The organism is Bacillus sp. V3-13 (assembly GCF_002860165.1).
Lineage (GTDB): Bacteria > Bacillota > Bacilli > Bacillales > Cytobacillaceae > Bacillus_BJ.
In genome coordinates, this window is the sequence record NZ_PGUZ01000042.1 from 114,377 (window position 1) to 161,273 (window position 46,897).

A 46,897-nucleotide genomic window follows, 5' to 3' on the forward strand; every position below is an offset into this window, starting at 1 on the left:
TAGTTGCCCGGCGCTCTTTCATGGTTCAATGAAGAATTGTCTTCATAGAAAAAGCATCGGCTCTCCATACCGATGCTTTTTCCCATGCAAGGATAAATCCTTGTCTGCTGAGGCTAAAATTTCCAACCCACTGTACTAAGCGGCTTGAGAACAGCCTATTTGGAACCATGGAACCTGACAGCCACGTCTTGCTCATCGATCTCTGATCTAACCATTTGGATGATTTCATTCGCCGCTTTAGGGGTATGTTCTTTCGCTTTAATCGTAATCATGACTTTGTCGCCATCAGCACGTACCAGCGCATCCTCATAACCCGCCGCGATGATCAATGTTTCCAAGATTTCTTCCTTTTCGGCAATCGCATCCAGTTCTTTCATTTGGTCGTACGCTTCGCTTTTTTCCGCGGCAGTTAATTCGGAAGAAGCCATCATCTCTGTTAATTGCTCCTTCAGCTCGCTGCGCTTGTCGTTAAGCTCAAGGCGGAGCTCTTCAAATACTTCATCGCTTGCAGCACCGGAAATGACCATGCTTTCGTCCTTTGACTCGGCTGCCGGAGTATCCGGTGCATCATTTTTAGCTTCCTGGGGATTTTTTGTTTCCTCCACCCCTGCGAAGTCATTGCTTTGCTGTTCAGGAGAAGTAATGTAATAGACGGACAAAACGACTACTAAACTTAACATTGTTAACAACCAGACTGTTTGCTTTTTCAATAACATTTATGAATCCCCCTTTGTTTTCTTTGGCATCACTGAAACTCTGTGACTCGGGACGTCCAGCACCCTTGATACCGCTTCTTTAATCCACTTTTTCACTTCAACATTATCTGCGCCCTTAGCAACAATGAGCACACCGCGGATCGCCGGCTTCTTTGTTTCCACCACGATCGGAACTTCTTTTTCCCCATTGCGGATAATCACAAGCTGCTCATCCTCTGACATATCTTCAACCATGCGTTTCCCGCCTTCCCGGTCAGTTTCCTCGGTTATTTGGGATTGAGTCACCGTGTTTTTTTCGAGAACTTTTTTTTCGGTGGCATCAACATTGACGACCACGGAGACGTCATCTACACCGACAATCTCTTCAAGGGCTTCTTTCAACTGGACTTCGTAAGCCTCTTCATAGTCTTTAATCACGCTATTTCCACCAGGACTCTTGTGTCCAAACGCTTCAACATCTTCGCTTTTCTGTTCCTGACTGCCAGTCATCACCGGCAGGGCGGATTCAGATGGTTTCTCGTTAAAGAGCATATTGCTTATTAGCATAATGGCAGCACCGAAAAGCAGGACTAACAGTAAGTAATGGTATTTACCCGGTTTTTTATCAGCTTGTTTGTCCCCGAAAAACTGTTTTTTTAACCATGTCAACGGCCCTTTATCCTTGTCCATTTACTTCGGTATTCCCCCCTTCAATCGTCACTTCGATCATGCTTTCATGAACATTCCACTTTTGCGAGAGAAGAGAAACGATTTTGCTTGATTGATTGCCAGGTCGCTTTGATGGAAGAGGTTGTTCTGTGTTGATTTCTATTTTCTTTATTGCTTCAACTGCTTCGGGTTCAGCTTCCGGATGTTTCAGAAGAACGATGACTTTCTGCAGGTTTTTCGGGAATTCATGCTGGTTTTGTTCGTCTGCTAAAACATCAATTTTAGCAATTTCCAATCCGTACTGTTCCATCAACTCCTCTTTTGCGCCCTGTTCCATTTGGACAGCCATTTGTTCTAAAATATATGCATGTTGGGATGCTTGTATTTCTGTTTTCTGCATTTCTATTAAATTTTCCATATTTTTTTCGCGCTGACTCTGAAGTACCGGGACCGAAGCAAGGGCCGCTTCAAAATCAGAAGAAAACAATTTTAGAATCGGCGTTAAAATAATGGCAATTAACAGCAAGCCGGTGACCATTTTTGTATACTTTTGAAAATTGGAGCTGGGGAGCAGCATATCAATCACAGTTGCGAGCAACACGAACAAAATAATATTCGTTATCCATTCTTTGATAAAATCCATGCTTCTCCCCCTATCGGACCATCATCGTCAAATTGCCGGCGGCAATGATAACGGTAATGCTTAAAAAGAACATTAACGACACGATCGCCAGCGCAGCGAAAACGTAAATCACACTTTTGCTGATCACATCAAGGCAGGAAATAATCGGCCCCCCGCCAAGCGGCTGCAAAATCGCAGCGGCAAATTTATATATAAAGGCAATCATCAAAATTTTAAGAGCAGGAAACGCAACGATTAACAGCAATATAATCACTCCGGCGATTCCAACTGTATTTTTCAGGAGGACGGAAGCGCTAATCACTGTATCCGTCGCATCGGTAAACATTCTCCCGATAACCGGTATAAAATTGCCGGTTATAAACTTTGCTGTCCTGAGCGTGACTCCATCCGTGACCGCAGTTGATGCACCCTGGACAGAAATAACGCCCAAAAAAACGGTTAAGAACAGCCCGAGCAGGCCGATGCTCCAATTTCGCAGGAGCTGGGCCAACTGGGTGACTTTATAATGTTCGGTTAAAATGCTGACAATGCTGAGCAGCGCAGATAAAAAGAGGAGCGGCAAAACCACGTACTGAATGAGCAAGCCGCTCGTATTCATCAGAAAAAGGATGACTGGATGAAAAAAAGCCGCCGAGACCAGCCCTCCTGAAGCTGCAATTAATGCAAGCAAAAGCGGGACAAGCGCAAGAATGAAATGAATCATCGAGCTGATCGCCTCGTTCGTATAGCTGATCGCAACGTGAAAGCTATTTAAAGCAATGATCATCAGCACGATAAAGACAACCGCATAAGCGACTTTGCTTACGTTGCTTTTCTCAAAAGCATTTTGCAGCGATTGTAAAAACATGCTGAAAATCGTCAGCATGATTAAAGAGCCAAGCAGTTTCCCGTTGACAAGAAATTCGTGAAACAAAAATTTCAAGCCGCCTGTGAACCACTCCTGTAAAGAAAATTGCTTGTCCCCTTTAATAAAATCGTACAGGCTTCCTTTTTGGCTCTCGGGCAAAAACCCTCCGTATTCGCTTAGGATATCTTCCCAGAATTGCTTGAGTTCATCTATATTGAGCGTATCAAGCTGGACATCGGCCATCTCTTCTGCATTTAATGCGGGATTTGGCTGATCTTTTTCGGGTGAGGCTTGTACGGCTGGAACGAATACAAAGGACAATGTAAAAACAAGGATGATCAATAGCTGCCGCCGCTGCTTCATGGTACCACCTCTTTTTAATGGAATCCTGCTTCGATTTAGTTCGGGATTAGTTGGATGACGGTTTCAATCATGACGGTCAGGATCGGGATAGCCATCGCCAGGATCAAAATTTTGCCGGCTAATTCTATTTTTGAGGCGATCGCACCCTGGCCCGCATCCTTCGTGATTTGCGCTGCAAATTCGGCAATATAGGCGATGCCGATGATTTTCAATATCGTTTCTACATAAATGAGGTTCACTTTCGCATTTACGGCTATTTGCTCGACCATATGGATAACTTGATAGATTTGATCGACAAGGAACAGGAAGATGGCGCAGCCAACAAAAACGATTAAAAGAAAGGCAAAATTCGGTTTTTGCTCCTTCACGATTAATGCAAGGAAAGTAGCTACTAAGGCCACTCCTGCGATTTGGATGATCTCAATCGCCAGTCCCTCCCTTATCCCTGGAACAGGAAGACAGATTTAATTTTTTGAAATAATTCATCCACAATGGAGGCCACCATAAACAAAATATATATAAACCCGAACAGGGTAACCCACTGGGCATATTCTTTTTTTCCAACCTGATCAAGAATCGTATGCAGGAAAGCCACGACTATTCCCACTCCGGCAATTTTAAAAATCACATCAACCTCTATGCCCATCATTTCTCCCCCTAAGTGCTACATCAGTAATATGATGACTAGTAATCCGGACAGGAATCCGAGACTTTTGACCATTTTTTCGTATTTCGCCTGTTTATCACGGGCGTCGGCTTCTTCCCTTTCCAGATGGGAAAGAGTGAGGATAATTTGTTTTTGCTGGGAATGGCGGTCATGGCGGCCAAGCGTTTCCCCGAACTGCTTCATAATTTCAAATTCCCCCTGCTTGAAGGCTGTCAGCTTCCAAATGTCATTTAAGCTGTCTTCCCAGGCGGCCTTGACCGTTGTTTCTGATTCGGTCAATTTATTGGCAAACGCTTCAAAAAACAACGAAAGCGGTTTTGGGAGCTGGGCAGCTAATCGTCTTGAAGCTTCATGCAATGGTGTATGCCCATACATGATTTCCGCCTCGAGTGACTGCAATGCTGATTTCAGCTGCCGGAGCTGCCGCGGCCTCTCACTTAAATGGCGGGAAGCTTCAAAGCCAGTCCATGTGGTCGCAATAATAATGAGTATGGCACCGATTATTTTCAGCATTTACGTCACTCTCGCTTTTTCTCTCATTTCACGGCCGAAACTATCCTTTATTTTTGTAATGGTTCCCGGGCCTTTTGAACGGTTCAGTTCGATATATCGCTCAAATATGCCCAGTTCAATCAACGGACTTAAAGTCGGCCTCTTTTTCACTTCAGCCAGCGTACTGCCGTGGGTGGTCATAATCAATTTGATGCCGGCGTTAACTGCTTCCATAACCGCTTCCCCGTCTTCTTTCCGGCCAATTTCATCCGCGATCAGTACATCCGGACTCATCGAGCGAACCATCATCATCATTCCTTCTGCTTTCGGGCACGCATCGAGAATATCAACACGCGGGCCGAAGGTTAACTGGGGAATGCCGTTCACGCTGCCGGCAATTTCAGACCGTTCATCAACAATCCCCACTTTAAATGGGCCGAAGCCTGCTTCCGGACTGCCACTTGAAATGATTCGCGCTAAATCGCGGAGCAATGTCGTCTTTCCGGTTTGCGGCGGTCCGATAATCAGCGTATGGGACCATAAGCCCTGGTATAAGTAGGGAACCAGCTTCTCTGCAATTCCGAGCTTTTCCCTGGCAATTCTAATATTAAAAGAGGAAACATCCCTGATCGCTTTGACGGCGCCGTTTTCAAGAATCACCTTGCCGCCAAGCCCAACCCGGTGCCCCCCCTCAATCGTGATATAGCCGCGCCTCAGCTCCTCCTCCATCGTATAAATGGAAAAATGGCTGATCTTATTCAGCAAATGGTCCGCATCCTCAGGCCTCACTATATAGGATAAAAATCGTGGCAATCCTTTCACTGTTACCTCGATGGGCCGGTGGATCCTTATGCGTATTTCTTCAATATGTTCTAATTGATCAGGAGGGATTTCCTTCAGTTTTTCAGCAATGTCTTTAGGCAAAAAGGCTAAAACAGTTTCCACAATCCTTGATTCCTCCTCGATAGACAGGCTCCCGTTATTAAAAATGTATGCCTGCCCGGCTACATTATGACCAAGCGTCATAAATTTGCTGAAGATCACTTCAATACAGGCCTGAACTTTTCAGGAAAACATTTGGAAAATCACGAATATAATTTATACTGAAGATGAAGAAGATTTTTTGGAAGGAGGTGGGATTATGGCTGGGCAATGTGCATATGTGAAAAGGCCTTGTCATCGACAAGACCTTTTTGTTTTTTAATAAAAATCAAGTTATTTACCACCTGTAAAAGAAATCCCCTTAATAAAATAGCGGTTAAAGAAAGCGTACAATAGCAATACCGGAAGGGTAAAGACCATCGATGCAGCCATGATGTAATTCCAGTAGCTGACAAATTGCCCTTTAAAGGTATTGAGTCCGAGCGGAAGCGTAAACATATCCGCATCGGTCATGACGATCAGCGGCCTCATAAAGTCGTTCCATGAGCCCATAAAAATAAAGATCGCCTGGGCCGCCAATGCCGGCTTTGCCAATGGCAGCACAATCCTGAAGAATGTGCCAAAACGGCTTAATCCGTCGATTTCAGCAGCCTCCTCCAATTCTTTCGGGAAGTTAATAAAGAACTGGCGCATCATGAAAATATAAGTAGCGTTAATCATCGCCGGAACAATCATGCCCTGATAAGAGTTAAGCCAGCCAAACTCTTTTAAGATTAAATAGTTTGGAATCATCGTTACTTGAACCGGAATCATCAATACACCCAGGACCACAATAAACAGCACTTTTTTCCCCGGGAATGCCAGGCGGGCAAGTGCGTAGCCTGCCATTGAGTTGAAAATCAAATTCAGGAATGTCGTAATGGTCGCGATGACAATACTGTTCAACATCCAGCGGGGAAACAATTCCTGTTCAATAAAGATTTGCTTATAATTATCCAGCGTAAAATCCTTCGGAATAAAACTTAATGTTCCACTGACGATTTCCTGCAGTGTTTTAAATGACGATGACAGTGCCCATAGAAACGGCACCAATGTTGTAATTGCATAAAGTACTAGAATGGTATATAAAAAGATCTTCCCGAAACCCGGCTTTTTCTTCATTATTGTCTCTCCTCCCCCTATTAATATAAGGACTCTTCCTTGGAAAATTTACGCTGCAATAAGGTCGCAATCAGGATAACCAACGCGAGCAGGAATGAAAGTGCAGCTGCATATCCCATTGTTCCCAGTGTTTTAAATGCATATTGATAGACTAATAAAACAACTGTTAAGGTACTATTATCAGGTCCTCCTGAACCTGCAGAGAAGATGTATGATTGATCAAACAACTGGAATGTACCGATCAAACCCATGATCGCCACAAACGATGTAACCGGGCGCAAGTTTGGAACTGTAATATGCCAAAATTTGTGAAATACATTTGCTCCGTCCAGTTCTGCTGCTTCGTATAAAGAATCAGGAATGCCTTGAAGAGCAGCGAGATAAATCACCATAAAGAACGGCGCCGTTGACCAGATATTCATGATCATGATCGCATTAAGTGCTATATTCGGATCTCCCAAAAAATTGTATGTTGGAAGGCCAATAAAATCCAGAACATTGTTAATCAAGCCTTCTTTGTTATACATCCACATAAAAATTAATGTAAGCACAGCGGAAGAAGTTAAAGTAGGCAAGAAATAAACAATTCTAAAGAATGTTTGCCCTTTTAACCCTGCATTAAGAGTTGCTGCGAGAATAAGTGCAAGCAGAGTTTGGCATGGAACCACAATGATTACGTATTTAAATGTGTTCCAAAGCGCAATCTTTGCCCTCGTATCGTCCAGTATTCTCGTAAAATTATCAAAAGCAACGAAGTCATAGCTTATATTTCCTAAAAGCTGTACCTTATGAAAGGACAAGAAGATAATATAAAAGATCGGCCCGATAATAAATAGCAATAAGACGAATAGAGCAGGTGTCATAAAAGTATAGCCCTGGCCTGCTTCACGTAGTTTCCTGGCGGAAAATAAGCTTTTCATCTTTAACACTCCTTTTGAAATTCGTAACGAAGCTCATCCATTAGCTGTGAGACCTCTTTCTGCCGAAGTTCAGGAAGGACTTCGCGCAGAAAGAGGTCTACAGTTTGGAAAGGAAAGGGGAAACTTTCTTCCCCCTCACCTTCAGTGGATTATTGTGATTCAATTTCATTATTTGCTTGTTTCTGAGCTTCTTTCAATGCCTCATCAAGAGGACGTTCACCAAGGAAAGCGCTTAAAAATTGGTTGTTAAAGTTATTCATGATAATTGGCAGGTTTACACCTTCTGACCATACTGTTGCATAGGATGCACCCGCTACTAAAGGAGCACGAAGTTCATCTTTGTCAAATCCCAGCTTTTCCGCTACAGACTTTCTTGAAGGCAAGGCATAACCAAGGCTTGTCCAGGTCTCCATTCCTTCCTTGCCAGTTAAGTAAGAAATCAATTCCCATGATGCTTCTTTCTTTTCGGAAGCAGCGTTCATTACATAAGCAACATCATACGCCATTGTTGACTTTTTGCCTTTAACGGTTGGAAGCTCAGCGGTTGCATATTCGATATCCGGGAATGTATCTGCTAAATAAGGAATCGCCCAGTTCCCTTCGATAACCATGGCTGCTTTCCCCTGGCCGAACATTTCTCCGCCCCAAGTTACGCCAACTTCTTTAGGTTCAACGGAGGACTTATCCACATTGTGCATTTCAATGATTGGCTGCAGCGCTTCTACAACCTCAGGGGATGCAAAGTTTGCTTTGCCATCCTTTACAACATCTCCGCCACCAGACTCGGCAAGCCAGAACATACGGGCAAGCTCGGGAGCCACGCCAAAACCATACACTCCGTCCTTGGTCAATTTCTTGGCTGCTTCGCGAAGCTCATCCCATGTTTTTGGCACTTCAACGCCTGCTTCTTCAAGCATTTTCTTGTTATAGAATAAAGCCAGTGTTGAATAATCTTTAGGAAATCCATATGTTTGGCCGTCAACCTTGAAAGCATCCAACAAAGGCTTCTCGAAATCATCGACATCAAACTCTTCTGTTACGTATCCATCAAGAGGTTCAATTACACCAGTTTGAATAAGGCCCGGTGCTTCAAATGCATCCAGATAAAAGACATCAGGACCCTCACCGCCGATTAAACGCGTTTTAATAACATCCATGTATTGCTCAGAAATAATTTCAAGCTTTACGTCGATATTAGGGTGTTTTTCTTCGAAATCAGAAATCGTCTGTTTGAGCAGTTTCTCTTCAGTAGGATTGCCACCCCAGCCAGCAAGTGTTACTTCGACTTTTTCTCCACTGCCGGATTCCCCGTTGCTGCCGCTTTTTGATGTATCATCGCTGCCGCTGCAGCCAGCTAAGATGCTGGCAGCCAGCATCGAAGTAATCCCCAGTGACGCCATCCATTTTTTTGACCTCATTTTTGAAATTCCCCTTTCAAAATTTTTGAAATTAATATATCTAAAGGAGGTTTCTCTCCTAAAGAGCGATGTAGCTTAACGTTAAACTTTTTCGCCTTGCTTAAACACCAGCTCACAGCCTGTCGTATTCTTGAGTACCTGAACATTGATCGTATTTTCAGTTCTGGTAACCGAGATGGATAAATGTCCTTCGCAGATGGCTATATCGCTGACAGTCAACTCATGCATGTCTTCAAGCAATGCAGGAGAAAGTTGAATCACCTTGTTAATGCTGTCCGGAAATAGTCCGAGCAGCGACTGGATAAACACAAGTGGTGTACCTGCAGCCCAGGCTTGTGGAGAACACGCAACCGGATATTTAACCGCTTTTCCGATTGAGGCATCATATCCACAAAACAGTTCAGGAAGCCGGTCATATTCAAAGTGGGCACCGGCACGTATCAATCCTTCAATGACTATATTCGCAGCATCCTGGCGGAGAAGTTTGCTCATCCCCAGCAAAATCAAGCTATTGTCATGCGGCCAAATACTGCCGTCATGGTAGCTCATCGGATTATAAGCAGACTCGCCTTCACCCATAGTGCGAATGCCGAAGCCGGAAAACATTTTTTTAGATAAAAGTGTATTTATTACTGCTTCAGCTTTTTCTTTTTCCAGCATTTCAGATAGAAGAACATGTCCAGGATTTGAAGTAATTGTTCCTACTTGCTGCTTGTTGGAATCAAGAGCTATTGCATAGAAATTGGCATCCTCCATCCAAAAGGCTTCATCAAATCGATCCTTTAATTGCTGCGCTTGTTTTCGCAATTCCTGCGCTTCTGTAAGCTTTTCTATTCTTTCATAGATGTTGGCGATATCCATTTTCGCCTGGTATACATAACCCTGAACCTCGGATAAGGCAATCGGTGTTTCAGCATAATCACCGTTCCTGTGTACAACTGAATCTCCGGAGTCTTTCCAACCCTGGTTGGCAATTCCCTTGCTGGACTCCTGGTGGTATTCAACAAATAAATCTCCATCCCGGTCGCCGTAATGGTCGATCCAATTAAGCGCGGCTTCCACGTTGTCAGAAAGCTGTTTGACCAGCTCCAGATCACCTGTCCACTTGACATATTCCGAGAGCAAAATTAAGAACAATGGTGTTGCATCAATGGTTCCATAATAAGGAGTGAACGGGATTTGATTGGTTGCCGCCAGTTCACCATAGCGAATTTCATGCATGATTTTTCCCGGCTGTTCGTCTCTCCATGGATCCACCTTTTTCCCCTGGCTGCTTGCCATTGTTAACAAGGTTCCTTTTGCAATCTCAGGATTGAAAGCCAGCATTTGCAGTGCTGCGATTAGACTATCCCGTCCGAAAGGAACTCCGTACCACGGCAATCCTGCGACCGGAAACTTTCCGTATCCTACATCGGTCAGCAACACCCTTAAGTCATCGATTCCCCGGTCAACCAATCTTTGCAACGGAAGATAATCTGTATGAACCTTTGTAATCTCCTTTCCCCAAGCCTCATAAGACGCTTTTAACCGGGACATTGCCTCCTCAATCTCAATATTCTTTTTCGGCTCTTCCTGGCCAATCAGAGGCTGAATTGTAAATGTAACCGTTTTCTCTTCGGCGTTATGCAAAGAAATGTTAAACGAAATATTCCCGCCTTCTTCAACCGTTGCTGCGCCCTGATCCCAGGATACTAACGAACGGCGGATAACTTTGTCAGCGCCAAGATAGTTGAAAGTGATTGAGTTGTCCTCGATACTCTGTCCGGTGCGTTTACCCATTGTGCCATTTTGAAATCCGCGCACAACAAACATATCTGTAAAATCGGCATCTATATGGACGCTTAGATCAAACTGCACCGGCTTTGGAAAGTAATTTTTCACTTTAATAGATTCGTATAGAATCCCTTCATTTATAAATCTTGTACGTTCAATTTCAACTGATTCCCTCCATAACACAAGTGAACCGTCCTTCTCCATATGGGGGTTTGTCAACAATATCGAAGCCATATAATTTTCTCTGGCATCAGATGACAAAAGAATTGGCTCTTCTCCATTAATTTTGATATCAAGCTTGCTCAAGAATCGAGTATCTTTACGGTACAGGCCCAATCCGTAAGCGTGATTCTCGGGGATGTTCCCTTTTTCATCCGTTAAAAGAAATAAATCATTTTCTTTAATTACTCTGTACTCCATGGTGCTCCTCCTAAATTCTGTTTTCCGAAACGTTTCGGTTTTTTGGCATGCTTCCCGAAACGTTTTGGATTTTACCGACAATAATTTTCAGGGCTGTACTTTGTACCATCTCTCCTTAAATACACGTTTTAAAACGGCTGCTTATGTGTATTTAAGGAGAGATTAATCTTGATCACTGCGAACCTTGCATGTTGATTCTCGGGCAACCAGTTCAGTTTCCAAAATACAAACATGCGACTTTGTTTTGACTTCCAGCATATCAATAAGTAAATTTGCTGCCTGATAGCCCAGCTGAAAAATATTTTGCCCTACTGTGGATAGCTGTGGCGTAGAATATGAAGCCAGCAATATATCATCAAACCCGATTACAGACAATTTCTCCGGAACATCAATGCCCAAAGCTTTTGCTGCCTTGATCGCGCCAAGAGCCATTAAGTCACTGGCACAAAACAATGCCGTAATTTCAGGATGATTTCTCAACAGAACCAAGGTTTGTTCATACGCTTTTTCTTCAGAAAAACTTCCATCAACGATCCATCTTTTATTTACGGGCAGCCCTGTTTCCTGCAAGGACTTTACATATCCTTCAAGCCTTTTTTTACTGACATAAGCCTGGTTGTGGCCATTGATCATGGCAATATTTTTATGTCCCAGCCCGATTAGATGACGCACTGCTTTCTCGGCGCCCAACACATTGTCGGTCGTAACATAGCCTACCGTATCAGATTCAATCGGGATATCAATCAGCACACACGGAATATCACTTTCAATGACTTCCTTTAAATAAGGATCATCGATTTTCATCCCCTGCACAATAGCCCCATCTACTCTTCTTTCTCTGCACAATTGTGAATAGGTTTTTTCTCTTTGCTTGGCGGTAGTTGTACTAAATAAAACGAGGTCATAATCTCTTTCCGAAATACATTCATTGGCTCCCGAAAGAACCTCGAACGTAAAATTGTCTTTCTTGTTCGCTTCCGTCATGCCGGATACAATTAATCCAATCGTCTTTGACTTATTCATGACCAGGCTTCTTGCTAAAGTATTGGGGCTATAATTCAAATCCTTGGCAATCTGCATAATCTTTTTTCTTGTTTTTTCATTTACATCCGAATAACCATTAAGAGCCCGGGAAACGGTTGTAACAGAAACTCCGGCCACTTTTGCGATATCCTTAATCGTAGTCATTATACTTCCCCCAGAATCCGAAACGTTTCGGATTACCTCTTGTTTAAAATCATACAATATGATGAAAACGATTTCAACTGCTTTTTTTAAAATTTCGCTGTATCTTCATCCGCGCCTGAACACTCAAGTCATGAAATGAGAAACTAAACCGTACATATTAATTAAGTTCGTTTAGAAAATAAGAGGTGAACAACATGGAGTTTACTCAACACGTTTCCCCTTATCGCCATCAGTCTCAAAATGTATTAAAGGTGTATGGGGAAGGAACTGTTTCTGCCCCGCCTGACAGAGCTGACGTGATATTGGGTACTGTCACAGAAGGCAAGGAGCTGCTTCAGGTTCAGCAGAGCAATTCAAATATCATAACAAATGTCATCCAGGCCTTGCTTAGGCTCGGCCTGCCGCGTGAAAAAATCCAAACCTTTGAATACAGTGCTGAACCGCAATACGATTATGTCGATGGAAAACAGGTATTCCGCGCCTACAGGGTCACGTATTTATTAAAAGTAACGATTGATGCAATTAGCCAGGCGGGAAACGTTGTCGACACAGCTGTTGCAAATGGTGCGAACATCGTGAGAAGCATCGAATTCACGATTTCCGACGAGCGTACTCTGTATGCCCGCGCCCTCGCCGTTGCGGTTCAAGACAGTTTACAAAGAGCAAGGGTGATCGCACAAACGCTTGGCGTCCAGCTCATTAAAACTCCTTCTTTAATCATCGAGAACCCACAGATCCGGGAGCCGATTATTTTTCACGGTGCGGTCCTAAGCACTTCTACAGAGGCAGCCACTCCAATTGAGCAAGGGCTGCTCACGATTAAGGCCGCCGTGAAAGCGGAGTATATCTATTATGCTTAGGATGTCAGTAAAATAAGAAAAGCGCAAGCGCCTTGGTCAGCCCCGACAAGCGCTGGAGGGCCTGACAGTGAAGTCGCTTTTTGACTTCATTGGCAGGACCGAAGCGACTCGAGGGGCTAGGCGCTGGAGCTGGACATCGAAACGCCAAACTATATTTAGAAACGTTTATACTTTCCTATAGCTAAATAAAAACCGGTCCAAAAATTTGAACCGGTTTTAAAAAAAAATTATGTAACAGCCGCGGTTGCCGCCTCCAATATGGAGTTTCATAACCTGCTCCACCAGGTGGGTGTCCGCAAAGCCTTTCCCGACGTCCTCTGCATAATGAAGGCATGTCGTTCTGTCCTTATTTTGAGACTCCCTTAAATTATCTAAAGGTTGAAACTTCATATATGGCGCACAACGCAGCGTTTTATAATATTATAATACCCGGAAATAGCGGATCACTCAACCGGTAAATGCTGGCCTTGTCCGTTAATCCCCTTATATTTTTCATCCGAAAGAAAAAACTAAGAGATGAAAGGGGGCATAGAACCAGCATGAACGAGGATCACAGGGAATTTCAAAAGCACCAGCGAAAATCCGTTTATTTAAGGGGAGCAAGCGGGCCTCATCGCGAATCAGATCATGATTACAACAGCCGGAACAATACAGATATTTCGGTTGGTGCAAGAGGAAGGGACATATACAGGAAAAATGACGACGCTTGAGGACGCAGCATTGAAGCCAGGAGATCGAAATACCCAAGCCGTTTTCCAAAAGCTTTTAGTGCAAAAAATAACCCCGTAAAAACGGGGTTATCCTATTATGATTAAGCACGGGAGACGTATGAACCGTCAGTTGTATTAATAATTAATTTGTCACCCTGGTTAACAAAAAATGGAACCTGGACAGTTAAGCCTGTTTCCATAATAGCAGGTTTTGATCCACCCGATGCCGTATCTCCTTTGATTCCCGGCTCGGTTTCGGTGACTTCAAGCACAACGGTGTTTGGAAGCTCAATTCCCAAAGTCTCACCCTGGTACATCATAATGAAAACTTCCATGTTTTCTTTTAAAAACTTCAGCTCGTATTCAATTGAATTTGCCGGAAGCTCAATTTGATCATACGATTCATTGTCCATGAACACGTGCTGGTTGCCATTTGCATATAGATATTGCATTTTTCGGTTATCAATTTGCGCTTTCGCTACTTTTTCACCGGCACGAAAGGTTTTCTCCTGAATGGCGCCGGTGCGCAGATTGCGCAGTTTTGAGCGGACAAAGGCCGCTCCTTTACCAGGCTTAACGTGTTGGAAATCCAAAACGCGCCAGATAGCGCCATCCACTTCAATGGTTAATCCAGTCCGAAAATCGTTAACAGAAATCATCTAAAATGTCCTCCTGGTTATTCAATTACAGAATGATTAGTTCTTTCGTAGAGTGGGTCAGTGCTTCATTATGATCGTTTGTAATAACTGTATCATCTTCGATGCGGACACCGCCAAGCCCCGGTATGTATATCCCCGGCTCAACCGTTACAACCATGCCAGGCTCAAGTACGGTCTCTGACCTAACGGACAATGCCGGACCTTCGTGGACCTCAAGCCCAATGCCATGACCTGTCGAATGGCCAAAATAGTCACCATAGCCTTTTTCACTGATCAAATTCCGCGTTAAAGCATCGGCCTGTTTTCCCGTCATTCCCGGCTTGATGCCTGCCATCCCCCGCAATTGGGCTTCCAGGACGATATTGTAGATTTCCTTCAGTTTCTCGTCCGGTACACCTACGGAAACGGTTCTTGTAATGTCCGAAACATATCCTTTGTAGTAAGCTCCAAAATCGAGTGTAACAAAATCGCCGGTTTCAATCACTTTTTCAGTGGCGACCCCGTGCGGAAGGGCTGATCGTGAACCGGATGCGACGATAATATCAAAAGAAGATGACGTTGCGCCGGCCTTTCTTATAAAGAACTCAAGTTCATTCGAAACGTCCAGCTCCGTAATGCCCGGACGAATGAATCCTAAAATATGCTTAAAAGCTGCATCGGCTATAGCCGATGCTTCCTTTAATATCTTAATCTCTGCATCCGTCTTAATCAAGCGTAACTTTTCAATCGCTCCGGATACCGGAACAAGCTCGGCCTCAACAGCTTTTTCATATGCTGTATATCCAGAGAAAGTTAGATGATCCTGTTCGAATCCCAGCCTTTTAATGCCGATTTTTTTAGCCTGATTGGCAACTTCATCAGGAATCATACCTTTATGCTGGACAATTTCATATCCCTTACACTGCTTTTCGGCTTGTTCGACATAACGAAAATCTGTAATAAACAGAGCCTTTTCGGCGCTTATAAGGACAACGCCGGCAGTTCCCGTAAATTGAGACATGTAGCGGCGGTTATAGTTGCTTGTAATCAGCATTCCGTCTATTCCGAGTTTGTCAAAATGACCGCGAAGCTTTTCTAGCTTTTCCATTTTATCCTCTCTCCTTTGCCAACTTTTCAATGCTAAAAAAGAATGTTCAATAAGAACATTCTACCACAAAGTGTCTCTGCATTCAGTTTATTCCTGGCAAGGTTCATATGCATGTTGTTATGTGGGAACATCGGCCTCTTGCTTTTGGCGGATTCTGAGTTCATTTTCTTCGTAAGAAATTGAATAACCGACGAATACACCATATAACAAGTAGAGACAGATCGATGTGATGATTGTATTCCTGTTCAGTTCAGCAAATGGACGTATTCCCGGGAAGATTGGATTCAAGATAAAAAAAACGATAGCAAATAGAACAATTCCATACCCAATTCCGACCCACATGCTGCGAAATTTTCGAAGCAGCGCATAATATAATAATGCGGCAGCAATTGAGATAATGCCGATCATAATGATCGAGATGACCGTACCAAGCCATTGCCCCTTCCATTCACCAAGTGCCCATGGCTCAAGAATAACATTGGGACGAATATCAGTAAAATTGAATAAATAAGCAATATACGCCAAACCGCTCCATAAAATGCCGCCAAAAAAACCGGTCAAAACAACCATCGCTATAAACGACATTGGTTTTTCCTGCTGGTTCTGTTCCAATTGCCCCTGTTGTTCGGACATTTAATCCCACCTCCACTTTTTTATTATGTCCACGGGCAATTATTCCTTGCATCATAATAGAATAAATTATCAATTCAAGATTTCAAAAGTCTTCGAGTATAGAGGTTTTGACGATTTTCTAGTAAAATAAAATTAAGGTACATGCAGCTTTCATATTTCTTGTGCTGTTTTGTGCAAGTTCACGATATAGGTTGGTGTTAACGTCATGGGAAAAAGTCAAAAGCCCGTTTATGGCGGGCAGGCAGTTGTTGAAGGCGTCATGTTCGGAGGCAAACATCATTACGTGACAGCTGTTCGCAGAAAGAATGGAACAATCGAGTTTTTTGAATTACCGAGAAAAACAAATCCGGTCGCCCAACTTTTGAAGAAGATCCCTTTCTTGCGGGGAATTGTAGCCATCATCGAGGCGAGTGCCAATGGCTCGAAGCATTTGAATTTTTCGACAGAACGATATGATGTCGACCCGGAAGAAGACCACCAAATAAAAAAAGAGGAAGTCTCCAGGCTCGCAATGGTACTCGGGGTTGCTGCGGCAGGAGTGCTGACCTTCCTTTTCGGAAAATTTATTTTTACACTTATTCCGGTTTTTTTGGCAGAATTGACAAAACCAATTTTCCCGGGCGATCTCGCCCAAGTATTGGTTGAAACCTTCTTCAAGCTTATCCTCCTGCTCGGGTATATTTACTTTGTATCGCTGACCCCAATTATTAAAAGGGTATTTCAATACCACGGTGCAGAGCATAAAGTGATTAATACATTCGAAAGCGGCAAAGAGCTGACCGTGGAAAATGTTCAAGCTCATTCCCGTCTCCACTACCGATGTGGCAGCAGCTTTATCTTATTCACGGTAATCGTCGGTATGTTTATATATTTGCTTGTTCCGGCCGAGCCTCTGTGGGTCAGGGTTTTAAATCGCTTGGCTCTTATCCCCGTCGTGCTTGGCATTTCTTTCGAAGTGCTCCAGCTGACCAATAAGCTTCGCGATATACCTGTACTAAAATATTTAGGCCTGCCCGGCTTATGGCTCCAGCTCCTTACCACAAAGGAACCAAAAAATGATCAGGTAGAAGTGGCGATTCTTTCGTTTAAAGAACTTCTTAAAAAGGAAAAAGAAAAAGAAGACAATTTGAGAACGGAAGAAATTGTGTAAATGGCGGAGCAAGGAAGTTTAAAAGAGGAAAAATATGCTCATCATGCTCTTAGGGAGGTGGCTTTCTTGAAAAATCGGACTGCAAGTATTATGGCTATTTGTATCACCATTTTAGCGGCTATTGGCCTTGTCGGCAGCTTGATCAGTAATCCGGCCGGTTTTTTACAAAGAATAGCTGTCATTGTTTTGATTGTTGCAGCGGTTTATTTTCTTGTCCGTCGCTTTTACCAATCCAGCCCTGAGAAGCGAGAGCAGCGTGCATTTGTTAAGGCAGCCAAAAAATCAAAAAAGCGGTTACAACATAAAGACAGCGGTCATAACAAGCAGCGGGCAAACGTGCGGTCACTTGCTTCTTTACGCAGAAATAAGGCAACGAAAAAACATCCTTCCCACCTTACCGTGATCGAAGGAAAAAAAGGCAAAAAGAAAGATCGGGCCACCTTTTGAAGCCCGGTCTTTTTTTGTTAACATTGTCAATAGCTCCATGAACGGAAAAAGTCTTCGGCGCATTCCCTGCCAAGCTGCATCAGAGCGCGCTTTTTTTTCGCAGTCAATTGAAATTCAGTAGCCAGAAAGCCCTTTGTTGGAATGAAAATAATGTTGCGGGCATAATTTCGTGAAATGTAGCGGGCATCATGCGCATCCTTCATCGTTTCAAACAGCGCCTCAAATAACTGCAGCGCGTTACTAATTTTGTTTTTCGGACGGTCCAGCACATGGTGGCTTAATTTTATCCCTAGAACCGGGCGAACTTTTTTGATGTTTTCTTTATCAAAAAGCCACATTGGAAAATTGCTGAGAACACCGCCATCGACAATGATGTTGGTTTCAGAACCGGTCTTCAGCTTAACAGGTTCAAAAAAGAATGGCAGACTGCAGCTCATCCTGATCGCTTTGGCAATCTGGAAAGAGCGGGGATCAATTCCGAATCTTGGCAAGTCGTCCGGCAAGACAAGAAGCCGCCCATTTGACAGGTCGGACGCAATCACTCTCAATGTATTTGGAGGCAGGTCGGAAAAAGTCCGCAAACCCTTTTTCATCAGTTGTTCGGCAATCCACTTTTCAAGCTCGTTTCCCTTATACAAGCCGAGCCGCCAGTAGATCAGGAGCCACTTGGCAATCGAAAAAGGAATCAGCGTCGTTCTCGGATCCATGAATGTCGATAGATCAAGTTCATCGAATAGTTTAAAAATGTCGTCACTGGTGTAACCTGCCGCAACAAGGGCGGCTACAATCGAACCGGCGCTTGTCCCGGCAACCCTGACGAACCGGAAGCCCCGTTTTTCTACTTCCTTGTAAGCACCGATCAAGGCAAAGCCTTTAATGCCGCCGCCGGAAAAAACGCCGTCAATATACATAGCCGCCACTCCTGTCGATGTCGTCTTTGATACATCTTTAAGCAGCGGCTGCTGAAAATAGTACGGCAGACAAGTTGATTTTTTTAGAATTAAGTAAAATACTGCACTTCCGCTTCTGGAAAAAAGCTGCGGACGTACTCCCTGATCGTTGATTCCAGTTCATTTGCTTCTTCTGTTGGATAAACGTATTTTCCTATGCCATATCGCCCCCATTTATATTTACGCTTTTCCTCATTCATTTCCAGTTTCGTTTTCGGATAATGCTTTTCAATAACCTTCTTGGCAGGCTTTGTAAAACGATGCTGGATTAGTTCGAAGGTGAGTCCTTCCAGGTTGATTCCTTCGAGAGAGCTTGAAAGCCGCTCAAATAGTTCATAATAGCCTTCCTTCCAGTTTTCATGCAGATAAATCGGCGCAACAATAAATCCGAGCGGATAGCCTGCACCCGCTACTTTGCGGGCCGCTTCGAGACGTTCTTCAAAGCTGGACGTGCCCGGTTCAAAATTCTTGATCACATATCGGGAATTAACGCTAAACCGAAATCTTGTTTTCCCATTATGCTGTGCATCAAGAAGATGGTCGACATGATGGTACTTCGTTACAAATCGAAGTCTTCCGAACTCTGTCTGGCCAATAAATTCGATTGTTTTCTTGAGAGAATGGGTTAAATGGTCCAGACCAACAATATCTGATGTACAGGCTGCTTCAAAGCGGGTAATGTCCGGTTTCCGTTCATCGATATATTTTTCAGCCTGTGCGAAGATTTCTTCAAGATTCACATAAGTCCGTATGTATGGTTTGCTTCCCAATGTTGTTTGTAAATAGCAGTAATGGCAATGGCCCATACAGCCTGTTGCCAGCGGAATCGCATATTCTGCCGACGGCTTCGATGTATCAAATTTCAATGTTCTCCTAACACCAATGACTAGTGTTGATTTTGCGTTCCGGTATTTTTGCAGCTCATTGTCACCGGGGATTCCCCGTACTTGATTATGGGAGGTTGTTTCGCGTATTTCCAAGCCCATATTTTCAAACTTGTCCTTTAATTCTTGTCCAAGCGGAAAATCAAGAGCCTGTGGCTCGATATAAATTAATTGTGGCATAAATGGTTTCATAGTTCCTGCCCTCATTTCATTATGTATAAATATATTTGGTTTTAGTATGAACAAAAGAGGGAGGAATATAAAAAAGAGGAGAGGGAAAATTCCCCATCCTCTTTTCGTATTACTATGATTATAGACCGCACCGTAATTGTGCATTACAGTTTGTGCATGTATTGCAACCGCCGATCTCTTCCACTGTACCTTTCCGGCAAACCGGGCAAGTATCGCCGATTTCGGAGCCGATTGTGACGTTTGTTGAACGAAGCTCATTGATGGTATCGACGAGAACGACATGCTGCTTTTTCTTTTCCAGTTTTTCAGCTTCCGTTTCTTCGAATGTATTTTCTTCTGCTTTTAAGGTCAGCACCTGGGTGTCACGTGAACCGTCAACATACACTGTGCCGCCTTTTGCACCGCCGCGGTACAAACGCTCATAAACTTTTTCGACTTGTTCGACGCTGTATCCTTTAGGAGCATTTACCGTTTTACTGATTGAGCTGTCAATCCAGCGCTGGATCACGCATTGTACATCCGCGTGTGCTTCAGGCTTCAATTCCATTGCAGCGATAAACCAATGCGGCAGATTATTTGGATCAGCATCCGGATTCTTGGCCAGATACTCCTGAACGATATCAGCTTTTACTTCAATAAACTTTCCAAGTCGTCCGCTTCGGAAATAAGAGAAAGAAAAATATGGTTCAAGCCCTGTAGATACACCGACCATTGTTCCAGTGGATCCAGTAGGCGCAACTGTGAGTAAATGTGAATTGCGGATTCCGTGTTCTTTAATCGACTCGCGAATATCCTCAGGCATTTTCTTCATATAGCCTGTTTGTGTGAACGCTTCTCTTAAGCGGTTCGTTTCGGCTTCGGTTTGACCTTGCAGGAATGGGAAGCTGCCTTTTTCCTTTGCCAGTTCAACAGAAGCACGGTAAGCCGTTGTAGCGATCGCCTCGAATACTTCGTCGACAAGCTTGTTGCCCTCTTCGGAACCGTATTCTGTTTCACAGTAAATCAATAGATCATGCAGACCCATTACGCCGAGGCCGACACGGCGCTCGCCAAGCGCCTGCTTTTTATTTTCTTCAAGGAAGTATGGAGTTGCATCAATAACGTTATCCTGCATGCGGACTCCGACTTCAACAGTCTGTTTAAGCTTTTCAAAGTTAACGGTTTTTGTTTCTTTGTCTGCCATTTCAGCAAGGTTTACTGCAGCCAAGTTACAGACACTAAATGGTGCAAGAGGTTGTTCCAATTTTGTTATCCTAAAGGCTTTTTATCCCTTAGTTCTAACGGTTCAAGTTTCCGTTAGTTCAGCATATCTTTTCATTACACACTTTCTTCATGAATAATATAAGCTCTTTTCTCCCTCGATCTTCACCGAAAACAGCTTTAGAGATCACTCTAAAATCTTTTACTCCAAATTTACGATAAATATCATTAACAAGCGGATAAATAGTAGTACTAATTTTATTTAACGGAGTAGATAATACTACCTGTTCATTTAAAATTGACCAGTTAATGATATAGTCCTTAATTTCCTTGTGAGTTTCTCTTCTTTTATTAACATAAGCATCGGTCGCTAATTTAATGGCATTCTGAGCAGAGCATAAAATACTGCAGTAACTTTGTTTAGAAGTTTTCAACACTTCGAATTCACGGTTACATTTAATACATTTTCTGATTTCTCTCGGGGTTTTAATTTTACCTTTCTGAGCTAATCCGGATTTTCTTAAACCCTCTAACATTTTTTGTTTTGTAACATTTTCAGTTGCCCAGAGTTTTTTTGTGTGCTCTCCTATTCTTTTCTTTGCTTCATCAGAATGCCTTAAATTATAATGACCATTAAATTTACCATAAGCCGCCTTGTTAATAGTTGCAGTATTTGAATTTATCCATTCTGTCAGGATTGAATTAAGCGAGAACGGTAAATCAATATACATATTAAGAAGCTCTTCGTAAGAAATTAAATCAGATTTAATACCGTAAATAGATTCGATTTTTTCTAAAGCTTTCATTGCGTTTTTTTTTGCGTCAAGATTACGAGATATAATCTCGACTACTCTTTTGAGGTTGCCGTCTTGATCATAGAAGAAAAAATCGGGCTTATATAATTTGTAACCAATATCGAAAGTTCGATCTTCGTAACTCCAAGGGATCGAATAAAAATCAAGATATTTGGCGTATGCATACTCATATGAACTCCTTAAATAGAATCCTTTATAAAAACCTGCATAGCCCCTATTCATCTTGATTTCTCCTTTGCAAGAGATACTCAGAATTTCGATATATATGTGTAATGTTGCGGCCTCATGGATGGATTATATTCTGCATTGCAGGTTCACCATCTATGCGTTGCCCCTGACCGAGCTTTTAAACCCGGCCTTCGGTTCGGATTCCCATCTCAGGGTTCCCGCTTCATTCCGCAATTTTTTACGTGAGGCAAATTAAGCTACTCTACCACACGGGTTTGTTGCAACAACTTTTTGTCCATACGCCTGAGCGTTTGTCATGTCGTTGGCATTGTCGATGAAGAAAATGCCTGGCTCCGCTGAGTAGGTTGCACAAATGTTGATTAAATTCCAAAGCTCTTTTGCTTTGATTTTTTTATAAGTGCGGACCTTTTTGCCAAGCTTTTGCCATTCACGAACATCACCGATTTTATGCCACTCTTCATTATAATATTTCATGTCTTCAGCGTCATAGCTTTCAACATCCGGGAAGCGAAGCTCGTAGTCGCCGTCATTTTCAACGGCTTCCATAAACTCCTTCGTTAAACATACGGAGATGTTTGCACCTGTTAAAAATTCCGGGTTGTGGACAGTGTAATTTCCGCCTGTTTTCAGCTTTAATTCCGCTTCCTGTATGATTTTTTCACTGAAGCCGCCATAACCGGGAATATGTTTGTAATTGATAATTCCCTGGTACATGTCTTTTTCCTGCTCGGTTAATGGAGTAAATTTAAGCTTGTCCTTTGCGAGCTTTTTAATCAGTTCATCATTTGTATTTTCAATTAGGAAACGCAGAATTCTGGGATTTTGCATCTTGGAAATGATGAATTCAACAATATCTGGATGCCAGTCCGCAAGCATGATCATTTGTGCCAGAAAAATGTTACGTTGATTCGTTAGATCAACTCTCTAAGTCGCCTTAGAGTTCAGACCATATCTTACACTCAAATCAGAGTGTCCTCGCACTTCGGAATCACTTGATTCCTACTCTACTCGCTCCACTTATTCAGTGTGCTTTCGATGGCCGTTGAACCTTCACCTGTACGGTGCTTGGCTGCTGATTGTCTTTAGCCACTTGTTGTTTTCAAGCATTCACGCTTACCGTTTCCAGTTACGTTGTAGCCAACAAGTCATTTAGGATGTGTTTTTCACAACCATAAAGAGTTTCCAGCAATTCACGAGGTTTATTTATAGACGAGGCACACTGTTATGCTGCTTTACCACGTCTTGAGCCACCCTGCTCGACAAGATGCGTTAATTTCGCAATATCATCGAGCCAGGATACGGAACCGGAAGACTTTCCGTTTACTCCCTTCGCAAGAGTGTTGCGCGGTCTCAGGGTAGAACCATTCGTTCCGACACCGCCGCCGCGGCTCATGATTTCCATTACCTGCTTGCGGTGTTCGGAAATGCCTTCGCGTGAATCCGCTACAAACGGCATTACATAGCAGTTAAAGTAAGTGACATCCGTTTCAGCTCCGGCCCCGTAAAGAACACGGCCTGCCGGGATAAAATTTAAGCTGACAAGCTCCTGGTAAAACTTTTCAAACCACTCTTGCCGTTTTTCCTCTGTTTTTTCTACTGAAGCCAAGCCTGTTGCGTTTCTTTTTGCAATTTGTTCATAGTAGATCTCCAGCGGCTTTTCAATGACATCAAGAGAACGCTTAATGACACCCGTCCGCGCTTCTTCCGGGTCGTCGAGAACTCCTCTGAATTCTTCATCGACCAATACTTTTGCAGCTTTGCTTTCCCAGTCAATCTCAAGGATAAAACCAAGGCCGCGCGCCGGGAATTTTGGATCCTCTTTGATGGTAAGAACGACGAAGTCTCCGTTTGACAGCGTGATTTTTTCCGTATCCTTGAACGTATAACGGTCAAGCATAACCAAACGTGAAACCCCTTTATGTGCGATTTTCATATCTGGGGTGATGGGGTGTACTTGGGGAAACAGCCCAATATCCTTGTTCAATCGTTCTACATCAATACTCATTTTTTGTCGTAACACAACAGACATAAACACAACTCCTTTATCTTTCTAAAGCTTTTTCAACGTTGAATAGGGAACATTCCCAACTCAGGATGCAAATTCTAGTTGTTTATCAAGTACCCTAACGTTATCATACCGAAACATAAAAAATCAATATATAGTAGCAAAAATATTTTTAACACCACTATATATTGTGATTAAGACCATATTTTATTTTTTTGTCAAACCTAAGAAAACTTAAAAAAAGGAGAATGAGAGAGCAATAAATAGATTTTCGTGCTAAATCGATTAATTTTAACAAATTTCGCAACTTGCACTTTCTTCGACTAGGCAAAAAGACTTATCATCCTATTTTCCTAGCTGTTTAAAAGACAAAAGCAGCCCGTTTTGCGTTTGTCACCGCTTAAAGTTCCATTCATCATTCTCGTAACGGTCCTTTGCAATCTTGTTTACATACTCAAGTTCACTTTCTGTAAGCTTATACGGTTCCAAATCAATATTGAGCCCATCAGCAAACCCTTTTCTGAACGCATCTTTTGCTTCGGTTAACGAAATGGGGCGGGTGCTGATCTCATTGATCGCAACCGCTTTGCTCTTGAACGCCTTCCGCATTCTTTCTTTGACACGGTCATTGGGATACTTAAATAAGCTGAACAGCTTATCCTCATCAAGATCAAGCAAAATCGAACCATGCTGGAGAATCACCCCTTTTTGCCTCGTCTGTGCACTTCCGGCCACTTTTCTGCCTTCGACAACGAGCTCATACCAGCTCGGCGCATCAAAGCAGACCGCTGAACGCGGATTTTTAAGCGAATCTCTTTCTGCTGCTGTTTTTGGCACAGCAAAATAAGCATCAAGCCCTAAATAATGAAACCCTTTTAAGATTCCTTCGGAAATAACGCGGTATGCCTCTGTCACTGTTTTCGGCATGTCGGGATGCTCCTCGGACACAATCACACTATAGGTGAGCTCATGCTCATGGAGAACTCCCCTTCCGCCCGTAGGCCGCCGCACGAAACCGAGTCGATGATGCTTCACTGCGTCCATATCAATCTCTTTCTCAACCTTTTGGAAATAACCTACAGACAGCGTTGCCGGATTCCAGCCGTAAAACCTGATCACAGGAGGTATTTTCCCCTCACTATGCCAATCAAGCAACGCCTCATCAAGTGCCATATTAAAGGCAGGAGACCCGTTTCCTGAATCGATAAAGCGCCAGACTTCTTTTGTCATATGTAAAACCTCTTTTAGGAAATATGATTTTTAGTCTATCAAAATTTGTTAAGAAAAAAAAGAAAGACGAATTGCGTTTTTCTTTTTAAAAATTTTTAGTCTGATTTCCTTTACTGATGGGACGCCCGGCTTATATAATAAAGAGTGGCTTAGCATTGTCTGAAAGGAGCAAAAAGATTGGATACACTTTATTTCCTGTTAATTGTCGCTGGAGCGATCATCATATACTCTACTGCGATGTGGCTGACTCAGCGGAGAATTGTCAAAACGCTGACTGAAGAGCAATTTCGCGAGGGCTATCGAAAAGCCCAGCTTATCGATGTCCGCGAACCGAATGAATATGATGCCGGACATATCCTTGGCGCCAGAAATATTCCTCTTTCACAACTGAAAATGAGATTGAAGGAAATCCGTCCGGACAAGCCTGTTTATTTATATTGCCAGAGCGGGATGCGAAGCGGCCGGGCCGCCCAGCTTTTGCACCGAAAAGGTTATAAAGACTTGTCTCATTTACAAGGCGGTTTTAAAAAATGGTCCGGAAAAATCAAAGCGAAAAAATAATATCGGATAATAGAACCCGCAGACTGGGATGCCGGACTGCGGGTTCATTTGTGTACATAAAAAGGGAAGCTGTGGCTTCCTCTTTTTCATTGTCTATGCTTTTTGATAGCGCAGGATCGGTTTTCTTGCCGCTGTTGTTTCGTCCAGGCGCCCCACAACGGTTGTATGCGGTGCTTCCTGGACAATCTCCGGATTTTCCTCCGCTTCCCTGGCGATTTGAATCATGGCGTCAATGAATGCATCCAGCGTTTCCTTCGACTCTGTTTCGGTCGGCTCAATCATAATGCATTCTTCAACGTTGAGCGGGAAATAAATGGTCGGCGGATGATAGCCAAAATCAAGAAGTCTTTTCGCGATATCAAGAGTCCGGACGCCAAGCTTTTTCTGGCGTTTTCCGCTTAAAACGAATTCATGCTTGCAATGCCTGTCAAATGGAAGGTCAAAATGCGGAGCCAGCCTTCTCATCATATAATTGGCGTTCAGCACGGCATATTCCGTTACCGCTTTTAATCCATCCGGCCCCATTGAGCGAATGTACGTATAGGCGCGGACATTGATACCGAAGTTACCATAATAAGGTTTCACCCGGCCGATTGATTGCGGGCGGTCATAATCGAGTACATAGTCTTCACCGCGTTTTGCAATAACCGGCTTTGGAAGAAATGGGATCAGATCTTTTTTAACACCAACCGGGCCTGAACCGGGACCCCCGCCGCCATGCGGACCTGTAAATGTTTTATGAAGATTTAAATGGACGACATCAAAGCCCATATCTCCGGGACGTGCTTTTGATAAAACCGCATTCAAGTTTGCGCCGTCATAATAAAGCTTTCCGCCGGCACCGTGAACAATTTCCGCCATTTCCAAAATATTTTCTTCAAACAAGCCAAGCGTATTCGGGTTTGTCAGCATAAGAGCAGCTGTATCGTCACCGACTACGCGCTTTAAGTCTTCGAGATCGACCAGGCCGTGTTCATTTGATTTAACGGTAATCGTTTCAAGACCGGCAACCGTTGCCGATGCAGGGTTTGTACCGTGCGCTGAATCCGGGACGATGACTTTCGTCCGCTTCGTCTCCCCGTTTGCTTCATGGTAAGCACGGATCATCATCAGTCCCGTCCACTCGCCATGCGCACCTGCCGCCGGCTGCAAGGTTACTTCATCCATGCCGGTAATTTCAATCAAATGCTCCTGCAGGTCATACAATAAGCCAAGTGCCCCCTGGACTGAGCTTTCATCCTGAAGGGGATGGACATGGGCGAAACCGTTAAAGCGGGCGACATTTTCATTGATTTTCGGGTTATATTTCATTGTACAGGAGCCGAGTGGATAAAACCCGGAATCGACACCATGGTTGCGCTTTGATAAAGCGGTGTAGTGGCGCATAATATCAAGTTCGGATACTTCAGGCAGTTCCGGTTCTTCTTCACGCAAATAGCCAGCAGGAACTAACTCGCTTAAATCTGTTTCCGGAACATCCAAATCCGGGAGGCTATAACCGATGCGGCCGGGTTTGCTCAGTTCAAAAATCAGCGGTTGATCTTGGTTATGCATGGTAATCCCCCAATTCTTTGACGAATGTATCAATCTCTTCTTTTGTTCTCAACTCAGTCACGGCGACAAGCATATGGTTTTCCATATCGCTGTAATTGCGGCCAAGATCATAGCCGCCGATAATCCCTTTTTGTAAAAGCTGCTTATTGACCTCTTTGATTGGCTTGTTAAGCTTTACAACAAACTCATTAAAGGACGGGCCATCAAAAACAATGTCAAATCCATTGTTCGCAAAAGCTGTTTTCGCATAGTGCGCTTTTTGGATATTGGCCAATGCCATTTCCCTGACACCCTTTTTGCCGAGTGCCGCCATCGCGACTGATGCCGCGAGCGCATTCAGGGCCTGGTTCGAGCAAATATTGGATGTCGCTTTATCGCGGCGGATGTGCTGCTCGCGCGCCTGCAGGGTCAGTACAAAGCCGCGGCGGCCTTCTTCATCGGTTGTTTGCCCGACAAGGCGTCCCGGTACCTTTCTCATCAGCTTGCTGGTCACAGCAAAATATCCGCAGTGCGGCCCGCCAAAAGCGGTTGGGATCCCAAAAGGCTGGGCGTCCCCGGCGACGATATCAGCACCGAATTTTCCGGGCGGAGTCAAAGCGCCCAGCGCAAGAGGATTGCTTGAGACAACAAATAAAGCCTTTTCAGCATGAATCAGTTTTTCCAGTTCCTGTAAAGGTTCGATCCGTCCAAAAAAGTTTGGGTACTGGATCATCACTGCAGCAATTTCATCCGACATCATCTCTTTAAGCGCTCCGATATCGGTTATCCCGTCTTGATGCGGAACTTCGACGACTTCAACGTACTGCCCTTTTGCATAAGTTTTGACAACTTCCTTTGTTTCCGGATGAACCGTGCTTGATATCAAAATCTTTTTCCGGCGGGTCTGGCCTGCACTGAGCATGGCGGCTTCTGCAAAAGCCGTGCTGCCGTCATACATCGAAGAGTTGGCGACATCCATTCCGGTCAGCTCACAAATCATCGTTTGAAACTCAAAAATCGCCTGCAATTCGCCCTGGGAAATTTCCGGCTGGTACGGCGTATAAGCAGTGTAAAACTCGGAACGTGAAATAACATGGTCAACGATCACAGGCATGTAATGGTCGTAAACACCCGCGCCGAGGAAAGATGTGTTCTTTTTCAAATCGGCATTTTTATCTGCAAGCTGGCTTAGCTCCTTCATCAGCGAGGATTCCGGTTTCGCAGCCTTTATTTTGTATTCACCTTTAAAGCGGACACGCTCGGGAATATCGCTGAACAATTCCTCAACAGCCGTGACTCCTATTGCGTCCAACATCGATTGTTTATCTTGCTCTGTCATCGGTAAGTAGCGATGCTTCATGACTGATTCTCCTCTCAAAGCTATTTCTTTTCTCTTTTATAAAAAGGTGTAGCCGCCACTTGTGCTTTCAGGCGCTTTCCGCGAATCTCGATTTCCACATGATTTCCTGACTGTGCATGCTCCGCAGCAATCAGGGCAAGACCAATGTTTTTCTTCAAAGTCGGTGATTGTGTTCCTGTTGTGACTTCACCGATTTTTTCTTCCCCTTTATAGACAGGGTAGCCGTGGCGAGGAATTCCCCGGTCAATCATCTCAACACCGACTAGCTTTCTTGGCAGCCCGTTTTCCTTTTGCTTTAAAAGGGCTTCTTTCCCGATAAAATCAGCTTGCTTGTTTAGTTTCACAGCAAAGCCAATTCCAGCTTCAAGAGGAGAAATTTGTGCCGATAATTCCTGGCCGTACAGGGGCAAATTCGCCTCAAACCGCAATGTATCCCTTGCTCCCAACCCGCACGGAACGACACCCTCTTCTTTCCCGGCAGCCAAAATCTCATTCCATAGAGCTGCTGCATCCTCTGCACGGCAATAGATCTCAAAGCCGTCTTCCCCGGTGTATCCCGTTCTCGACACGAGCGCCTTCTTGCCGTTTAAGTCCACGTCCTGCTTAAATTTAAAGAATCCGATTTCCGACAGGTCAACATTACCCGCAAGCTTTTGCAGCACCGATTGTGCGAGCGGACCCTGCAATGCCAGCTGGGCAGTAGTCTCGGACACGTTTGTCAGCTCAACACCCTCGATCAAATGATCCGTAAGCCACTTGTAATCTTTTTCAATGTTCGCCGCATTGACAACGAGAAGATAATGATCGTCATCCAATTTATAAACGAGCAAATCGTCTACCGTTCCGCCTGTTTCATAACACATTGCCGAGTATTGGGCAGCACCGTTTTTTAACTTCTCCACATCATTTGTCATCATTTTTTGCAAGTATGCGCGACTGTTTTTCCCCTTTACTTCAATTTCACCCATATGGGAAACATCAAACAAACCGGCCCGCGAGCGGACTGCCTCATGCTCCTCCTTAATGCTTGAAAATTGCACTGGCAGATCCCAGCCGCCAAAGTCGATCGTTTTCGCCCCGTACTCCTTGTACAGCTTGAATAAAGGCGTGCGTTTTAACTGTGACATCTTTTCTCCCCCTTATAAGTCCGGTTTCATCAAAATTATTGATATGAGAAGATCGAAAGCCGCCGGGCCGGACACCAGCCATGGCTGCTATTTCGATCAGAACCGCAAGTGAAGTTGACTTTAGAATAACCAAAAAAAGGACAGAAAACCCCCTCCAATAAAAATGAGAAGGTCTCTGTCCTTGCACCTGAAAGTTTACCTTAAATAAGGCTTTCCCCTTTGGTGGCTTCGCAATGGCTCGAAGCACTCTCCAGAGCCGCGTCAAACAAGAGTTCTTTTGCCTGAGAGATTCACAACATGATTGCTTGCTCCTTCGGCGCTGCAAATGCAGTCTCTCCCCTTGTTATCATTCGCATTTATAAATTTTATCAAGTTGTTCATACTAAGCTTTATCATAACCCGAGAAACTTCTAAAAGATTTTATAATGTGCAAAATTTCTAAACTTTCAAAGCTATATTTATCCTACATTAAAAAACGTGTTCGGGCAATATTATATTTATGGAAGAAAAGGAGCTGTAAACATGACCGTACAGATCACATTTGATTCCACCTGGCAGGACGAGTTTTTACAGCGAATTTCGGAAGATGGTCCATGGGGCAATTGGGAATTGTACAAGCTTGCCGCTGAGATCGAAGAGCATACAGTGATTCCAAACTTTGAGGGCTTAATTGCACCTGCACACCTCCCTCACTTAACCCCTCTGCCTCACCAGCTGGAGGTCGCCAGGCAGGTCATTGAAAACATGAATGGCAAGGCAATCCTCGCTGATGAAGTCGGACTTGGCAAAACGATCGAAGCCGGCTTGATTTTAAAAGAATACATGATTCGCGGCCTTGTAAAAAAGGTATTGATATTAGTGCCTGCCTCATTGGTAACGCAATGGGCAGAAGAATTGAAAAATAAATTTTTTATCCCCGCCGGCACGCAGAGGAAAAGCTATGTATGGGAACAGTACGATGTCGTCGTTTCCTCCATTGATACGGCGAAGCGCAGTCCCCATCGCGAAATTATTTTTGAACAAAATTACGACCTGATCATCATCGATGAAGCCCATAAGCTTAAAAACAACAAAACAAAAAACTATCAATTTGTGCAGAGCTTGAAAAAAAGGTTTTGCCTGCTGCTGACAGCGACCCCCATTCAAAATCGTATTGAAGAAATCTTTAATCTCGTTTCGCTGCTAAAGCCCGGGCATCTCGGGAATGAATCTGCTTTTTATGGAAAGTATAAAAAAGATTCCCGATCCGTCAATGAAGATGAGCATTTGCGCGAACTTGTCAATAAAGTAATGATTCGGAACCGGCGTGCAGATACCGGCATCGAATGGACAAAGCGCCATGTTGAAACCGTTCCGATTGAATTTTCAAAAGAAGAACAGGAATTATACGATGCCATAACAGAATTGCGCAGTGAAGGGGATTGGGTCACTTCAAGCCAGTTTTCTGTGATGACTCTACAGCGCGAAGCATGCAGCAGCAAGGAAGCTGTTTTCTTTACTTTGAATAATATGTATAACCGAAAAGAAAACCCATCCCCCGCTTTTGACGAGCAAATTCGGTATTTAGCCGGTAAAGCAGAAGCGGTGCAAACCAACTCGAAGGCATTAAAAGCCGTTGAACTCATCCAAAAAATTAATGATAAGGTGATTATTTTCACCGAATACCGGGCCACGCAAATGTACTTACAGTGGTTTTTACAGCAATACGGAATCAGCTCGGTCCCGTTTCGGGGCGGCTTTAAGCGCGGTAAAAAGGATTGGATGAGAGAGCTATTCGAAAAGCATGCTCAAGTGTTAATCGCGACAGAAGCCGGCGGTGAAGGAATCAATCTGCAATTTTGCAATCATATTATCAATTTTGACCTGCCCTGGAATCCGATGCGCCTTGAACAACGGATTGGCCGGATTCACCGCCTCGGTCAGGAAAAGGATGTCATGATTTACAATTTTGCGACAAAAGGGACGGTCGAAGAAAACATTTTAAAACTTCTCTATGAAAAGATTCATTTATTCGAAAAGGTCATAGGCGAGCTGGATGATATTTTAGCAAGGCTTGAGTTTGGAAATATTGAAGACCATTTAATTGAAATCTTTGGCCGATCTACTTCCGAAGGCGAAATGAGAATTAAAATGGAGAACTTAGCATCGATGATTCAATTTGCTGAAGAATTGAAAGAAGGTGAAAGCGGTGCAGCAGCAGGAAATACATCGATATCTTGAACGATACTTTTTGGCAAATGGCTGTTATATTGAAGAAAACCACCCCGCCTACATGACGGTCCAATTAACGATCGAGCTTGATAAAGAGCTTATGAATCGCCCTTATTATTGGCTCTATCTCGAGAAAACCGGCGGAACTCCAAATCCGGCCAAACTGACGCTTATTACGAATCCGAAGCAAGCTCCCGAGCACGTTAAAGGAGAAACGATTCATTTTGGCTCACCTAGACTGCATCAAATCTTTCAATCAACGAAAAAGCTCGCACCTTATATTCGGCTGTACGAAAATGCGGCAGGATCGTTTCCCAACCATACCCCGCTTCTGCCATGGCTCGCTGTAAACTTAAAGATTTCTTATCAGTGCGACCGGAAAAGGGACATTTTTAAATCGATTGGCTTGCAACTCGTAAACGGGCAGCTTGTCGAGCAGTTTCACGGCTGGCTGCTTCAAACCGAGCTGACACCAAAATTACCCGATTACACTTTCACATTATCGTCCATGATCATGCCGCAAAGCGGACTGAAGCGCATTGAAAATTATTTGGTCAGCGTCATCGAATCGGAAGACCACAGCTGGGCAGAGGAAGCCAGAGAACGCTGGCGAAAGGATTTGAAGCTGCTGGACCATTTTTATGAAGATGAAGAAGACAAACAGGAAAGTTACGAAACTGAGAAGGAAGCATTAAGGGAGCAGTATGAACCCAAAATAAACATATCGATCATTAATGGGGGCTTGTTCTATTTAACGAGCAACACCATATAGGCCTTTTCGCCGGAAAAGGGAATGAAAAAGAAGCAGAACGATTGTCTGCTTCAAGACTGGCGTTTTTTATTGTTTTTTCCAAGCTGAAAAAGATATGGCAAAATGCCAAACCATCTGGTCAGGAAAGGCTGTTTCGTTTCTTTCCGTTCGTCTCTGATCCTTTTTCGCATCTCTTTCGGCTGGTCAATATATTTGACGACATTTTGCGTGATATATTTCAGATAATCATTTGTTTTCACCGGTACACCTGCCTTCTTATTCTCTTAAAAGTATGCCCGATCACTGGTTTTTTAAACTTCCTTCATATCCAAACACCCTGCCGGTCAAATTCTGCGAGGTTAATTTTTCTCCACCCATTTTGTCATTTTTTTTAAGTTACTATCGTAATATGCGTAGCTTGTTGTTTCGATCCCGGACGCAATCGTCAAGATAAAAGTAACCTGCAGAACGGATCCGGCCACCGGTCCAATGTTATAAGCAACTTCTCCTTCCTGAAAAAAATATGTACCAGCTGGCTCGATTGGCATTTCGCTCTGCAGCTGTTTCTCGACCTTTTTCACCGCACTCATCAAGTAATATTCCTGCTCCAATATCGATTCGGTTTCCTTTAATAGGCGCTGTTCTGCCAGGAAATGCCCGGCATTCAGCGCCAGCATAAGAGACAACAACAGAAAAATCCCGAGTGTAAGCGGATAGGTAAACCCATGCTCATTCAATTCCGCTAACCTCCAAACCGATAAACGACCTGGCAGAAAGGGAGTATGCCCTGCCATATATGTCTTTCACCAAAATCACCACCCCGCTTGGCAGCCCTTTAAATTCAACAGTCGAAACATTTTGCAGCAGTATTTCATGCCCTGCATTATCGACCCTTCTTCTGATCTTTGATCCATATTTCTCATATAAAATGATACTCCCCCCTTTTTCAATGAACAGCTTGTCACCCTGTATTTCAATTCGTTCGCTCATTCTTATTTCTTTTTTTGCCTGGCTCGCGAATACTTCCCATTCCATCGGTTGCAACCGGGATGCCATTGAATCGTCATTTAAAATAAGCCTGTAGCTTAACGGCGCAAAGGAGACAATGATCAAGAAAACAGCAAAAGCATAAAGCATTTCGAGCATCGTAAATCCTTTATTGCTCAACAGGGGCACATTTAATGATTTCTTCATGGTAGAGGCTTTCAAATTCAACACACACCTCCGTCCTTGTTGAATTCAGCTTTGGGTAAACGTGAAAACTTGTCCCGTTCCTGCCCGCATCATATTCGCGCAGGGAGGCTCCGTCACTAGCCAGCATTTGCAGCTCTTCGTACAGCAGCTGGAGAGCTGCCGTTTCCTGCTGCAAAGTGCTCGACTGTCCGGCCAATTTCATTGCAGCGGGAAGAAGAATACTTGCAACAAGGACCCATGCAGACAGCGAGAGCAACAATTCAGCCAAAAAAAAGCCCTTATTCTTCTGCAATATAAAAGCGCCCCTTTCCGATTTGAAACGTTACTCGATAGGTAACCCCGGCGATATCAACAAAAAATGAACCAAATTTGGCGATGCTGCCATCAGCCTGAAATTGAAACCGTAATTTAAGTGTTCCTTCATAGACAGTGATCCCTTTTGGATAATGACGTTCGATAATGATCTGTTCACGGTCACGAATATAATAATAGTTTTCGCCCGGGATAAAATTGACGGTCACTTCCTGCTGATGGGAAATGGCATATTGCTGTGCGAAATAAAGATCAGCTGATAATTCAGAGAAGAATATTGATTTCTGTGCGCTGACGTAGTGGGGTTTGTTTGTGAAGACTAAAACAAAAGCGACAACGAGAAAAATGGATAATACAAACAAAGATTCTATTAAAGTAAAGCCGCTTTCGTCTCTTAACATTAAGGGCTCTCCTTAACAATTCCACCGACGATCTGGATCGGCTTCCCGTTCGGACACGAGGTTTCATTGCTGTTTAAATATTCGGCTGCAACAAGATCTGCTACCGATTCAGGCAAGGCGTTTTTTTCAATTTCATAAGCTTGTACCTGTGCCTGGACCATTTTTATAAAAGCTTCACAGCCCTTATCCTGGATGCTTGAAGTATGCTTTGTAATGTTAGGAATCGTAATAATCAGCAAAACAGAGATCACAAGCAGGACGATCATCATTTCTATTAATGTGAACCCATCTTCTTTTTTCATCAATCTTGCCCCTTTCTTATATACCATCCAGCAGATGAAACATCGGAAGCAGTATTGCCAGATACATCGACACGATAAGCAGTCCGATCAACAAATACAAAACAGGCTGGATGATCTTCAACGATTTTTCCGTGAGCGCTTCGAGCCTTTCGAGGCAGAAGCGGCTATAAAAATACAGCTCTTTATCAAGCCTCCCATTTTCCTGGCCGTGTTTGATGATTGTGGCCAATTCTTTTTCAAAGATCGGCAAAGAAGCTAAAATCGTCTCCAGCCTCTCCCCGCCGATCAGCTTTCTTTTTATTTCTGTACCTGCCTGCTTGTATAAAGGCTGCTGTGTATTTTGTTCAAAAAGTTTTAGCGCTTCGAAAATCGACAGTCCGCCTGACAGCAAATAACTCAATTGTACAGAAAAATAATGGGAATACAGCATTTTTAATAGTGGCCCGGCATAGGGAAGAAGAATCAACTTTTTCCTTTGTTCGAGAGGAGTTTTCTTTCGGAAAAAGACGAAGTGGTAAAGAAATGTACTTGCTGAGACGATTATCGCCCCGGCAAAAAAAAGCGGAATGAGCTTGCCAAACAGATAAACAACCTTCGTGAAAAAGTTTTCTTCGAGATTCATTGATTGAAATAAGGTCATAAACTTCGGAAGCAATAGATGTTCGACGAAGAAAAATAAGATAATTGTGATACAAATTAACACGGCCGGATAATACAGGAGCTTGAGAAGCCGTTGTAAATCTTTATTTCTTTTCAACATAATCTCGCTTGCATCCTGAAAAGCCTCCGCCAGACCGCCATGCTGTTCAGCAAAAAACACGTAACCGACCAGATCTTTATGGAAATGAAGCCCGGCCAGTATTTGAAAAAGCGGGTATCCTTCCTTTAAATCGGCAAGGCAGCTTTGAATCTGTCGTTGTTTCTTTTCCGGTAAGTAAAAGATGAGCGATTCAATCGCTTCAGTCAACGGGTAACCGCGCCCGAGAAGTTCGCCTGTGCGCTTTAAAAAATAGGCTTGTTCTTCAACTGTCCAGCTATTTCGCTTCATCGTCGAAAACCCAGCGCTGATATTCTGACGCGATGATATATCCTAGCGCAATCCCTTTCATAATTTCTTTTCTGATTGTCCTGTAGGGAGCCGGTTCGCAGCTCTCGCCTTTTGCTTCCTTTAAAGCAGCATACAGAGCATCGCCCGTCAACATTTCAAAAACGCTTGCTCTTTTCCATTTGCTATAGGAATAACACATTGGCGGACATTCACCTTCGCAAAATGGACAGACCAATTCAACGAGCCGCTGTGCGGTAACAGCGACAAGCGTCTGTTCAATTTCGAGCCAATTAACACCGAATTCCATCAGCCTGTAAATCGCACCTTTTGCATCCCTTGTGTGCATGGTCGACAGGACAAGGTGACCAGTAAGCGCCGCTCGAACAGCTATTTTTGCAGTTTCACCATCGCGGATTTCACCAACCATAATGATATCGGGATCATGACGGAGAATGGCTTTCAATCCGCTCGAATAGGAGATACCAGCCTTTTCGTTGACTTGCACTTGCAAAACAGATTCTGTTTCTTTTTCAATTGGATCTTCAAGAGTAATGACATTGCGGTTAAGCATGTGGGAGGATTCGTTCAGCATGGAGTACAAGGTAGTTGTTTTGCCGCTGCCGGTCGGGCCTGTGAGGATAATCAGCCCGTGGGCATGCTTTAATAGGGCGGTCAATTTTCGGGTCATGCACGGGAATAAGGAAATTTGGTAGAAGGGAATTCGTTTGTTCTGGGGCAGGAGCCGGATCACAAGGCTTTCCCGGTTGCTGGCAGGAAGTGTTGAGAGCCGCAGGCCGATTGTTTGGCCATCGATCAAGCATGAATAAGCACCGCTTTGGGGACGCCTTCGTTCACCAATGTCCATTAACGCTGTAAATTTAAAGTGGGCAATTAATCGGTCGCAATCTTTTTTCGGGAGCGTCTGTCTCGGAATCAGTTTGTTTGCAATGCGGAGCTGGATGAGGGTGTCTTCTTTCCGGGGGATTATATGAATATCTGAAGCATGGTGCTGGACTGCATCTTTGATCATTTGATCAGCCAGCTGTTTAATTGAGTTCACAATCTTTAAACACCGCCTTTCTATATTGATCATTATTTTTATTCGACAAGGTTATTTTTTTCTCCTTCTTTATCGACAATTTTTTTGTATATTTTTTTCAAAAATCTCCATAATAATTACTACGATTTCATAACCTCAACCTCCCTATTGGGCTATAGCCAAGCGGTAAGGCAACGGACTTTGACTCCGTCATGCGTTGGTTCGAATCCAGCTAGCCCAGTTTTTATCACCACATCAATTGAATTTTTAACAAGGCGAAGCGATGTATCATTTACTCATCGCTTTTTCCCGTTGTCGTCGAACATCCACCAATTAAACCCTCTATTATACACAATCACTACTTTTTATATAATTATGGACAATAATTTACTTCCAAACTAGCTCGTTAATTGTGAACATTTTCTAAACATATAGTGAATACAGTGTTAACCTCATTCCCATGATTCGAGCGCTGTATTATAATGGAACTAATTTAAAACTCCGTTTTGGGGGCTATTCCATTCTATGGATGGATAGTGAAGCGAATCAAATTTTACGGGCGGTAATGGATGCTCGGGGAAAATGACGGACTTGCCGCCCATTAAGGGGAAATAATCTGACTGAGGTGAGCTTTGATGGAACAAACATTAAGAGTTACAAATGTTTTATCCGATCCAACAAGGTATTATATTTATCAATACATCACAAAGTGGCACAGAGAAGTGACAGTCCAGGAAATTGCCGATGAGTTCGATATCCACCCAAATGTAGCGAGACTCCATTTATCAAAGCTTGAAGATGTAAATATGCTGGTTTCCGAGACAAAGAAAACGGGAAAAGGCGGACGGCCGAGCAGATTGTATCGTTTAAGTGACGATGTGATCCAACTCCATTTTCCGTTCCGCGACTATCAGCTCCTTTCAAAAATTGCGCTGCAAACGATGCTTAACCTCGGTGAAGAAGGGAAAAAAGCCTTGTATTTAACAGGAAAGCAATTTGGAGCCGAATTAATTGACCAGGAAACAGCAAGAAACTTCAACTTCGGCGAAGAGCTCAGCTTCGACCAGAAAGTGAATATACTAAAGAGTGCTTCAACGGTGGCTGGATTTTATCCAGAACTGGAAGCCGGCGAGGATAAAACGAAAATTTATTTTCAAATATTCAACTGCCCGTTTAAAGAGGTTGCCGTTGAGCATACTGACGCGGTCTGCAATATGCATTATGAATTTTTAAAAGGAATGTTCGAATCCTTGTTTGAATCCGTTGATCTTGTGGAAAAAGAAAACATGCTTTCCGGATGTCAATCTTGCACCTACCAGGCTTTCGTCGCGAACTAACAACAATCATTTATTTACAATTGGCTTGCGTTTATTTTATAATATTGTAATGATGGGACTTGTAGGGTAAAGGAGGGATACATATGGATCGTATGTACAGAGTTTTAGGATTCTGGACGGGTATATTTGCAGTTATGTTTTACTTGGGTGACATGTATGCGTTGTCCTTAATTTTCTTTGGGCAAACAGGATTTTTCGTACTTTTAAGTTATTTAAAACTTTCCGAGCGCATGTATATTTATGTTTTCGGTGCCTACTTAACAATTTTCTTCGCTGGCTTTACCTACTGGACGACCTTTATGATGACGCCGGGTGCTGGCGGCCATTAAATGTGATTACGAAAAAAGCGCTGGCAAGCCTGGCGCTTTTTTTGTGTGCCAAAATCATAACCCGCCCTGGGCGATTCAATTGCCCGCCTAAGAAAGCCGATCCATTACAATCCTTTCTTCCGGAATATCAAGCCCTTTTGCCTGGGCAATCACATGAAAAGCGGCACTGATCCCATCAGGCATAACAAGGCTGCGGACCGCCCTGTTCAGCTTGCTTGTTGCTGAAAATGGATTCGGGTCATAATGATCGCGAAGCATCTCCAATATTCCGGCTGAAAGCAGAAACTGGTCCTGTCTCAGTTTTGCGATAAACTTCAGTTTCCGCTCGTTGCCTTGTTTAATCAACGCATCAAAGTGAACATGGCTTGTAATATCCATCTCACCCGGCCTTTCCAAAACATTATCGACCATTTGATGCTGGAAATAACCCCTCAGGCTGCCATTTCTTCTTGATGGCTCTTGCCACTCTTCATTTGTATAACCGTAATCAACAGTGACGACAATCCCTTTTTCCAATGTTTTTGCGATGGTTGCCACGACTTCCTCCATCTGAAGAGGGATTTCAATTCGCTGGCCTTCCTGCAGTTCGGGGCCGTAATCTTCAAGAAACGTTGTGATTTTTGAATTTTGTAATGGTACCGCTGTTTCAATTAGCTTCCCGCTTGATTCCGCAACCATAATTTCGGCCAATTCTCCGTCCTTTTTTTCGATTACATGGACTGGCAGTGCATCGTATAACTCATTCGAAAAGATCATTCCGGAAAATGGCTCTAGTTCCTCAAGGGCGTTTATTTGCCGGCAAACGGGGCCGGGCTCAATTAGTTCCTGCTGGAGACGCCGGTGATACGGGCTGGTTTCGACGATAAAATAAGCGAGTGGCGTGTCAGTCAACTTCTTCCACTCATCGATGAATGCTGCAGCGAATCTGCCATCCCCTGCGCCAAGTTCACTTACCTTTGCCGGCAAATCAATTTCCTTTACAATCTCACTGTACCATTTCGCCACTGCCCTTCCATACACGTCGGAAATATTGCTCGAGGTGATAAAATCTCCGCCAGGGCCTATTTTTTTTCCTTCTTTCATATAATAACCGAGTTCCGGATGGTATAAAGCGGCTGAAATGTATTCAGCATATGTAATCATGTTTGAAGAAGTCGAAAAAATCACGTTTTTTAGATAATTCAACATATTTACTCCTTTATTTATGTTTTCACCATTGACATAGTGTTTTCTTTATTATATTGTAAGATTAGTAGCTTAAACTTATCCCCTCCCATTATATGAATAGAACATCCCCCAGAAAACCCCTTCTCTCCTTTGAGAAGGGGTTTTCTATGTCTATTGTTAAAAACCGTTAAGAAAAGGGTTTCCGTCCATTTCTGCACCAATTGTCGTGGTGGGACCATGGCCCGGGAGGACTTCTGTTTCCTCAGGCAAGGTTAACAGGTGATCATGGATGCTTTTAATGAGCTGATCATGATTTCCGCCAGGCAGGTCAGTGCGGCCGATGCTGCCGTTAAATAAGGCATCCCCTGCTGCAACGAATTCTGCTTCCGCAAAATAAATGGAAACACTGCCAGGTGAATGGCCGGGTGTCTCGAAAACTTGAAATGTAAAATCCCCGATCGTTCGTTGATTTGCTGCAGCAAGAAAATGGTCTGCCGCTTTTGCACGGACTTTTCCAGCCATAAAAAACTCTGAGCCATTTAACGTCGGGTCTCCAAGCCAATTCGCTTCTTTTTCATGAACATAGACGGGAATGTTAAACTTTTCTCTGACCGCATCTACGGCGCCAATATGATCAAAGTGGGCATGTGTCAGCAAAACAGCCTGAGGCTTAAGTTCTTCCGCCTCAATTGCGCTGATCACCTTCCCGGCTTCTTCACCGGGGTCAATGATTAAACATGATTTCCGGTCATTATAAATGATGTAGCAATTAGTTTGCAGCGGCCCAAGCGGCATTTGAATCCATTTCACAATTACACCCTCCATTTGCTGTTTATGCTTATGTTAATATTATTTTACACTATCTGAAAATAAGGAGGAAGGAGATCGGCATGATTATTCATTATGGTATTGAAGCAACTCATATTATTGGACAGGTTCCTGAATTTATTGAGCTGGTGCGCCGTGAAACAAGTCCGGATGATGAGCATGATTCAATGTTTATTTATCGATCAGCCGATGCAAGCTCTCTTGCCACAAACCTGCTGCTTGAAGGTGAACTTTATGAAGATATCCATTTGCTCATTCTTTTGACAAACGCAACCACCGGGGACGTGTTTTCCGATTATGGCTTTATCAGCGAGAAGCAAAATCATTACTTATTTAAAAGCATGGTAAGCTGTTTCTTGATTAAGAATGGTGATAAAATAGCGGTTGAAATGGCACAGCTGCAAATGGAAGAACACCTTGTTGCCAGAACAAAAACAAATGGCGATGAACTGTTTTTTGTTGCTTTGCATGACCAGGAATTGATCGGCCGAATCGCGAAAGCGTACGACATAGAAGTGTCATTTTTAGATCTCGACAAACCTGCTGAAAAATTATAAAATAAAATACGAATGTATATAAAAATCATTACATACAGTTATTTAAAAATCTGAACGAAAACAGCTTACGGGGCTTTAAAGTGAAGGAGGTTTTATGATGGGACTTGTTATTATTTTTGCTTTAGTTACACTTCTGGCAGGATACGCGAGCTACACTTCTCTTAAGAACAAAAATCTGCTCGGATTATTTTTCGCGCTGGGAACGTTCGTCGTATTTGGCTGGTTTTCAATTATGACGGTCATCCACCATGGTTTTCCAACTGCACACTAAAAAGCTTTATAAAAAGGATTGCCTGTATACCGGCAATCCTTTTTTTATGGCCTGCTTTAGGCTAGAAATCACCTTCAAGCAGATCCTCAACTCTTTTTACCTTGTCTTCCATCCGTCTTTGTATATCGCGCCTGTCATCAATGCGGATATTCGTGGCTACCCGCGAGAGCCCTTTTTCAAAGGGAGCTTCGTGCATCGCCTGAATCACTTCGAATAAATCAGCAAGCTCCCCTTCAATAATCGTATTCATCGGAGTCAGCTGGTATCTGATTTTTCCTGTTGCTTCATATCTTTTTAACACCTTTTGAATGTCTGCAACATACTCACTGACACTGGGGGAATCGGTTCCAATCGGGATAACGGTCACATCTGCAATTGCCAATTTGATCACCTCATTGCTTTTTTAGCCATCTTTTCATAAGAAAAAATAAATCTCAAGTCAAACGTCGGTTTTGATTAGCGGAATCACCTTCTTCGAATTCAAAAGAAGCAGCTTCTCAAGCTGATAACCGACCAGACACATCATGCTGTCCGGGGAACAGCTGAGAGGCTCATTATCCATTCCCTCAAAATAAATGGTTTCATCTCCGCTTTTCAGATCATAGGAAACCAACTGAAATCCGGCTGCATAATTGTCCGCTTCACCGCTTGAGAGCGGGCGAAATGTCATAAAGCGCCGCGCTGTCCCGATAAAGTCAAAATGGGGGACAAGCCACCCTGAAAACCTTGTTAAGTGTGGGAAACTGAGGGAAGATATTTTCTTTAAATCATTGGATAAAAAGGTATAAATGCCTTGTTCCGGCTTCTCCCTGTTTACTGATACCGTAATCAACAAATTCTTGAATGTTGAAATTTCTATGATATTTTCAAATAAAGCAGGCTCCTCAGGGCTGCCGATTTCTTTTTTAACGAGAGGGGCAAGCAGCCCGGGATTATTTTCATCCCAGTCCAAAAAAACAAGCTCTCTCCTGTTAAGCCAATGGGCAAACGGTTCCGGCAAATTTACGTCTGTTAACTCGCCGCCTGGAACATTTAATAAATAAGTACTGTAGCTCCAGTCCTCGGCAAAAGACGAAACGAGAATAATATCTTCATCATATGGATTCCATTTAAAGGCAAGCTCAAATGATTCTATCTGCCTGGAAAACATCTGTTTTCCGGAACGATCAAGGACGGTGATGACTCCTGCATATGTTGATGGTGCCGAATGGACCAGGAACTGACGCTTCGATGGACTGATGTGGACATCCACAATCGGGCTCTGGTTTTCATAAAGCAAGCTGCTCTCACCTGATCTTAAGTTATATGTATAGACGTTAGAACCATGGCTAACATTTGTTGTAAACAGTATAGTTTCATGATCAAGCCATCCACTCACTCTATTAAAGGTGCCATCGGGAATATTAATTGGAGTAATCGGTTGTTCATCCCGGAAGGTTGGGGATGGATGGTTTTTCCCGATATCCTTTTCCCCAATATCCGAATGGGGTTCTGATTCTTTTTCCGGTGAACAGGAAGATAGTATCGTTGTGAAAATGATGATGCAAAACAAACAAATAAATCTATCATATTTTTTTCTCGTTGTCTTCCTTTTCACCATTCCCACACCGCCTTTATCACTTAATAATCAGTACGTTGCAAAGCCGTGAATGTTTCAGTTTTTTGAAAATATATTAAAAGAAAAAAAAAGCCGATAGCCGGCTTCTTCGCAAGATCGTTTTATGATCATGGACCGCTTTCACAACCATGTTAATGATAATGGGCGAAAAATACAAGTTATTTTTTGAAAACAGCAGTTATTTTTTTACATGTAAAGGGCCGCCAAAAATATCCCGAGTGCTTCTGCGTAGATTTCGTCAAATTGGGATAATGGCAGCGGGTTTATTCCTTTGCCAAGCTCAATCGTAAATCCAGGCCGGCGAAATTCCTGAATAAACCAGTCTTTATAGCCAGCATGGCTGTCAACATATTGAACGGCATGGTAGCCGCTGACCCTGGCGAATTCATTGGCAATTATCCTTGACTCCGGAGGCTCCGACCCTTCGTATCCCCAATAAAATTCCTTTCCTTGTGTATGAAAAGCAAGTAACCGATCAAAAGATCTCTCCCTGGCAAGCTCTTCCATCACAACCGCTTCCGGTTCAGTTAACGGGGCCTCACCGGGATAATCTCTCGGCGCAGGTGATTTTGGTTTCCGTGCTTCTTCGATTTCCCAGTTTGCCGGGAATTGATTATTTAAATCAACACCGTTTATATTTGCTTTCCAGCCAGTAAAGTCGGTACTTCCCCTGTTGATTTTAATTACTCTTGCGCTCACTTCCTCTGGAGGCCCTGTTACGACAAGGTCGACTCCATCAGGATTGACCATTGGCACAATCGACAGATCGACACTGTCGTATATATTCATGCTGTTAATACCGCGGACCGGATTCATATTCGTTAAAGACAGCAGATAAGTGTTTAAAAAGCTCATTAATATAGCTGTTGTAATCCATTCATTAGCATGAAAGGAGGCATTCATATGGACTTTACGCCTCCCGCGCCCAAGCCTGATTTCCTGGATCGGCTTACCCAATACGCTGTCGCCGATCGTATTTATGTTTATAAACGGATAAACATTCAGCAGTTTTTCTATATCCGTTGATAATGTATTAAAGTCGTACGGTTTCTTCCCGATCACAATTGCTTCAGTTACCCTTCTTGGCAAAAAGACCGTCTGACCGGCCGTAAGCGCATTTGCGTTTACAGTTTGGTTTAAAAGGAGCAACGCATCCACTGACAAATTCCTTGCAGCTGCCAGTTTCCAAAAAGTGTCTCCCCTTCTTATCGAGTAAGCAACTGAAGTAAACCCGGGAACATTGATTTCCTGCCCGATTTGTAAAGCGGTTGCTGTTGCCAGGTTATTTGAATCGAGGATCAAGTTCAGCGGCATGCGAAATAGATGGCTATAATACCAGAGGGAATCTCCCGCGCGTGCGCGCACTTTCATTCTTTTTCACCCCTTCCATTACACCATAATTATGATCGGAAGGCTTGTAAAATGACTGCTGCTGCCGGGATTTCTCCGTGTAAAACTAATTGAATCATGCCTGGTATATGGCAAGCAGCCGCCCATCTTTTCTGCAGAAAAAAGGCCTGCATCCAACTGGGGGATACAGGCCTCGATTTTATTCGTTGTTTTCTTGCAATCCACTATCTTCACTTCGGTAATTCTCATTTTCATAGAAGCGAAGCAGATCGCCGTAAATAATTTTATCTGAGTATTCAAGCTCGTTCTTCGCTTTTTCCATGTAAGGCTCGCATGCTTTTTGGTCTTCTGCCGGTTCCCCTGTGCTCTTATCATAGCAGGTTTCCCGGGTATATACATGGTCTTTCGTGATAAAGCTGCCATCGCGGAGCACGGTAAATTCCATCCGGTCTTCCGAGAACAAATCTGCCCCGAACTGAATATCGTTTTTCGTATCAATGCCAAGAAGGTGCAGAATCGTTGGCTTCAGGTCAATTTGGCCTGATACGGTCGAGATCGTTTTTCCTTCATGACCAGGAATATGGATAATCAACGGCACACGCTGCAACTGGGTGCTGACAAACGGTGTGACTTCCGTTCCTAAAAATTCGCTCATTGCCTTATTATGGTTCTCGGAAATCCCGTAGTGGTCACCATAAAGGATAATAATTGAATCTTCATAGAGTCCTTCGTCCTTTAATTTCTGGATGAAGTTCTTAATCGCTTCATCCGTATAACGGACAGTAGGGAAATAGTTGTCTACCGTATTATTGCCCGAAGTATAAGGCTGAATAAATTTATCTTCTTCCCCCAACTCGAACGGGTGATGGTTCGTCAACGTGATGAACTTCGTATAAAACGGCTTTGGCATTTGCTTTAAATGCTGGACAGACTGCTCCAGGAAATCGATATCCTTCAAGCCCCAGCCGACAGAGTTTTCTTCTGTGATGTCATAATCGACCATTGAATAAAAGCGGTCATAGCCAAAGGAATCATACATAATGTCCCGATTCCAGAAGCTTTTATTGTTTGCGTGAAGCGTTGCTGTATAATAGCCGTTATTGCCGAGAATTTCCGGCGTGGCCGTAAACTCGTTTCCCGAATGAGTAAAGAATACCGCACCACGGCTTAACGGATATAGGGAATTATCCAAAAGAAATTCTGAATCCGATGTTTTTCCCTGGGCAGTTTGGTGATAAAAATTATCGAAGTAATAGCTCTCTCCGATGAAATCATTCAGAAACGGTGTAATCTCTTCTCCATTTACCGTTTTGTTAATTACAAAGTTTTGCGTTGATTCCATTGAAATTACAATCACATTTTTGCCTTTGGCAACCCCGAACATGTCAGCTTCGGGCTCCTTATAGTTGGCATGGACATAATTGTCGATATCGACCAGCTCGCTGCCGTCAGCGAGAGCACGCTGTGCGGACGATTTCGATTGCAAAAACATGTCATACAGATGGTAATTGTAAGTACCGATATTTTTGACAAGAATTTCACGGTCAAAGGTACGTGTCAACAGCTGTGGACGTTCCGTTTCAGCAAGGCCCAGATTAAAAAAGGCGATCGCAATCGAAACAAGAAAAAACACGCGGCGGTTGACCTTTGAATATTCCTTGACCATGATAAATTTCGGCTTTAATTTAATAAGCAGCGCCAAAATAAAAAAGTCTGCAAAATAAAGAAAATCACTTACATAAAGCAATTCATTGACACTGCTTCCCAAATCGCTCATATTGCTTGTTTGGAACAGCACAGGGAGCGTTAAAAAGTCATTGAAGAAACGGTAAAATACTACATTGGCAAACAACACAGCCGAAATGACAAAGCTGGAAATCAAGATGTAACGGTTTCTGTTCTTTTCCTTCATAAATAAGCTGATGCCAAAAATAAATAACAGGAAGCTTAACGGGTTGATAAATAAAATAAACTCCTGCTTCCAGTTTTCAATTTTAATATCAAAGCTAGTTTTATAGACAATATAGGTTTTAAGCCAAAGCAGCACCGTCGCAATCGCAATCAACGATATCTTTGACCAGTTCAATTTTCGCATTCTGTTTTACCCCTCCCTGTTACATGCACAGATATGGAATGTTACATTTAAATTTACAAAATAAGGATTTACTGTGAAGTAACCACACATAATCTTAATACTTTTTTTACAAAAAATCAAATGGCATTTTAAACTAGTGTTATAGAATTATATATTGAGCTCTCTTTCCATACCCACATCATTAGACGCTTGAAACACAAAAAAGTTTCATGTTTGTCCAATTTCAGAAAATTACAACTTTAATCACGGCAGCGTGCAGGCTGATTCCCGCAAGTCTTTATCTGTGGTTGGGACATAAGAAAAGCGCAAGCGCCTTGGTCAGCCCCGACAAGCGCTGGCCGACTAAGAGCGCCACGT

48 protein-coding genes, 1 tRNA gene, 1 other RNA gene, 3 pseudogenes and 1 riboswitch are annotated in these 46,897 nt (G+C 43.3%); of the genes and pseudogenes, 12 read left to right on the forward strand and 41 right to left on the reverse strand.

All coding sequences use genetic code 11. The annotated features are described in order from the left end of the window. Positions 1–155: 155 nt before the first annotated feature. From CU633_RS15930 to CU633_RS15990, 13 genes are all read right to left on the reverse strand, one after another. On the reverse strand, positions 156–716 hold the full coding sequence (locus CU633_RS15930; RefSeq protein WP_101661578.1) for a SpoIIIAH-like family protein: 561 nt from the start codon (positions 714–716) through the stop codon (positions 156–158). Then, positions 717–1,385 (reverse strand): stage III sporulation protein AG, encoded by a 669-nt coding sequence (gene spoIIIAG, locus CU633_RS15935; protein WP_101661579.1) that lies wholly within the window; start codon positions 1,383–1,385, stop codon positions 717–719. It lies immediately after the preceding gene. After that, a complete protein-coding gene (gene spoIIIAF / locus CU633_RS15940; protein ID WP_101661580.1) occupies positions 1,372–2,007 on the reverse strand; it encodes a stage III sporulation protein AF in 636 nt (211 codons plus the stop codon). Before spoIIIAF ends, spoIIIAG begins: the two co-directional genes overlap by 14 nt. Positions 2,008–2,017: 10 nt before the next feature. Then, on the reverse strand, positions 2,018–3,217 hold the full coding sequence (gene spoIIIAE, locus CU633_RS15945; RefSeq protein WP_101661581.1) for a stage III sporulation protein AE: 1,200 nt from the start codon (positions 3,215–3,217) through the stop codon (positions 2,018–2,020). Positions 3,218–3,252: 35 nt separating this feature from the next. Continuing rightward, positions 3,253–3,648, reverse strand: coding sequence for a stage III sporulation protein AD (gene spoIIIAD / locus CU633_RS15950; RefSeq protein WP_101661582.1), 396 nt, complete (start codon positions 3,646–3,648; stop codon positions 3,253–3,255). Between the two features lie 8 nt (positions 3,649–3,656). Beyond that, entirely contained in the window at positions 3,657–3,863 is a 207-nt protein-coding gene (gene spoIIIAC, locus CU633_RS15955) for a stage III sporulation protein AC (RefSeq protein WP_101661583.1), read from the reverse strand. Positions 3,864–3,881: 18 nt separating this feature from the next. Then, a complete protein-coding gene (gene spoIIIAB, locus CU633_RS15960) occupies positions 3,882–4,397 on the reverse strand; it encodes a stage III sporulation protein SpoIIIAB (protein ID WP_101661584.1) in 516 nt (171 codons plus the stop codon). Beyond that, the gene (spoIIIAA, locus tag CU633_RS15965; RefSeq protein WP_101661585.1) at positions 4,398–5,321 is read right to left on the reverse strand and encodes a stage III sporulation protein AA; all 924 of its coding nucleotides are present in this window, start codon (positions 5,319–5,321) and stop codon (positions 4,398–4,400) included. It abuts the gene before it with no gap. 270 nt (positions 5,322–5,591) lie between these two features. Next, positions 5,592–6,419, reverse strand: a complete 828-nt coding sequence (locus tag CU633_RS15970; RefSeq protein WP_101661586.1) for a carbohydrate ABC transporter permease — start codon at positions 6,417–6,419, stop codon at positions 5,592–5,594. Positions 6,420–6,439: 20 nt separating this feature from the next. After that, entirely contained in the window at positions 6,440–7,339 is a 900-nt protein-coding gene (locus CU633_RS15975) for a carbohydrate ABC transporter permease (RefSeq protein ID WP_101661587.1), read from the reverse strand. A 149-nt stretch (positions 7,340–7,488) separates the two neighbouring features. Then, positions 7,489–8,757, reverse strand: a complete 1,269-nt coding sequence (locus CU633_RS15980; protein WP_101661588.1) for an ABC transporter substrate-binding protein — start codon at positions 8,755–8,757, stop codon at positions 7,489–7,491. 81 nt (positions 8,758–8,838) lie between these two features. After that, positions 8,839–10,950, reverse strand: a complete 2,112-nt coding sequence (locus tag CU633_RS15985) for an amylo-alpha-1,6-glucosidase (protein ID WP_101661589.1) — start codon at positions 10,948–10,950, stop codon at positions 8,839–8,841. A 162-nt stretch (positions 10,951–11,112) separates the two neighbouring features. Continuing rightward, on the reverse strand, positions 11,113–12,138 hold the full coding sequence (locus CU633_RS15990; protein ID WP_101661590.1) for a LacI family DNA-binding transcriptional regulator: 1,026 nt from the start codon (positions 12,136–12,138) through the stop codon (positions 11,113–11,115). Positions 12,139–12,332: 194 nt separating this feature from the next. Between CU633_RS15990 and CU633_RS15995 the strand changes: the two genes are divergently transcribed. Then, positions 12,333–12,998: an SIMPL domain-containing protein gene (locus CU633_RS15995; protein WP_101661591.1), complete on the forward strand. Its 666-nt coding sequence runs from the start codon at positions 12,333–12,335 to the stop codon at positions 12,996–12,998. Positions 12,999–13,229: 231 nt separating this feature from the next. Here the strand turns inward: CU633_RS15995 and ssrS are convergent. Then, positions 13,230–13,412: non-coding RNA, 6S RNA (gene ssrS, locus CU633_RS16000), on the reverse strand. A gap of 125 nt (positions 13,413–13,537) precedes the next feature. Between ssrS and CU633_RS22935 the strand changes: the two genes are divergently transcribed. Beyond that, positions 13,538–13,708: a hypothetical protein gene (locus CU633_RS22935; RefSeq protein ID WP_180954996.1), complete on the forward strand. Its 171-nt coding sequence runs from the start codon at positions 13,538–13,540 to the stop codon at positions 13,706–13,708. A 101-nt stretch (positions 13,709–13,809) separates the two neighbouring features. Here the strand turns inward: CU633_RS22935 and efp are convergent, their stop codons facing one another. From efp to CU633_RS16015, 3 genes are all read right to left on the reverse strand, one after another. After that, on the reverse strand, positions 13,810–14,367 hold the full coding sequence (gene efp, locus CU633_RS16005; protein WP_101661592.1) for an elongation factor P: 558 nt from the start codon (positions 14,365–14,367) through the stop codon (positions 13,810–13,812). A 25-nt stretch (positions 14,368–14,392) separates the two neighbouring features. Further along, positions 14,393–15,454, reverse strand: coding sequence for a M24 family metallopeptidase (locus CU633_RS16010; protein ID WP_101661593.1), 1,062 nt, complete (start codon positions 15,452–15,454; stop codon positions 14,393–14,395). A 117-nt stretch (positions 15,455–15,571) separates the two neighbouring features. Then, the gene (locus CU633_RS16015) at positions 15,572–16,087 is read right to left on the reverse strand and encodes a YqhR family membrane protein (RefSeq protein ID WP_101661594.1); all 516 of its coding nucleotides are present in this window, start codon (positions 16,085–16,087) and stop codon (positions 15,572–15,574) included. Positions 16,088–16,292: 205 nt separating this feature from the next. On the opposite strand from CU633_RS16015, the gene CU633_RS16020 reads away from it, so the two are divergent. After that, positions 16,293–17,237 carry a DUF1385 domain-containing protein gene (locus tag CU633_RS16020; protein WP_101661595.1) on the forward strand — a complete coding sequence of 315 codons (945 nt, stop codon included), beginning with the start codon at positions 16,293–16,295 and terminating at the stop codon, positions 17,235–17,237. Positions 17,238–17,294: 57 nt separating this feature from the next. Further along, the gene (locus tag CU633_RS16025) at positions 17,295–17,684 is read left to right on the forward strand and encodes an SA1362 family protein (RefSeq protein ID WP_308314779.1); all 390 of its coding nucleotides are present in this window, start codon (positions 17,295–17,297) and stop codon (positions 17,682–17,684) included. A gap of 26 nt (positions 17,685–17,710) precedes the next feature. Here CU633_RS16025 and CU633_RS16030 read toward each other — a convergent pair whose 3' ends face one another. The 7 genes and pseudogenes from CU633_RS16030 to CU633_RS16060 form a co-directional block, all read right to left on the reverse strand. Next, positions 17,711–18,595, reverse strand: coding sequence for a patatin-like phospholipase family protein (locus tag CU633_RS16030; protein ID WP_101661596.1), 885 nt, complete (start codon positions 18,593–18,595; stop codon positions 17,711–17,713). 89 nt (positions 18,596–18,684) lie between these two features. Beyond that, on the reverse strand, positions 18,685–19,710 hold the full coding sequence (splB, locus tag CU633_RS16035) for a spore photoproduct lyase (RefSeq protein ID WP_101661597.1): 1,026 nt from the start codon (positions 19,708–19,710) through the stop codon (positions 18,685–18,687). 118 nt (positions 19,711–19,828) lie between these two features. Next, a pseudogene (locus tag CU633_RS16040) lies at positions 19,829–20,950 on the reverse strand (vitamin B12-dependent ribonucleotide reductase); the annotation flags it as partial. Between the two features lie 61 nt (positions 20,951–21,011). Next, positions 21,012–21,947 carry a restriction endonuclease gene (locus tag CU633_RS16045; RefSeq protein WP_101661599.1) on the reverse strand — a complete coding sequence of 312 codons (936 nt, stop codon included), beginning with the start codon at positions 21,945–21,947 and terminating at the stop codon, positions 21,012–21,014. Positions 21,948–22,157: 210 nt separating this feature from the next. Further along, positions 22,158–22,811: pseudogene (locus CU633_RS16050) on the reverse strand (vitamin B12-dependent ribonucleotide reductase); the annotation flags it as partial. A gap of 337 nt (positions 22,812–23,148) precedes the next feature. Continuing rightward, positions 23,149–23,943 (reverse strand): annotated as a pseudogene (locus CU633_RS16055) (ribonucleotide reductase N-terminal alpha domain-containing protein); the annotation flags it as partial. A gap of 369 nt (positions 23,944–24,312) precedes the next feature. Then, positions 24,313–25,149 (reverse strand): lipoate--protein ligase family protein, encoded by an 837-nt coding sequence (locus CU633_RS16060; protein WP_101661602.1) that lies wholly within the window; start codon positions 25,147–25,149, stop codon positions 24,313–24,315. Between the two features lie 177 nt (positions 25,150–25,326). Here CU633_RS16060 and CU633_RS16065 point away from each other — a divergent pair, with 177 nt between their 5' ends. After that, positions 25,327–25,710: a rhodanese-like domain-containing protein gene (locus tag CU633_RS16065; RefSeq protein WP_101661603.1), complete on the forward strand. Its 384-nt coding sequence runs from the start codon at positions 25,327–25,329 to the stop codon at positions 25,708–25,710. A gap of 93 nt (positions 25,711–25,803) precedes the next feature. On the opposite strand, the gene gcvPB is transcribed toward CU633_RS16065, so the two are convergent. The 3 genes from gcvPB to gcvT are packed head-to-tail and all read right to left on the reverse strand — an operon-like array spanning position 25,804 to position 29,730. Further along, positions 25,804–27,264 (reverse strand): aminomethyl-transferring glycine dehydrogenase subunit GcvPB, encoded by a 1,461-nt coding sequence (gene gcvPB / locus CU633_RS16070; protein ID WP_101661604.1) that lies wholly within the window; start codon positions 27,262–27,264, stop codon positions 25,804–25,806. Further along, complete coding sequence (gcvPA, locus tag CU633_RS16075; protein WP_101661605.1) at positions 27,257–28,603, reverse strand: aminomethyl-transferring glycine dehydrogenase subunit GcvPA; 1,347 nt, start codon at positions 28,601–28,603, stop codon at positions 27,257–27,259. Before gcvPA ends, gcvPB begins: the two co-directional genes overlap by 8 nt. 20 nt (positions 28,604–28,623) lie before the next feature. Continuing rightward, positions 28,624–29,730 (reverse strand): glycine cleavage system aminomethyltransferase GcvT, encoded by a 1,107-nt coding sequence (gcvT, locus tag CU633_RS16080; protein WP_101661606.1) that lies wholly within the window; start codon positions 29,728–29,730, stop codon positions 28,624–28,626. Positions 29,731–29,989: 259 nt separating this feature from the next. Beyond that, a riboswitch (glycine riboswitch) is annotated at positions 29,990–30,080 on the reverse strand. Positions 30,081–30,252: 172 nt separating this feature from the next. Here gcvT and CU633_RS16085 point away from each other — a divergent pair. Both CU633_RS16085 and CU633_RS16090 read left to right on the forward strand, forming a co-directional pair. After that, entirely contained in the window at positions 30,253–31,950 is a 1,698-nt protein-coding gene (locus CU633_RS16085) for a DEAD/DEAH box helicase (RefSeq protein ID WP_101661607.1), read from the forward strand. Beyond that, positions 31,919–32,713: a YqhG family protein gene (locus CU633_RS16090; protein ID WP_101661608.1), complete on the forward strand. Its 795-nt coding sequence runs from the start codon at positions 31,919–31,921 to the stop codon at positions 32,711–32,713. Before CU633_RS16085 ends, CU633_RS16090 begins: the two co-directional genes overlap by 32 nt. A gap of 50 nt (positions 32,714–32,763) precedes the next feature. Here the strand turns inward: CU633_RS16090 and CU633_RS16095 are convergent, their stop codons facing one another. The 8 genes from CU633_RS16095 to comGA form a co-directional block, all read right to left on the reverse strand. Then, entirely contained in the window at positions 32,764–32,952 is a 189-nt protein-coding gene (locus CU633_RS16095) for a YqzE family protein (protein ID WP_101661609.1), read from the reverse strand. Positions 32,953–33,051: 99 nt separating this feature from the next. Further along, a complete protein-coding gene (gene comGG, locus CU633_RS16100) occupies positions 33,052–33,429 on the reverse strand; it encodes a competence type IV pilus minor pilin ComGG (RefSeq protein ID WP_180954998.1) in 378 nt (125 codons plus the stop codon). Continuing rightward, positions 33,422–33,907, reverse strand: coding sequence for a competence type IV pilus minor pilin ComGF (gene comGF, locus CU633_RS16105; RefSeq protein ID WP_257958895.1), 486 nt, complete (start codon positions 33,905–33,907; stop codon positions 33,422–33,424). The genes comGG and comGF overlap by 8 nt, the downstream gene beginning before the upstream one ends. Then, complete coding sequence (locus CU633_RS16110) at positions 33,849–34,178, reverse strand: hypothetical protein (RefSeq protein ID WP_101661611.1); 330 nt, start codon at positions 34,176–34,178, stop codon at positions 33,849–33,851. The genes comGF and CU633_RS16110 overlap by 59 nt, the downstream gene beginning before the upstream one ends. Next, positions 34,165–34,599: a competence type IV pilus minor pilin ComGD gene (gene comGD / locus CU633_RS16115; protein ID WP_101661612.1), complete on the reverse strand. Its 435-nt coding sequence runs from the start codon at positions 34,597–34,599 to the stop codon at positions 34,165–34,167. Before comGD ends, CU633_RS16110 begins: the two co-directional genes overlap by 14 nt. Continuing rightward, the gene (gene comGC / locus CU633_RS16120; RefSeq protein ID WP_101661613.1) at positions 34,599–34,901 is read right to left on the reverse strand and encodes a competence type IV pilus major pilin ComGC; all 303 of its coding nucleotides are present in this window, start codon (positions 34,899–34,901) and stop codon (positions 34,599–34,601) included. The genes comGD and comGC overlap by 1 nt, the downstream gene beginning before the upstream one ends. A 16-nt stretch (positions 34,902–34,917) precedes the next feature. After that, positions 34,918–35,949, reverse strand: a complete 1,032-nt coding sequence (gene comGB, locus CU633_RS16125; protein ID WP_101661614.1) for a competence type IV pilus assembly protein ComGB — start codon at positions 35,947–35,949, stop codon at positions 34,918–34,920. Further along, on the reverse strand, positions 35,936–37,009 hold the full coding sequence (gene comGA / locus CU633_RS16130; RefSeq protein WP_101661631.1) for a competence type IV pilus ATPase ComGA: 1,074 nt from the start codon (positions 37,007–37,009) through the stop codon (positions 35,936–35,938). The genes comGB and comGA overlap by 14 nt, the downstream gene beginning before the upstream one ends. Before the next feature lie 148 nt (positions 37,010–37,157). Here comGA and CU633_RS16135 point away from each other — a divergent pair. The 3 genes from CU633_RS16135 (at position 37,158) to CU633_RS16145 (ending at position 38,654) form a co-directional block, all read left to right on the forward strand. Continuing rightward, positions 37,158–37,229 (forward strand) — tRNA-Gln (locus tag CU633_RS16135). 394 nt (positions 37,230–37,623) lie between these two features. After that, positions 37,624–38,325 (forward strand): helix-turn-helix transcriptional regulator, encoded by a 702-nt coding sequence (locus CU633_RS16140; protein ID WP_101661615.1) that lies wholly within the window; start codon positions 37,624–37,626, stop codon positions 38,323–38,325. 83 nt (positions 38,326–38,408) lie between these two features. After that, the gene (locus tag CU633_RS16145) at positions 38,409–38,654 is read left to right on the forward strand and encodes a DUF2626 domain-containing protein (RefSeq protein WP_101661616.1); all 246 of its coding nucleotides are present in this window, start codon (positions 38,409–38,411) and stop codon (positions 38,652–38,654) included. A gap of 87 nt (positions 38,655–38,741) precedes the next feature. Here the strand turns inward: CU633_RS16145 and CU633_RS16150 are convergent, their stop codons facing one another. Together CU633_RS16150 and CU633_RS16155 are read right to left on the reverse strand one after the other, a co-directional pair. Further along, positions 38,742–39,842, reverse strand: a complete 1,101-nt coding sequence (locus tag CU633_RS16150; protein ID WP_101661617.1) for a class I SAM-dependent methyltransferase — start codon at positions 39,840–39,842, stop codon at positions 38,742–38,744. Positions 39,843–39,998: 156 nt separating this feature from the next. After that, positions 39,999–40,631 (reverse strand): MBL fold metallo-hydrolase, encoded by a 633-nt coding sequence (locus CU633_RS16155; protein WP_101661618.1) that lies wholly within the window; start codon positions 40,629–40,631, stop codon positions 39,999–40,001. An 80-nt stretch (positions 40,632–40,711) separates the two neighbouring features. Here CU633_RS16155 and CU633_RS16160 point away from each other — a divergent pair, with 80 nt between their 5' ends. After that, positions 40,712–41,206 (forward strand): hypothetical protein, encoded by a 495-nt coding sequence (locus CU633_RS16160; protein ID WP_101661619.1) that lies wholly within the window; start codon positions 40,712–40,714, stop codon positions 41,204–41,206. A 97-nt stretch (positions 41,207–41,303) separates the two neighbouring features. Then, complete coding sequence (locus tag CU633_RS16165) at positions 41,304–41,477, forward strand: DUF2759 domain-containing protein (protein ID WP_101575622.1); 174 nt, start codon at positions 41,304–41,306, stop codon at positions 41,475–41,477. 61 nt (positions 41,478–41,538) lie between these two features. Here the strand turns inward: CU633_RS16165 and CU633_RS16170 are convergent, their stop codons facing one another. The 4 genes from CU633_RS16170 to CU633_RS16185 form a co-directional block, all read right to left on the reverse strand. After that, on the reverse strand, positions 41,539–41,859 hold the full coding sequence (locus CU633_RS16170) for an MTH1187 family thiamine-binding protein (RefSeq protein ID WP_101661620.1): 321 nt from the start codon (positions 41,857–41,859) through the stop codon (positions 41,539–41,541). A 57-nt stretch (positions 41,860–41,916) separates the two neighbouring features. After that, positions 41,917–43,077 (reverse strand): hypothetical protein, encoded by a 1,161-nt coding sequence (locus CU633_RS16175; RefSeq protein WP_101661621.1) that lies wholly within the window; start codon positions 43,075–43,077, stop codon positions 41,917–41,919. Between the two features lie 204 nt (positions 43,078–43,281). Beyond that, positions 43,282–44,466, reverse strand: coding sequence for a M14 family metallopeptidase (locus CU633_RS16180; RefSeq protein ID WP_101661622.1), 1,185 nt, complete (start codon positions 44,464–44,466; stop codon positions 43,282–43,284). Positions 44,467–44,644: 178 nt separating this feature from the next. After that, complete coding sequence (locus CU633_RS16185; protein ID WP_101661623.1) at positions 44,645–46,540, reverse strand: LTA synthase family protein; 1,896 nt, start codon at positions 46,538–46,540, stop codon at positions 44,645–44,647. Between the last annotated feature and the right edge of the window lie 357 nt (positions 46,541–46,897).

Excerpts from the sequence above, each read along its gene's own strand:
- CU633_RS15930 (WP_101661578.1), bottom strand. The coding sequence starts at position 716 with ATGTTATTGAAAAAGCAAACAGTCTGGTTGTTAACAATGTTAAGTTTA.
- spoIIIAG (WP_101661579.1), bottom strand. The coding sequence starts at position 1,385 with ATGGACAAGGATAAAGGGCCGTTGACATGGTTAAAAAAACAGTTTTTC.
- spoIIIAF (WP_101661580.1), bottom strand. The coding sequence starts at position 2,007 with ATGGATTTTATCAAAGAATGGATAACGAATATTATTTTGTTCGTGTTG.
- spoIIIAE (WP_101661581.1), bottom strand. The coding sequence starts at position 3,217 with ATGAAGCAGCGGCGGCAGCTATTGATCATCCTTGTTTTTACATTGTCC.
- spoIIIAC (WP_101661583.1), bottom strand. The coding sequence starts at position 3,863 with ATGGGCATAGAGGTTGATGTGATTTTTAAAATTGCCGGAGTGGGAATA.
- spoIIIAB (WP_101661584.1), bottom strand. The coding sequence starts at position 4,397 with ATGCTGAAAATAATCGGTGCCATACTCATTATTATTGCGACCACATGG.
- CU633_RS15970 (WP_101661586.1), bottom strand. The coding sequence starts at position 6,419 with ATGAAGAAAAAGCCGGGTTTCGGGAAGATCTTTTTATATACCATTCTA.
- CU633_RS15975 (WP_101661587.1), bottom strand. The coding sequence starts at position 7,339 with ATGAAAAGCTTATTTTCCGCCAGGAAACTACGTGAAGCAGGCCAGGGC.
- CU633_RS15980 (WP_101661588.1), bottom strand. The coding sequence starts at position 8,757 with ATGAGGTCAAAAAAATGGATGGCGTCACTGGGGATTACTTCGATGCTG.
- CU633_RS15985 (WP_101661589.1), bottom strand. The coding sequence starts at position 10,950 with ATGGAGTACAGAGTAATTAAAGAAAATGATTTATTTCTTTTAACGGAT.
- CU633_RS15990 (WP_101661590.1), bottom strand. The coding sequence starts at position 12,138 with ATGACTACGATTAAGGATATCGCAAAAGTGGCCGGAGTTTCTGTTACA.
- CU633_RS15995 (WP_101661591.1), top strand. The coding sequence starts at position 12,333 with ATGGAGTTTACTCAACACGTTTCCCCTTATCGCCATCAGTCTCAAAAT.
- CU633_RS22935 (WP_180954996.1), top strand. The coding sequence starts at position 13,538 with ATGAACGAGGATCACAGGGAATTTCAAAAGCACCAGCGAAAATCCGTT.
- efp (WP_101661592.1), bottom strand. The coding sequence starts at position 14,367 with ATGATTTCTGTTAACGATTTTCGGACTGGATTAACCATTGAAGTGGAT.
- CU633_RS16010 (WP_101661593.1), bottom strand. The coding sequence starts at position 15,454 with ATGGAAAAGCTAGAAAAGCTTCGCGGTCATTTTGACAAACTCGGAATA.
- CU633_RS16015 (WP_101661594.1), bottom strand. The coding sequence starts at position 16,087 with ATGTCCGAACAACAGGGGCAATTGGAACAGAACCAGCAGGAAAAACCA.
- CU633_RS16020 (WP_101661595.1), top strand. The coding sequence starts at position 16,293 with ATGGGAAAAAGTCAAAAGCCCGTTTATGGCGGGCAGGCAGTTGTTGAA.
- CU633_RS16030 (WP_101661596.1), bottom strand. The coding sequence starts at position 18,595 with ATGTATATTGACGGCGTTTTTTCCGGCGGCGGCATTAAAGGCTTTGCC.
- splB (WP_101661597.1), bottom strand. The coding sequence starts at position 19,710 with ATGAAACCATTTATGCCACAATTAATTTATATCGAGCCACAGGCTCTT.
- CU633_RS16045 (WP_101661599.1), bottom strand. The coding sequence starts at position 21,947 with ATGAATAGGGGCTATGCAGGTTTTTATAAAGGATTCTATTTAAGGAGT.
- CU633_RS16060 (WP_101661602.1), bottom strand. The coding sequence starts at position 25,149 with ATGACAAAAGAAGTCTGGCGCTTTATCGATTCAGGAAACGGGTCTCCT.
- gcvPB (WP_101661604.1), bottom strand. The coding sequence starts at position 27,264 with ATGCATAACCAAGATCAACCGCTGATTTTTGAACTGAGCAAACCCGGC.
- gcvPA (WP_101661605.1), bottom strand. The coding sequence starts at position 28,603 with ATGAAGCATCGCTACTTACCGATGACAGAGCAAGATAAACAATCGATG.
- gcvT (WP_101661606.1), bottom strand. The coding sequence starts at position 29,730 with ATGTCACAGTTAAAACGCACGCCTTTATTCAAGCTGTACAAGGAGTAC.
- CU633_RS16085 (WP_101661607.1), top strand. The coding sequence starts at position 30,253 with ATGACCGTACAGATCACATTTGATTCCACCTGGCAGGACGAGTTTTTA.
- comGD (WP_101661612.1), bottom strand. The coding sequence starts at position 34,599 with ATGTTAAGAGACGAAAGCGGCTTTACTTTAATAGAATCTTTGTTTGTA.
- comGC (WP_101661613.1), bottom strand. The coding sequence starts at position 34,901 with ATGAAAAAAGAAGATGGGTTCACATTAATAGAAATGATGATCGTCCTG.
- comGB (WP_101661614.1), bottom strand. The coding sequence starts at position 35,949 with ATGAAGCGAAATAGCTGGACAGTTGAAGAACAAGCCTATTTTTTAAAG.
- CU633_RS16140 (WP_101661615.1), top strand. The coding sequence starts at position 37,624 with ATGGAACAAACATTAAGAGTTACAAATGTTTTATCCGATCCAACAAGG.
- CU633_RS16145 (WP_101661616.1), top strand. The coding sequence starts at position 38,409 with ATGGATCGTATGTACAGAGTTTTAGGATTCTGGACGGGTATATTTGCA.
- CU633_RS16150 (WP_101661617.1), bottom strand. The coding sequence starts at position 39,842 with ATGTTGAATTATCTAAAAAACGTGATTTTTTCGACTTCTTCAAACATG.
- CU633_RS16160 (WP_101661619.1), top strand. The coding sequence starts at position 40,712 with ATGATTATTCATTATGGTATTGAAGCAACTCATATTATTGGACAGGTT.
- CU633_RS16165 (WP_101575622.1), top strand. The coding sequence starts at position 41,304 with ATGGGACTTGTTATTATTTTTGCTTTAGTTACACTTCTGGCAGGATAC.
- CU633_RS16175 (WP_101661621.1), bottom strand. The coding sequence starts at position 43,077 with ATGGTGAAAAGGAAGACAACGAGAAAAAAATATGATAGATTTATTTGT.
- CU633_RS16180 (WP_101661622.1), bottom strand. The coding sequence starts at position 44,466 with ATGAAAGTGCGCGCACGCGCGGGAGATTCCCTCTGGTATTATAGCCAT.
- CU633_RS16185 (WP_101661623.1), bottom strand. The coding sequence starts at position 46,540 with ATGCGAAAATTGAACTGGTCAAAGATATCGTTGATTGCGATTGCGACG.